General features: G+C 72.5%; 49 protein-coding genes, 1 pseudogene and 1 riboswitch (1 of these 51 only partly in view). Of the genes and pseudogenes, 18 read left to right on the forward strand and 32 right to left on the reverse strand.

Going from position 1 to position 49,474, the window contains the following annotated elements; translation table 11 throughout:
• The 3 genes from DEJ25_RS08475 to DEJ25_RS08485 form a co-directional block, all read left to right on the forward strand.
• Window positions 1–52, forward strand: the final stretch of a protein-coding gene (locus tag DEJ25_RS08475) for a deoxyribodipyrimidine photo-lyase (RefSeq protein WP_111044399.1). 1,298 nt of this gene lie to the left of the window's left edge; the window shows 52 of its 1,350 coding nt (coding positions 1,299–1,350); its start codon lies beyond the left edge, outside the window; its stop codon occupies window positions 50–52.
• Window positions 49–1,536, forward strand: coding sequence for a serine hydrolase (locus DEJ25_RS08480; RefSeq protein ID WP_111044400.1), 1,488 nt, complete (start codon window positions 49–51; stop codon window positions 1,534–1,536). Before DEJ25_RS08475 ends, DEJ25_RS08480 begins: the two co-directional genes overlap by 4 nt.
• Window positions 1,537–1,659: 123 nt before the next feature.
• Entirely contained in the window at window positions 1,660–2,235 is a 576-nt protein-coding gene (locus DEJ25_RS08485) for a TetR/AcrR family transcriptional regulator (RefSeq protein ID WP_111044401.1), read from the forward strand.
• A gap of 109 nt (window positions 2,236–2,344) precedes the next feature.
• Here the strand turns inward: DEJ25_RS08485 and DEJ25_RS08490 are convergent, their stop codons facing one another.
• The 5 genes from DEJ25_RS08490 to DEJ25_RS08510 form a co-directional block, all read right to left on the reverse strand.
• A complete protein-coding gene (locus DEJ25_RS08490; RefSeq protein WP_111044402.1) occupies window positions 2,345–2,959 on the reverse strand; it encodes a superoxide dismutase in 615 nt (204 codons plus the stop codon).
• Window positions 2,960–3,004: 45 nt separating this feature from the next.
• Window positions 3,005–3,571, reverse strand: a complete 567-nt coding sequence (locus tag DEJ25_RS08495) for a flavin reductase family protein (protein ID WP_258366451.1) — start codon at window positions 3,569–3,571, stop codon at window positions 3,005–3,007.
• A gap of 134 nt (window positions 3,572–3,705) precedes the next feature.
• Window positions 3,706–5,229, reverse strand: coding sequence for an MFS transporter (locus DEJ25_RS08500; RefSeq protein ID WP_111044403.1), 1,524 nt, complete (start codon window positions 5,227–5,229; stop codon window positions 3,706–3,708).
• A 216-nt stretch (window positions 5,230–5,445) separates the two neighbouring features.
• Window positions 5,446–6,468 carry a LacI family DNA-binding transcriptional regulator gene (locus DEJ25_RS08505; RefSeq protein ID WP_111044404.1) on the reverse strand — a complete coding sequence of 341 codons (1,023 nt, stop codon included), beginning with the start codon at window positions 6,466–6,468 and terminating at the stop codon, window positions 5,446–5,448.
• Entirely contained in the window at window positions 6,447–8,474 is a 2,028-nt protein-coding gene (locus DEJ25_RS08510; protein WP_111044405.1) for an aldo/keto reductase, read from the reverse strand. Before DEJ25_RS08510 ends, DEJ25_RS08505 begins: the two co-directional genes overlap by 22 nt.
• A gap of 124 nt (window positions 8,475–8,598) precedes the next feature.
• Here DEJ25_RS08510 and DEJ25_RS08515 point away from each other — a divergent pair, with 124 nt between their 5' ends.
• Both DEJ25_RS08515 and DEJ25_RS16655 read left to right on the forward strand, forming a co-directional pair.
• Window positions 8,599–9,147, forward strand: coding sequence for a TetR/AcrR family transcriptional regulator (locus tag DEJ25_RS08515; RefSeq protein ID WP_110902591.1), 549 nt, complete (start codon window positions 8,599–8,601; stop codon window positions 9,145–9,147).
• A 67-nt stretch (window positions 9,148–9,214) separates the two neighbouring features.
• A complete protein-coding gene (locus DEJ25_RS16655; protein ID WP_181421469.1) occupies window positions 9,215–9,385 on the forward strand; it encodes a hypothetical protein in 171 nt (56 codons plus the stop codon).
• Window positions 9,386–9,479: 94 nt separating this feature from the next.
• On the opposite strand, the gene ribH is transcribed toward DEJ25_RS16655, so the two are convergent.
• The 7 genes and pseudogenes from ribH to DEJ25_RS08550 all read right to left on the reverse strand — a co-directional run bounded on the left by ribH (window position 9,480) and on the right by DEJ25_RS08550 (window position 19,610).
• Window positions 9,480–9,959, reverse strand: a complete 480-nt coding sequence (gene ribH, locus DEJ25_RS08520) for a 6,7-dimethyl-8-ribityllumazine synthase (protein ID WP_111044406.1) — start codon at window positions 9,957–9,959, stop codon at window positions 9,480–9,482.
• 38 nt (window positions 9,960–9,997) lie between these two features.
• Window positions 9,998–10,651: pseudogene (ribB, locus tag DEJ25_RS08525) on the reverse strand (3,4-dihydroxy-2-butanone-4-phosphate synthase); the annotation flags it as partial.
• Complete coding sequence (locus tag DEJ25_RS08530; protein ID WP_111044407.1) at window positions 10,651–11,355, reverse strand: riboflavin synthase; 705 nt, start codon at window positions 11,353–11,355, stop codon at window positions 10,651–10,653. The gene DEJ25_RS08530 and the pseudogene ribB, both read right to left, overlap by 1 nt.
• A gap of 86 nt (window positions 11,356–11,441) precedes the next feature.
• Window positions 11,442–11,575, reverse strand: a riboswitch (FMN riboswitch).
• Window positions 11,576–11,678: 103 nt separating this feature from the next.
• Window positions 11,679–14,189, reverse strand: a complete 2,511-nt coding sequence (locus tag DEJ25_RS08535; RefSeq protein ID WP_111044408.1) for a DUF2156 domain-containing protein — start codon at window positions 14,187–14,189, stop codon at window positions 11,679–11,681.
• Window positions 14,186–15,562 (reverse strand): esterase family protein, encoded by a 1,377-nt coding sequence (locus DEJ25_RS08540; protein WP_146240639.1) that lies wholly within the window; start codon window positions 15,560–15,562, stop codon window positions 14,186–14,188. The genes DEJ25_RS08535 and DEJ25_RS08540 overlap by 4 nt, the downstream gene beginning before the upstream one ends.
• A gap of 235 nt (window positions 15,563–15,797) precedes the next feature.
• A complete protein-coding gene (locus DEJ25_RS16660) occupies window positions 15,798–18,047 on the reverse strand; it encodes a cell wall anchor protein (protein WP_181427382.1) in 2,250 nt (749 codons plus the stop codon).
• An 87-nt stretch (window positions 18,048–18,134) separates the two neighbouring features.
• On the reverse strand, window positions 18,135–19,610 hold the full coding sequence (locus DEJ25_RS08550) for a hypothetical protein (RefSeq protein WP_111044410.1): 1,476 nt from the start codon (window positions 19,608–19,610) through the stop codon (window positions 18,135–18,137).
• Window positions 19,611–19,729: 119 nt separating this feature from the next.
• Here DEJ25_RS08550 and DEJ25_RS08555 point away from each other — a divergent pair, with 119 nt between their 5' ends.
• Complete coding sequence (locus DEJ25_RS08555) at window positions 19,730–20,161, forward strand: GNAT family N-acetyltransferase (RefSeq protein WP_220033189.1); 432 nt, start codon at window positions 19,730–19,732, stop codon at window positions 20,159–20,161.
• Between the two features lie 19 nt (window positions 20,162–20,180).
• On the opposite strand, the gene DEJ25_RS08560 is transcribed toward DEJ25_RS08555, so the two are convergent.
• The 3 genes from DEJ25_RS08560 to DEJ25_RS08570 are packed head-to-tail and all read right to left on the reverse strand — an operon-like array spanning window position 20,181 to window position 21,625.
• A complete protein-coding gene (locus DEJ25_RS08560) occupies window positions 20,181–20,711 on the reverse strand; it encodes an Lrp/AsnC family transcriptional regulator (protein ID WP_110902582.1) in 531 nt (176 codons plus the stop codon).
• Window positions 20,712–20,730: 19 nt separating this feature from the next.
• Window positions 20,731–21,240, reverse strand: coding sequence for a hypothetical protein (locus DEJ25_RS08565; RefSeq protein ID WP_111044412.1), 510 nt, complete (start codon window positions 21,238–21,240; stop codon window positions 20,731–20,733).
• 7 nt (window positions 21,241–21,247) lie between these two features.
• The gene (locus DEJ25_RS08570; protein ID WP_110902580.1) at window positions 21,248–21,625 is read right to left on the reverse strand and encodes a DUF5997 family protein; all 378 of its coding nucleotides are present in this window, start codon (window positions 21,623–21,625) and stop codon (window positions 21,248–21,250) included.
• A 33-nt stretch (window positions 21,626–21,658) separates the two neighbouring features.
• On the opposite strand from DEJ25_RS08570, the gene DEJ25_RS08575 reads away from it, so the two are divergent.
• Window positions 21,659–22,477: a LysR family transcriptional regulator substrate-binding protein gene (locus tag DEJ25_RS08575; RefSeq protein WP_220033190.1), complete on the forward strand. Its 819-nt coding sequence runs from the start codon at window positions 21,659–21,661 to the stop codon at window positions 22,475–22,477.
• A gap of 2 nt (window positions 22,478–22,479) precedes the next feature.
• Window positions 22,480–22,983, forward strand: a complete 504-nt coding sequence (locus DEJ25_RS08580) for an N-acetyltransferase (RefSeq protein WP_110902578.1) — start codon at window positions 22,480–22,482, stop codon at window positions 22,981–22,983.
• A 31-nt stretch (window positions 22,984–23,014) separates the two neighbouring features.
• On the opposite strand, the gene DEJ25_RS08585 is transcribed toward DEJ25_RS08580, so the two are convergent.
• The 4 genes from DEJ25_RS08585 to DEJ25_RS08600 form a co-directional block, all read right to left on the reverse strand.
• The gene (locus DEJ25_RS08585; protein ID WP_111044413.1) at window positions 23,015–23,611 is read right to left on the reverse strand and encodes a DNA-3-methyladenine glycosylase I; all 597 of its coding nucleotides are present in this window, start codon (window positions 23,609–23,611) and stop codon (window positions 23,015–23,017) included.
• Between the two features lie 102 nt (window positions 23,612–23,713).
• Window positions 23,714–24,130 (reverse strand): VOC family protein, encoded by a 417-nt coding sequence (locus DEJ25_RS08590; RefSeq protein ID WP_111044414.1) that lies wholly within the window; start codon window positions 24,128–24,130, stop codon window positions 23,714–23,716.
• 175 nt (window positions 24,131–24,305) lie between these two features.
• Entirely contained in the window at window positions 24,306–24,644 is a 339-nt protein-coding gene (locus DEJ25_RS08595; protein ID WP_220033191.1) for a hypothetical protein, read from the reverse strand.
• A 24-nt stretch (window positions 24,645–24,668) separates the two neighbouring features.
• Window positions 24,669–26,339 (reverse strand): sodium:solute symporter family protein, encoded by a 1,671-nt coding sequence (locus tag DEJ25_RS08600; protein ID WP_110902575.1) that lies wholly within the window; start codon window positions 26,337–26,339, stop codon window positions 24,669–24,671.
• A gap of 137 nt (window positions 26,340–26,476) precedes the next feature.
• On the opposite strand from DEJ25_RS08600, the gene aroQ reads away from it, so the two are divergent.
• Complete coding sequence (gene aroQ, locus DEJ25_RS08605) at window positions 26,477–26,911, forward strand: type II 3-dehydroquinate dehydratase (RefSeq protein WP_110902574.1); 435 nt, start codon at window positions 26,477–26,479, stop codon at window positions 26,909–26,911.
• Window positions 26,912–27,049: 138 nt separating this feature from the next.
• On the opposite strand, the gene DEJ25_RS08610 is transcribed toward aroQ, so the two are convergent.
• The gene (locus DEJ25_RS08610; protein ID WP_181421468.1) at window positions 27,050–27,646 is read right to left on the reverse strand and encodes an NAD(P)H-dependent oxidoreductase; all 597 of its coding nucleotides are present in this window, start codon (window positions 27,644–27,646) and stop codon (window positions 27,050–27,052) included.
• A 104-nt stretch (window positions 27,647–27,750) separates the two neighbouring features.
• On the opposite strand from DEJ25_RS08610, the gene DEJ25_RS08615 reads away from it, so the two are divergent.
• Window positions 27,751–28,215: an MSMEG_6728 family protein gene (locus tag DEJ25_RS08615; protein ID WP_110902572.1), complete on the forward strand. Its 465-nt coding sequence runs from the start codon at window positions 27,751–27,753 to the stop codon at window positions 28,213–28,215.
• Window positions 28,216–28,402: 187 nt separating this feature from the next.
• Here DEJ25_RS08615 and DEJ25_RS08620 read toward each other — a convergent pair whose 3' ends face one another.
• From DEJ25_RS08620 to DEJ25_RS08645, 6 genes are all read right to left on the reverse strand, one after another.
• Complete coding sequence (locus DEJ25_RS08620; protein ID WP_110902571.1) at window positions 28,403–28,666, reverse strand: hypothetical protein; 264 nt, start codon at window positions 28,664–28,666, stop codon at window positions 28,403–28,405.
• 82 nt (window positions 28,667–28,748) lie between these two features.
• The gene (locus DEJ25_RS08625) at window positions 28,749–29,888 is read right to left on the reverse strand and encodes a cysteine desulfurase family protein (RefSeq protein WP_111044415.1); all 1,140 of its coding nucleotides are present in this window, start codon (window positions 29,886–29,888) and stop codon (window positions 28,749–28,751) included.
• Between the two features lie 8 nt (window positions 29,889–29,896).
• Window positions 29,897–30,835 carry a carboxylating nicotinate-nucleotide diphosphorylase gene (gene nadC / locus DEJ25_RS08630; RefSeq protein WP_111044416.1) on the reverse strand — a complete coding sequence of 313 codons (939 nt, stop codon included), beginning with the start codon at window positions 30,833–30,835 and terminating at the stop codon, window positions 29,897–29,899.
• Window positions 30,832–32,484, reverse strand: coding sequence for an L-aspartate oxidase (gene nadB / locus DEJ25_RS08635; RefSeq protein ID WP_111044417.1), 1,653 nt, complete (start codon window positions 32,482–32,484; stop codon window positions 30,832–30,834). Before nadB ends, nadC begins: the two co-directional genes overlap by 4 nt.
• Window positions 32,485–32,486: 2 nt before the next feature.
• Entirely contained in the window at window positions 32,487–33,854 is a 1,368-nt protein-coding gene (nadA, locus tag DEJ25_RS08640) for a quinolinate synthase NadA (protein ID WP_258366291.1), read from the reverse strand.
• 31 nt (window positions 33,855–33,885) lie between these two features.
• Entirely contained in the window at window positions 33,886–34,566 is a 681-nt protein-coding gene (locus DEJ25_RS08645; protein ID WP_111044418.1) for an NUDIX domain-containing protein, read from the reverse strand.
• A gap of 127 nt (window positions 34,567–34,693) precedes the next feature.
• On the opposite strand from DEJ25_RS08645, the gene DEJ25_RS08650 reads away from it, so the two are divergent.
• From DEJ25_RS08650 to DEJ25_RS08660, 3 genes are all read left to right on the forward strand, one after another.
• Window positions 34,694–34,975: an acylphosphatase gene (locus DEJ25_RS08650; protein WP_111044419.1), complete on the forward strand. Its 282-nt coding sequence runs from the start codon at window positions 34,694–34,696 to the stop codon at window positions 34,973–34,975.
• A gap of 145 nt (window positions 34,976–35,120) precedes the next feature.
• Window positions 35,121–36,620, forward strand: coding sequence for an MDR family MFS transporter (locus DEJ25_RS08655; RefSeq protein WP_258366452.1), 1,500 nt, complete (start codon window positions 35,121–35,123; stop codon window positions 36,618–36,620).
• A 103-nt stretch (window positions 36,621–36,723) separates the two neighbouring features.
• Complete coding sequence (locus tag DEJ25_RS08660) at window positions 36,724–37,971, forward strand: D-arabinono-1,4-lactone oxidase (protein ID WP_111044421.1); 1,248 nt, start codon at window positions 36,724–36,726, stop codon at window positions 37,969–37,971.
• 33 nt (window positions 37,972–38,004) lie between these two features.
• Here DEJ25_RS08660 and DEJ25_RS08665 read toward each other — a convergent pair whose 3' ends face one another.
• Entirely contained in the window at window positions 38,005–38,502 is a 498-nt protein-coding gene (locus DEJ25_RS08665; RefSeq protein ID WP_110902563.1) for a 2'-5' RNA ligase family protein, read from the reverse strand.
• A 211-nt stretch (window positions 38,503–38,713) separates the two neighbouring features.
• Between DEJ25_RS08665 and DEJ25_RS08670 the strand changes: the two genes are divergently transcribed.
• Genes DEJ25_RS08670 through DEJ25_RS08680 form a run of 3 tightly spaced genes read left to right on the forward strand, consistent with a single transcriptional unit; the run spans window position 38,714 to window position 41,384 of the window.
• Window positions 38,714–39,679, forward strand: a complete 966-nt coding sequence (locus DEJ25_RS08670; protein ID WP_111044422.1) for a MetQ/NlpA family ABC transporter substrate-binding protein — start codon at window positions 38,714–38,716, stop codon at window positions 39,677–39,679.
• Window positions 39,679–40,716, forward strand: coding sequence for a methionine ABC transporter ATP-binding protein (locus tag DEJ25_RS08675; RefSeq protein ID WP_110902561.1), 1,038 nt, complete (start codon window positions 39,679–39,681; stop codon window positions 40,714–40,716). The genes DEJ25_RS08670 and DEJ25_RS08675 overlap by 1 nt, the downstream gene beginning before the upstream one ends.
• Window positions 40,713–41,384: a methionine ABC transporter permease gene (locus DEJ25_RS08680; RefSeq protein ID WP_110902560.1), complete on the forward strand. Its 672-nt coding sequence runs from the start codon at window positions 40,713–40,715 to the stop codon at window positions 41,382–41,384. The genes DEJ25_RS08675 and DEJ25_RS08680 overlap by 4 nt, the downstream gene beginning before the upstream one ends.
• A 543-nt stretch (window positions 41,385–41,927) precedes the next feature.
• Here DEJ25_RS08680 and DEJ25_RS08685 read toward each other — a convergent pair.
• On the reverse strand, window positions 41,928–42,635 hold the full coding sequence (locus DEJ25_RS08685) for an endonuclease/exonuclease/phosphatase family protein (protein ID WP_258366456.1): 708 nt from the start codon (window positions 42,633–42,635) through the stop codon (window positions 41,928–41,930).
• A 211-nt stretch (window positions 42,636–42,846) separates the two neighbouring features.
• Complete coding sequence (locus DEJ25_RS08690; RefSeq protein ID WP_111044424.1) at window positions 42,847–44,286, reverse strand: MFS transporter; 1,440 nt, start codon at window positions 44,284–44,286, stop codon at window positions 42,847–42,849.
• Window positions 44,287–44,460: 174 nt separating this feature from the next.
• Here DEJ25_RS08690 and DEJ25_RS08695 point away from each other — a divergent pair, with 174 nt between their 5' ends.
• Window positions 44,461–45,702 (forward strand): hypothetical protein, encoded by a 1,242-nt coding sequence (locus tag DEJ25_RS08695; RefSeq protein WP_111044425.1) that lies wholly within the window; start codon window positions 44,461–44,463, stop codon window positions 45,700–45,702.
• 76 nt (window positions 45,703–45,778) lie between these two features.
• On the opposite strand, the gene DEJ25_RS08700 is transcribed toward DEJ25_RS08695, so the two are convergent.
• The 3 genes from DEJ25_RS08700 to DEJ25_RS08710 form a co-directional block, all read right to left on the reverse strand.
• Window positions 45,779–46,270 carry a pyridoxamine 5'-phosphate oxidase family protein gene (locus DEJ25_RS08700; RefSeq protein ID WP_110902556.1) on the reverse strand — a complete coding sequence of 164 codons (492 nt, stop codon included), beginning with the start codon at window positions 46,268–46,270 and terminating at the stop codon, window positions 45,779–45,781.
• A 119-nt stretch (window positions 46,271–46,389) separates the two neighbouring features.
• Window positions 46,390–47,016 (reverse strand): hypothetical protein, encoded by a 627-nt coding sequence (locus tag DEJ25_RS08705; RefSeq protein ID WP_111044426.1) that lies wholly within the window; start codon window positions 47,014–47,016, stop codon window positions 46,390–46,392.
• 204 nt (window positions 47,017–47,220) lie between these two features.
• Window positions 47,221–48,330, reverse strand: coding sequence for an LLM class flavin-dependent oxidoreductase (locus DEJ25_RS08710; RefSeq protein WP_111044427.1), 1,110 nt, complete (start codon window positions 48,328–48,330; stop codon window positions 47,221–47,223).
• Between the two features lie 101 nt (window positions 48,331–48,431).
• On the opposite strand from DEJ25_RS08710, the gene DEJ25_RS08715 reads away from it, so the two are divergent.
• Window positions 48,432–49,349: an SDR family oxidoreductase gene (locus DEJ25_RS08715; protein ID WP_110902554.1), complete on the forward strand. Its 918-nt coding sequence runs from the start codon at window positions 48,432–48,434 to the stop codon at window positions 49,347–49,349.
• Window positions 49,350–49,474: the final 125 nt, after the last annotated feature.

Raw genomic sequence — 49,474 nt, forward strand, 5'->3', positions numbered from 1 at the left:
GGCCACACGGCAGCGTGCCCTGGACGCCTACGCCGAGATGCGGCGCGCATGACCCGGCCGTCGCCCGCGGTGATCGACGTGGTCGACGCGCTGCACCGGCAGCGTGTGGCGGACGGCATCGCACCGAGCAGTGTCTGGGGCGTGTTCGACCGGGACGGGCTCGTCGCCTCCGGTGGCGCCGGTGACCGCGGGGACGGCACGGTGCCGGACGCCGACACCGTGTACCGGATCGCGTCGTGCACGAAGAGCGTCACCGCGACGACGCTCCTCGGTCTCGTCGGGGACGGGCTGCTCTCCCTCGACGACCCGGTCACCGACTTCGTGCCGGCGTTCCGCTCCGTCGTCCTGCCCACGGCGGACTCCCCCGTCCCCACGGTCCGGATGCTCCTGACGATGTCGGCGGGCTTCCCCACCGACGACCCGTGGGGCGACCGTCAGGAGAGCATCTCCGACGACGACCTCGACGACGTGCTGCGCGCCGGACTGCTGTTCGACTCGGTCCCGGGAACGCGCTTCGCCTACTCGAACCTCGGGTACGCGCTGCTCGGCCGGGTGGTCGCCGTCGTCGCCGGAGCACCGTTCACCGCCGTCGCCACCGATCGGGTCCTCCGGCCCCTCGGACTCGACGACACCGTCTTCGCCGCACGGGACGCCCGGGGTCACGTGGTCACCGGGTACCGACGGCACGGCTCGGAGTGGGAAGCCCTGACGACCCCGGGACCGGGAGCGTTCTCACCCATCGGTGGACTGTTCTCCACCGTCCGGGACCTCGCTCGGTGGGGCTCCTGGCTCGCCGCCGCGTTCGAGGGCACGGCGCCGCCGTTCCCGGGACACCCTGCGGCAGCGGACACGGCCGCGGACGGCGACCAGGCCGGACCGCTGGGGACGGCCGAGCGCCGGGCGATGCAGCAGGCGATGCGGATGATCCCGGCCGAGGCCCTGCCGGGTTCGACGCGGGCGACCGGGTACGGCTCCGGCCTGTTCGTCGAACACGACCCCGTCGTCGGGTCGATCGTGTCGCACTCCGGCGGCTACCCGGGGTTCTCGGCACACATGCGGTGGTCGGTGTCGACCGGCATCGGTGTCGTCGCCTTCGAGAACGCCACGCAGGCGAAGGTGTCCGCAGCGGCCGCCCAGGCGCACGACCTCGTCCTCGCGGACGTCCGGTCCGCCGGGGATGCGGCCGGGACGCGGGTGCCACCGACCACGGTGTCCCCGGAGACGCGAGCGGCGCAGGCAGCCGTGCAGGGCCTCCTGGCCGACTGGGACGACGAACGGGCCGCGACGATCTGCACGCCGAACGTCCCGATGGACGTGCCGTGGGACCGCCGACGTGCGGCGCTGGCCACCGCGGTCGAGGCGGTCGGCGCCGACCTGCGAGCGACACCCGTCGCCGAGGAGTCCAGCACGCCGACGCACCTGCGATGGTGGCTGCCCGGAGAGCGTGGTCGCCTGCGCGTCGAGATCCGGCTCGCGCCGCTCGCCGCGGGACTGGTGCAGACGCTGACCGTCCGGGCGGAGCCGACGCCAGTCTGACCTCGGAGCCCTGAAGCGGGCCCGCGACCGGGAACACGGCGGTCGATACCATCCGGTAACATGACACATGTCCGCTCGGTCCCCGTTGCGGTCAGCCGTCCCACCACCGCCCCGGAAGAGACCATGCCACGCAAACCGGACCCGACGCTCAAGCCCGCGATCGTCTGCAAGGTCACGGACCACCTCCACAGCACCCGGATCGAGGACGTCTCCGTCCGCAGCCTCGGTCGGGTCCTCGGGACCAGCGCGTACCCGATCGTCTACCACTTCGGCTCCCGAGACGGCCTGATCGACGCCGTCGTCGAGCACCTGAGCGGCCCGGTCCTCGCGGTCTGCCTCGATCCCACGTCGGACGAACGGGCGCTGGCCGAGTACGTCGTCCACGTGTTCGGCGCCCTGCACGTCAGGGAGCGCTTCCTGGCGGCACGCCTGACCTTCGAGCTCGGCGCGGTCGAGTACCTGTCGGGTCATGACCGGCACCGGCGCCTGCACCGGACGCACGTCGAGACGCTCACCGCGTGGTGCCGGGAGCACGGGGCATGCGACGACGAGGCGGTCCGGCTGGCCCGCGGCGCCGTCCTCGCCGCCCGGGGGGTCCAGTGGGGTGCGGTCCTCGACGGCGACGTCGTCCACACGGACGACGCCCTTCGTGGGGTCGCTCGGCGGCTGGCGGCCGAGATCGGCGTCGGTGTGCGCTGAGCCTGCGTCAGGACGTCACGCGATGACCGCATGACGGGAGGCCCGGTACCAGCTGGTACCGGGCCTCCCGTCATCAGGTGGTCGCCTCAGCGACCCGCGTCGGGGACGCTCAGAGCGTGACGAAGCTCTGCGACTTGGCGTTCTCGAAGCGCGCGGCGACGTTCTCCCAGTCGACGATGTTCCACACGGCCTTGACGTAGTCCGCCTTGACGTTGAGGTAGTCGAGGTAGAAGGCGTGCTCCCACATGTCGAGCATGAAGATCGGGACGAGACCGAACGGGATGTTGCCCTGCTGGTCGAACAGCTGGAACGTGGCGAGCTTCTGGCCCACGACGTCCCAGGCGAGGACGGACCAGCCGGAGCCCTGGATGCCGTTCGCGACGGCGGAGAACTGCGCCTGGAACTTCTCGAACGAGCCGAAGAACTCGTCGATGGCGGCGGCGAGCTCGCCCTCCGGGACCTTGGTGTCCGGGCCGAGGTTGGTCCAGAAGATCGAGTGGTTGACGTGGCCACCGAGGTGGAACGCCAGGTCCTTCTCGAGCTTGTTGATCGCACCGAAGTTGCCGGACTCGCGGACTTCGCCGAGCTGCTGCAGCGCGGTGTTCGCGCCGGTCACGTAGGTCTGGTGGTGCTTGTCGTGGTGCAGCTGCATGATCTTGCCGCTGATGTGCGGCTCGAGGGCGGCGTAGTCGTACGGGAGCTCGGGCAGGGTGTACTCAGCCATGGGCGGTCCTTTCGATCGGTGGTGTGGGGTGCGGGGCTCCGCGGCTCACGAGAGCCGGGAACGATCGGTCAGGGAGTGGAATTCCCGGTTGTGGTAGACCAGCGGCTCACCGCGGTCGAGCCCGACGACGATGTCGAGCACCTCGGCGACGACGACGGTCGAGCCGCCGATCGGCGTGGTCGAGAGCGGTCGGCAGCGCAGTGCGCTGGCGGCGTCGGGCAGGTAGCGGTCACCCGAGGGGAGCCTGCCCCAGATCGGGTCATCGGCGGCGGGACTGCCGGTGGAGGCGAAGCGCTTGGCGAGGGCGACACCGCGGGCGTCCATCAGGTGGACGACGAACAGCGGCGCGCCGAGCACGACCCCGGCGGACCCGGAGTTGGTCGAGAGCGAGAACACCAGGACGGGCGGGTCGACCGCGACCGAGGCGACGCTCGACGCGGTGAGGCCGGTCGGTCCGTCGGGTCCCTCGGCGGTGATCACGGCGACTCCGGCCGGGTGTCCACGGAAGGCGTCCTTGTACGCGGCGGTGATGTCGGCCGTGGTGGCGTCCACCTCGGGCGGGGCGGCGGGGGTGCCGGGCTGGGGGACGTCGACCGGAGCGGCGTCGGGCATGTCAGTCGTGGTCGTTCCTCGTTCGTGGGTTCGGCCGCGGTCGTCGCGGCCACCTCCCAACGTAGGACCTGCGCCCGGGTGCCGGTCCATGATTCACAGGATCGGCCCATCCCGGGCGTGCCGCGACGCCGGGGTCAGCGACGCCGCAGCATCACGACGGCTCCTGCTGCGGCGACGACCATGAGCGCCGCCGCGACGCCCGCCGTCGTCGTCACACCCGAGTCGAAGGCGGCACGGGCGGACTCCAGGAGCGCCTGCCCTGCGGACCCGCCGAGCTGCGTCGCCGCGGTGACGGCACCGCCGAGGGTCTCTCCCGCCGCGGTGTGCGCCGTCGAGGACAGTCCATCCGGCACGACGACGTGGGCTCGGTAGGCCGTGGCCAGGATCGTGCCGAGGACGGCGGTACCGAGCACGGCACCGATCTCGTACGCGGTCTCCGAGATCGCCGACGCCGCACCGGACTTGTGCGCTGGGGCGGTCGAGATGATGAGGTCGTTCGTGACGGTCTCGGACGCGCCGATGCCGATGCCGAGCAGCACGAACGCGAACGCGAGCGCGGCGATCGAGGCGTGGTGGCCGAGCACCGCGACGAGGGCGTACGCGGCGGCCGAGAACAGCAGCGACACGGACACGACCCAGCGCGGAGCGACACGCGCGACGACGGGCACCACGGCGAGGCCGGCGATGATCGTCAGCACCGCGCCGGGGACGAGCACGACGCCGCTGGCGAACGGGTCGAGCCCGGCCACGAGCTGCAGGTGCTGGGCGATGAAGAACAGGAACCCGGTGAGCGAGAACATCGCCGCCATGTTCATCAGCACGCTGCCGGTGAACGCGGTGCTGCGGAACAGGCGCATGTCGAGCATCGGCGTGCGGGAGCGCAGCTGCCGGCGGACGAACGCGATGCCGCAGAGCACGCCGACGGCGACCATCGCGATCGCCAGTCCCCGCTCCTCCGGGTGCACGAGGGACTTGATCGCCCAGACGGTCGGGGCGAGGGCGCCGAGGGACAGCAGCATGCTCGGGACGTCCACGGGCCCGGGCTCCGGGTCGCGGGACTCCGGCACGCAGAACGGCACGGCGACGAGCATCACGACGAGGATCGGCACGGCGACGAGGAAGACGCTGCCCCAGTGGAAGTGCGCGAGCAGCACGCCGCCGACCAGCGGGCCCAGGGCGTTGCCGGCGGCGAACATCGTCGACCAGACCGCGAGCGCCAGGCGTCGTTCGCCGTCGTCGGGGAACACGTTGCGGATGATCGACAGCGTCGCGGGCATGAGCATCGCGCCGAAGACACCCATCGCGAGCCGGGCCGCGACGAGCATCCAGGCCTCGGTGGCGAAGGCCGCCACGGCGGAGAGCAGCGCGAAGCCGGTCGCGCCGATCACGAGGATCCGGCGGCGTCCGACCCGGTCACCGATGCTCCCCATCACGACGAGCAGCCCGGCCAGGACGAGCGGGTACGCGTCGACCATCCAGAGCTGCGTCGTCGCATCCGGGTGCAGGGCGCGCGAGATCGAGGGCAGCGCGAAGCTCAGCACGGTGTTGTCGACCGAGATGAGCAGCACCGGCAGCATGAGCACCGCGAGCGCGGCGAACCGGGAGCCACGATTGGTGGTGATCCGGGTGGCGACGGGGCTGGTGAGCAGTGCGGACATGGCGGACTCCAGGACTTCGAGCGTGTCGCGCTGGCCGCCCCGCAGGGGCTGAGCGCAGACGAGACGGGACGCGGAAGTCGTCACGCGTCCCGTCAAGGTCCCGTTAGTGTACCGTCCAGACGGTTGTGGTTGCAAGTGCAACCAATGGCGTTCGGGAGGCACGGATCGGGGCCGCCCCGCGCCTCCCGTCCGCCGGTCGGCCGGTGGATCAACCGCTCACGCGGACTCGCGCACCACCAGCCGGTGCCGGACCACCCGCTCCGCCGCCGGGCCGGACCGCGGCAGCGACCCGTCGAGCATGCCGAGCGCCAGGTCCACCGCATGGCGGGCCACCTCGTCGAGGTCGACCGCGAGCGTGGTGAGGGTCGGCGCGACGAGCGTGCCGAGCGTCAGGCCGTCGATCCCGACCACGCGGACGCGGTCGGGGACCTCGACACCGGCGCGACGGCAGGCGGCGAGCACCCCGAGCGCCATCACGTCGTTGAACGCGACGACCGCGTCGAGGCGGGCGTGCCGCGCGAGCGCTGCGGTCGTGCCCGCGGCACCGGCATCGGCGGAGGTAGCCTCGGCGTGCAGGTGCTCGGGCAGGTACCCGCGTCGGTGCAGGGCGTCGAGCAGGAGCGCACCGCGGGTGCTCGGCTCCCCCGGTGTCTCGGCGGAGGACGGTGCGTCGAGGACGAGCGGGTGCTTGACGCCGACCGCCACCAGGTGGTCCGCGAGGGCCTCCACCGCCCCCTCCGGGTCCAGCCGGACGGCACCGCGGGCGGGCGCGCCGTGCGGGTCGAGCTCGACGACCGGCACCGAGCCGAGCCGTTCGATCCATTCCGGAGCGCGGGTACCGAGGGAACCGATGACGACGTCGGTCTGCACACCGAGGTCCTGCACCGACCGGTCGGAGTCACCGGCCAGACCGACGTCGGCGAGCATCACGTTCCAGCCGCGCGCGGCCGCCAGGCGGAGGACCGCGGCGGCGAGTTCCGGCGAGTACGGGTTCCGGAGGTCGTCGACGAGCAGCCCGAGCTGGTGAGTGCCGCCCGACACGAGCCCCCGCCCGAAGCGGGACGGGCGGTAGTCGAGCTGCTCCGCGGCGGCGAGGACCCGCCCCTTCGTGGCGTCGCTGATCCCCGGCAGGCCGTTCACCGCTCGGGTCACGGTCTGCCGGGACACCCCGGCGGCCGCCGCGACGTCGAGGATCGTCGCGCGGCCGCTGGTGCCGGTCAACTGCGGAGGTCGAGCCATGCCACCTGCTCGGGCGTGAGGTCGACGGTCAGGCCCAGCATCGACGAACGCGCTTCGGCGATGGTCCGCGGGCCGAACAGCGGGAAGGTCGGGAACGGCTGGTGCAGCACGTACGCCAGGGCGATCGCGGTCGCCGGGACGCCGTACTGCCCCCCGAGTTCCTCGGCGCGGCGCAGGCGCTCGAAGTTCGCGTCCGAGTAGTAGCAGCGCACGAGTTCGGCGTCGCTCGTGTCGTCCGGACGGGCCCGACCGGTGAAGAAGCCGCGCGCCTGCGAGGACCACGGCAGCAGCGGGATCTGGCGCTCCTCGAGCCAACGCTTCGACTCCGGGTCGGTGACGTGCTCGCACCCGGCCCAGGGGACGTCGAGGGCCTCGGCGAGACCGAAGTGGTTGCTGAGCACCTCGAACCCGTGCCTGCCGTTCGCCGCGGCCCAGGCGTTCGCCTCGTCGAACCGGGCGGGGGTCCAGTTCGACCCGCCGAAGACCCGGATGCGCCCAGCGCGGCGGTGTTCGTCGAGGACGTCGACGAACTCCCCCACCGGGATGTCCGGGTTGTCCCGGTGCATCATGTAGACGTCCGCGTAGTCGGTGCCCTGGCGCTCCAGGCTCTCGAGCAGCTGACGGGTGAGCGACTCCGGGTCGCAGTACGGCGTGTGTGCGCCCTTCGTGATGACGACGACGTCCTCGCGGATGCCGCGGTTGCGGACCCAGGCGCCGAAGCGGCCCTCGAGCACCCCACCGCCGTAGACGTACCCGGTGTCGAAGACGGTGCCGCCCTGCTCCACGAAGTGGTCGAAGACCGCGCTCGCGTGGGCCAGGTCCGGCTGGTTGTCGACGCCCATCACCAGGCGCGAGACGCGCTTGTCGATGCCGGGCAACTCGCCGTACGTCATCGGGGCGTCGGGCGCGACGGTGAGCGGGCGGCCGCTGACCGTCGGGATGTCGGCGGTCTCGGCCTCGAACGGGTAGCGCAATCCGATCGCCGCACGCCAGCGGTCGAGGGTGCGCGCCGCGGCCAGGCTCTCGTCGGTGGTCAACTGCGGCGCGTCGACCCGGCCGGCGCGCAGGGCGTCGATGGTGGCGTCGGCCTCCAGCCCGTAGGGGGCGGCACCGGCGAAGGACGTCTCGGCAGGTGGGGCGTCGACGGTACGGACCTCGATGACCAGGTCGCCGCCGATGGTCCACGGGTCGCGGAGCACGATCCTGCCGCGCGTGCCGTGCACGACGACCGCGTTCGTGTCCTCGACGCGGACGCCGGTCCGGAGGCTCGCGGTGATGCCCGACACGTACGTCGCGCTGGCGACGGTCCACTCGTCGACGCCCGTCGGACCGAGCGTCCCGACGGCGTGCAGCTCGACGGGTTCGGCGACCGCGACCCCGGTCGCGGCCTGCACGACCGCCGCGGTCATGGTGACCGGGTAGCAGCCGACGTCGAGGATCCCGCCGCCGGCGGTCTCGACCTCGAAGAGCCGGCCGGAGCGATCCTCGGTGCGGAACGCGAACGACGCGTCGACGTGGGTGACGGCGCCGACCGTGCCGTCGCGGACCAGGTCGAGGAAGGCCGCGGTCTGCGGGTGGAAGCGGTACATGAACGCCTCGACCAGCGGTAGCCCGGCCTGTCGTGCGGCGTCGACGAGCGCCATCGTCGTGCCGTGGTTCGGCGTGAGCGGCTTCTCGCAGAGCACGGCCTTGCCTGCCCGCAGTGCGGCGAGGACGAGGGCCGCATGCCCGGTGTGCACGGTCGCGATGTAGACGGCGTCCACCCGGGGGTCGGCGAGGACGTCGTCGTAGGTGCCCGCCACCACGTCGGGGAACCCGTGCTCGGCGGCCTCGTCCGCGAAGGCCTGTGCCCGCTCGACCGACGAGCTGCCGGCGGCGACGAGTCGGCCGCTGCTCGTCGACAGCTGCGAGAGGAACCGTCGGGCGATCCCCCCGGGACCGAGGACCGCCCAGCCGGGGGTCGTGTCGTTCGTGGTGGGCGTGGGGGTCGCGGTCTGCGCTGACATGCGGATCCTGTTCGTCGTGAACCTTCACGGTCGAGGCGAGGCTATCCGGTGCGGACACACGGAACAAGGGACCGTGAACGTTCACGGAGCACAGTTCCCCCGGCGTGTCCCTAGACTCGTGCGCATGGCCAGTGCTCGCGACCGCGTCCTCGACAGCTTCGTCGCCATCGTGTGCGAGGAGGGCGAACGTCCCGCCACCCTCGACGCCGTCGCCGCGCGCGCCGGTGTCTCGAAGGGTGGACTGCTCTACCACTTCGGGTCCAAAGCCGCCCTGGTCGAGGGGCTGTGCGAGCGGCTCGCCGACCTGTCCGCCCTGGACATCGAACGGATGCGCGCCGCCGAGGACGGCCCGGCGCGCTACTTCGTCGAGAACTGTCAGTTCGTCGGCAGCGAGCTCGACCTCGCCCTGCTCGCGGCCTCGCGCCTGCAGCAGGCCGGGTACGAAGAGGCCGGCCGGACCCTGGACGAGACCGAGAACGCCTGGCTCGCCACCCTCGTCGACGCGCTGGACGACGTCCCCACGGCGCAGGCGGTCAAGCTCCTCGGCGACGGGCTCTACCACGCGGCGTCGCTCGGGGCCGCGAGCGACGTCCGTCCCGACCGGGCCTCGGTCGACATGGCGGCACTGCTCCAGGTCGTCGACCGCCTGATCGCGACGAAACCGGCTGCGTGAACGGTCGCTCCCGGTCCTGGGGATAGACTGGGCGCGATCCACCCGCTCGATTCCCGGAGGTACCACCGTGGGCCGCGTCCTCGCTGCTGTTTTCTCGATCCTGCTGCTGCTGGTGTCGATGTACCTGTTCGGGTTCGCGTTCCAGGTCGACTCCGGTCAGGCCTTCGTGTTCATCGCCGGTGTGCTGCTGATGAGCCTCTCCTTCTTCCTGCCGATCCACGTGTTCGGCAAGCGGTAGTCACACACCGCCACACGCAGGACGGCCCCGCACCTGATGGTGCGGGGCCGTTCTGCGTCGTACCGATGCACGACGGTGGACGAACGCCGTCCCGCTACACGGAGGCGCGCAGCCCACGCAGCGTGACGGCCGTGGCGATCGCCGCGTGTGCGGCCTCGGCGCCCTTGTCCTCCTTCGACCCGGGCAGTCCGGCGCGGTCGAGCCCCTGCTGCTCGTCGTCCAGGGTGAGCACGCCGAAGCCGACGGGCTTGCCGGTGTCGATCGCGACCTTGGTCAACCCGCTCGTCGCCGCGTCCGAGACGTACTCGAAGTGCGGGGTCCCGCCGCGGATGATCACGCCGAGGGCGACCGCTGCGTCGAAGCCGGACTCGAGGGCGGCCTTCGCGACCACCGGGAGCTCGAAGCTGCCCGGGACGGGGACGACCTGCGCGGTGGCACCGAGGCGTTCGATCTCGCGCTGCGCCCCAGCGAGCAGTCCGCTCGCGATGACGTCGTGCCACTGTCCGGCGATGACCGCGACCCGGATGCCGCTGCCGTCGACGAGCTCGCGCTCCGCCGCTCCTGCTCCGCTCATGCGTGTGTCCCTTCGGTGCGGGCGACGTCCGTCGCCCGGTCGGCCGCGTCGAGCCAGGCGGCCAACGCGGCGATGGTGATGACGGGCACGCCCTCGCGTGCCCCGAGTCCGACGAGTTCCGGCAGGCGCATCATGCCGCCGTGCTCGTCGACGATCTCGCAGATCGCCGCCGCGGGCCGGAGTCCGGCGGCGGTGACGAGGTCGATCGCGGCTTCGGTGTGCCCCGCGCGCTCCCGGACGCCACCCGGGCGTGCCCGCAACGGGACGACGTGCCCCGGACGGTGCAGGTCGCCGCGGACCGAACCCGGGTCGGCGAGGACCCGGAGCGTCCGTGCGCGGTCGTGGGCGCTGATGCCGGTCGTGACACCGACGGCCGCGTCGACCGTGACGGTGTAGGCGGTGCCGCGGACGTCCTCGTTGTGCTGGACCATCGGCGGCAGGTCGAGGGCGTCGGCGATCTCGGCGCTGACCGGCGCACAGATGAACCCGGACGAGTGCGCGACCGTCCACGCGATCCACTCCGGCGTCGCGAGTTCCGCGGAGAGGACGACGTCGCCCTCGTTCTCGCGGTGCTCGTCGTCGGCCACGATGACCGGACGGCCGGCGGCGATGGCGGCGATCGCCTGCGCGACCGAGGACAGGCCGAGGTCGTCGGCGAGGGTCGGCACGACGGGAGCGGTGTCGGCGACCATCAGCGGGCCTCCGCCCCGACGGGAGCACCGACGGCACCGGCAGCAGCGGCAGCAGCGGCAGCAGCGGCAGCAGCAGCAGCAGCGGCAGCAGCAGCGTCGAGCCGCAGCATCCGGCGTACGTGCCGGGCCAGGACGTCGGTCTCGATGTTGACGCGGTCCCCCGGCCCCCGTGCACCGAGCGTCGTGGCGGCCAGGGTCTCCGGGATCAGGCTGACCTCGAACCAGGCGGCGTCCGGCGCGACGGACTCCGGCGACACCGCGCTGACGGTCAGCGAGACACCGTCGATCGCGATCGAGCCCTTGTCGACCACGAGCGGGCTGAGCTCCGGCGTCAGCGCGAACCGCACCCGCCGCCAGCCGTCCCCGTCGTCGGTCAGGAGGACCGTCGCGGTGCCGTCGATGTGGCCCTGCACGATGTGACCGCCGAGCCGGTCCCCGACCGAGGCCGCGCGCTCCAGGTTCACCCGGTCGCCGGCCCGCAACGATCCGTGCGCGCTCATGTCGAGGGTCTGCTTCATGACGAATGCCGTGAAGGTCTCCGGGCTCTGCTCGACGACGGTCAGGCAGACGCCCGAGACCGAGATGGAGTCGCCGTGCTGCGCGTCGGAGACGACGAGCGGGCCACGGACGGTGAGCGCGACGGAGTCGCCTCGTTCGTCGACGGCGGTGACGGTGCCGAGTTCCTCGATGATGCCGGTGAACACTGGTGTCCTCTCAACGGGACTCCGGGTGCGCGCGACGGTCGTCGGCGGACGGCAGGCGGGATCGCGGAACGACCATCACCTTCCGTCAGCGCTTCCTCCCGTCCGGACTCTCACCGTCGGTCCTGGGATTGCACCAGGTCAACCCCGCACCGGGCGGACCCGGCGCGGCGCTCGTGGACTGTCACCACCGGTTCGGACTTGCACCGACCCCGGAGCGCTTGCGTGTCACCGACGATACCCCAGCACCCCGACCGTCGTGGGCGGATGGTCCGCCGGGCGTCACGCGGCGTCTCGGGGGTGCAGCGGGCCTCCCGTCCGGCGGCTCAGCCGCGTCCGCGGACCAGTGCCAGCGCCTGCCGGAGCGACAGGTCGGGCAGGTAGGCGCGGACCACCGCGACGCCGATGGCGGGCAACGCGACCGGGTCCGGGTAGGCGAGGACGAGCGGTTCGAGTCCCGGGCCGAACTTCCGCTTGAACCGGAGCAGCGACCGGAACCCGTAGACCGGCTCGAGGACGCCGCCGACGAGTTCGAGCAGGGTCTCGACGCCGTCCCCTGTGGTTGCGCCACCGGGCGTACGGGCGAGCGGCGCGGCGGAGAGGCCGAGTCGTTCGACGCCCTCGTCGCGCATCACCTCGGCAGCGGAGGCCACCAGGAACTCCATCACGCCGTTCGGGGCGTCGCTCCGGCGCCGCATGACGTCGAGCGTCCAGCCGACCACGCGGCCCGCACGGTGGGACGGCAACCAGCTCGTGACCCCGAGGACCGTGCCCTCGGCGTCCTGCGCGACGAGGGTCCGGACGGCCGGGTCCCGCATCTCGTCGAGGCTGCCGAGCGTGAAGCCCATCTCGGGGAGTTCACGATCGGCGACCCATTCCTCGGAGATGGCCTCGATCTGCCGGGTGGTGGCCACGGGCAGGTCCTGCCACGACGACCAGGTGGCGGTGGACCCGGAGCGACGGGCCTTGTTGACGGCGGTGCGGACGTCCTGCTTCCGGCTGCCGCTCGTGGTCCAGGCACGCGGGTCGAACGCGGCGTCCTCGGCGACCGGCAGGGTGCGCCAGCCGAGCCGGGTGAGGGCCGCGGCGCTGGTCGTGTCGATGCCGTGGAAGACCGCCGTCCAGCCGTTGTCGTCGCAGTACCGGGCGAACTCGGTGAGCGCCGGTCCGCGCGCGTCCGGCCAGCCGAACGGGCCGAGGGCGACCGCGACGGCACCGGTCCGTCGGTAGGCGACGCCGGCGCGACCGTCCGCGCTGAACCAGTGCGCGTTGCCCGGCCACGTCGCCATCCAGCCGAAGGTGTCGCCGCCACCCGCCACGAGCAGAGCGCGGGCACGCTCACGGTCCGCGGCGGACACGTCGGAGTCGGCTGCGCCGGGTGTCACACCGGCCGGACGGATCGCGGCGACGGCCACGACGGCCCACAGCAGCGGGCCGACGAGGCCCAGCACCGTCCGGAGACCGGGGTCCCGGATCGGCAGGTCACGGTGGTGCACGACCGGTGACAGCGGTCCGAGGACGGCGACGACCAGGCCGAGCGGGCCGTGCACCCGCACCGGTGACGCGTCGGCGACGACGAACACGACGGCCGCCAGGACAGCGGCCGCGACCAGGACCGTCACGCTGAAGGTGACGACGCGGCTGCGGGCGACCGCGACCGTGAACGACCGCCGCAGCAGCAGCAGGACGAGCCCGGTGAGGAGCGGGACCGCGATCGACGCGGCGATCGACAGGACCACGACGACGTGGTCCTCGGACCCGCGGAGTTGCTCGACCCGTCCGGGCACGTGGGTGTACGTCACGGCGGCGGCGATCCCGGTGACGGTGTCGACCACCACGACGAGCCACACCGCGAAGCGGCTGCCACGGAACAGACCCACCGCCCCGACGACGAGCACGAGCAGTGGTGCGATCGCGAGCAGCAGGGACCAAGGGTCCGTCGCGCGGTAGGTCAGCAGGCGGTGCAGGCACTCACCCGCGACGCCGTCGGCGCGACAGGCGGAGGGCTGGTCTGCTGGGCCCGTCCCGACGACCGCGGCGAGCGGCGCGAGCAGACCGACCCGGGCGCGCGACACCAGCGCGATCACCGGTCCGACCGCCGACACCAGGACCACCGTCCCGAGCAGCACCCGGGTCTCGCGGTGGGAGCTGCGGGTCCAGCCGGTGCGCTTCGGGGTGCGTCGGAACACCTCGCCGAGTCCCCAGCCCGCGGCCGTGGCGACGACGGCGGACAGGTCGGCGGTGTGTCCGGCGTAGAGGAAGAGCGTGAGGACGACCGCCAGCGCGTTGACCCGGATCCGACGACGCCAGAGCGGGCCGGCGAAGGCACTCGCCGTCATGACCGTGCCCAGGATCGCCGTCCACGGGTCCAGGCCCTCGGCCCCGGAGAGCAGGGCGGCACCACGGCGGCCGTCCGGGTCGACGAGACCGACGACGGCTGCGGCCGCCGCCCCGATGACGCTCGTCGCCAGGAAGGCGGAGACGGTGCGCCGCGAGCCCATCAGCCGTTCAGAGGCACCGACCAGCACGACGACACCGGTGAGCGTCAGGACCAGCGCGAGGACACCGGTGGTGACGGCGAACCCCCGGAAGGGCACGAGGGCGTCCGGCACCTGTCGGCCCTGGGCGAACCGCAGCGACGCGGCGGTGATCGACGCCAGCAGCACCAGGACCAGGACGACGGCCGTGACCGGCTGTCGCGTGACGGCGTGCCGGACCGACCGGGAGGCCCGCCCCACGTCACGCAGGACGCGCGCGGCGGCCTCGTGGCCGACCTCATGCGGCGGGGCCGCGGGCTGTTCCGGAGCGGCGGTGTCGGGTGCGCCCTTCGCGGTCATCGACGGACCCCGTCCACGGGCAGCCCGAGGTGGGCGATCACGATGGGGAGGCCGTGGCCCAGGACGTACCGGACGGTGTTCCAGTCGTGGGCCGAGCCGGGCGAGACGATGAGAGTGGTGGCGATCCCGGCGCGTTTCGACGCGGCCCGGAGCGCGAGCGTCGAGGCCTCGTAGGGAGCGTCGTCCTCGCCGTAGCCGAACACGGTGAGGTGGTCGTGGTACGGCGTGTGGGCGGCGAGCAGGGCCTCCGGGGTGGCCCGGAGGTAGGCCGGACGCGAGCCGCCGAACCCGACCGCGACGGTGTGCCGGAGGTCCCCGTTCGCCGGGGCCATCTCGCTGGAGATGGCCAGGGTCGTGCCGAACACCTCCGGGTACGCGCTCGAGAACTGCATGGCGCAGGTCGCCCCCTGCGAGAAGCCGCCGATGCCCCATGCCGCGCTGCCCGAGGCCACGTCGAGGTGCTGGTGGATCCACCGGACCGTGTCGGTGATCACGTAGGTCGCACTCCGCCCGAGACGACGGCTGTCGACGCACATCGGGTTGTGGCCCGGTGCCCCCAGTTGGTCGGGCGAGACGACGATCGGCGCGATGCCGTGGTGCGCCGCGGCGTAGTGGTCGAGGAAGGACCCGAGCCGCCCGGTCTGGAACATGTCGGCCGGCTGCCCCGGCTGCCCGGAGAGCGCGACGAGGACCGGCAGGGTCGGCGGGTCCACGACCTGCGCGGCGGGAGGCAGCCACACGACGGCGCGACGGGCGTGGAAGTGCGAGACCGTCGCGGGGATGCGGACAGCGATGGCACGGCCGTGATCGGGCATCCCCTCCGGTGCGGTCCACGTCGCCGCGTCGACGACCCGTGTGCCGGGCCTGGCCGCGTGCTGGTGGTCGAGGGTGCCCGTCGGGTAGGGGTTCGGCGTGACGGCCTCGCCGATGGTCCGGTACGCCCCGAAGTCGACGTTGATGCCGAGGCCCGCGGTGAGGGCGACCGCCAGGGCAGCTCCGAGCCCGACGACCCGGCGGCCGTTGCCGCCCTGGACCAGGACGACCAGGAACAGGAGGACGGCAGCCGCCGTGAACGCGACCCACATGCGCGTGACGGGCGTGAAGGACACGCCGAAGCGGTCCTGGACGTCACCGAACCACCAGACGGCGACCAGGCCGATGCCGGCGCCGACCGCGATCGCCGTGATCCGGACGAGCACGGCCAGGAGGCCCCGGTTCCACCGTCGCCTCGCCGGGTGGTCGGTCGCGCCGGCGTCCTTCGCCCGACCGCGTGGTCCGAAGACCGTCAGGAGGACGAGGACGACGGCGACCACGTCCACCGGCACGAGCACGGCCGGGAAGACGATCGGGAGCTGGAGCACATCGGATGGCACGGGTTCATCGTGCTGCCGCCCAGCTGACGCACAGCCATTGGTCGGCTGCCGCTGTGTTCAGCAAGGGTTGACGGCCGCCCAGGAGGCGTACAGCACTCCCACAGGAGGGTCCTGATCAGGACTCGTCGCCTCGGGTCCGCCCCGTTCGGGCCAGCTCGTCCGGGTCTGCTCGCCCGGGCAGGGGCTGCGGAGCACCGGGGACCCCGGTGCTCCGCAGCCGTTCAGCGGGTCGGCGTCAGTGGCGGCGCCGCAGGGTCATCGTCCCGAGGCCGGCCAGGAGCAGCAGCAGTGCCGCGAGGGCCGGGAGGACCGGCCGGTCCGCTCCCGTGTAGGCGAGCGTGCCGGTGGTACCGGTGGTCGTGCGGGTCGTGCTGACCCCGTTGCCCGTCGACGTGGAGTCGACCGCGGTGGCTGCGGCAGGGGGCGTGCCCTCTGCCACCGGGGTGACCAGCGCGGCCGGGGTGGCCGGGACGGTCGTGACCGGGGTGGTCACCGGGGTGGTGGCACCGGGAGTCGTACCCGTCTCCGGGGTGATTCCGGTGCCGGGATTCGTGGTCCCCGGCGTCGTGGTGCCCGGGTCGGTCGTGCCCGGCGTCGTGGTGCCCGGCGTCGTGGTGCCCGGGTCGGTCGTGCCCGGCGTCGTGGTGCCCGGCGTCGTGGTGCCCGGGTCGGTCGTGCCCGGCGTCGTGGTGCCCGGCGTGCTGCTGGAACCGTCGCCGATGACGCCGACGCCGTTCCCACCGACGGTGACCGGGATGGTGATCACCGGGATGATCTGCGTTCCGGAGCCGATGCCGCCCTCACCAGAGGTCGTCCCGCCCGAGACCGGCGTCGTGCCGGTGCTCGTGCCGGAGCCGGTGGTCGAGTCACCGGTGCTCGTGCCGTCACCGATCACACCGATGCCGTTGCCACCGGTGGTGACGGGGACGTCGATCACCGGGATGACCTGCGTGCCGGAACCGACACCGTCCTCGCCGGAGGTCGTGCCCCCGGCGACGGGCGTCGTGCCGGTGCTCGTGCCGGAGCCGGTGGTCGAGCCACCGGTGCTCGTGCCGTCACCCACGACGCCGATGCCGTTCCCACCGACGGTCACCGGGATCGACACCACCGGTGAGACCTGCGTGCCGGAGCCGACACCGTCCTCACCTGAAGTCGTCCCACCCGAGACCGGCGTCGTGCCGGTGCTCGTGCCGGAGCCGGTGGTCGAGCCACCGGTGCTCGTGCCGTCACCGATCACACCGATGCCGTTCCCGCCGATGGTGACGGGGACGTCGATCACCGGGACGACCTGCGTGCCGGAACCGACACCGTCCTCGCCGGAGGTCGTGCCCCCGGCGACGGGCGTCGTGCCGGTCCCCGTGCCGGAGCCGGAGGTCGAGCCGCCGGTGCTCGTGCCGTCACCGATGACGCCGATGCCGTTCCCGCCGATCGTGACGGGGATCGACACCACGGGAGCGACCTGGGTGCCGAAACCGACACCGTCCTCCCCCGAGGTCGTCCCGCCCGAGGCCGGAGCGGTACGGGTCCCCGTTCCGGTGGTCGAGCCGCCGGTGCTGGCGCCGTCACCGAGGACCCCGATGCCGTTGCCGGTCACGGTGATCGGCACGGAGACGGTCCCGAGGAGCTCTGTCCCCGAGATGAGACCGTCGGAGCCCGACGTCGTCGGGGAGGGCGCGCCTCCCGTCGAACCGGAACCGACCGGAGTGCCGGAGGCCGACGGACCGGCGGTCGCGGCACCGTCCCCGAGGAGCCCGATGCCGTTGCCCGACACCGTGACCGGGATCGAGACGTCCGGCAGGATCTGTGTGCCGGACAGCAGGCCGTCCGTGCCCGAGGTGGATGCGGCCGTTTCTGCCGGAGCCGCGGTGGCGGGCGCGGACGCCGGACCCGCCGTGCTCGAGCCGGTGCTGGCGGCGTCCCCGGCGACGGCGACGGCGTTGCCGCCGACGGTCACGGGGAGGTCGACGTCGCCCGCGACCTGGGTGCCGGAGAGGACGCCGTCCTCGCCACTGGTCGTCGGAGCCGGAACAGCAGGTGCAGCAGGAGCAGCAGGAGCTGGTGCGGGTGCCGCCGGTGCCGCTGGTGCGGGAGCAGCCGCCGCGTCGCCGAGCACGCCGAGGGCGTTGCCGGTGACGTCCACGGGAGCCGTGACCTCCGGTACCACCTGGGTGCCGGAGGCGACGCCGTCAGCACCGCTGGTCGTCGGCGCGGGGGGTGCCGGCGTGGGGACCGGAGCCGCAGGGACCGGAGCCGCGGGGGCCGACGCAGCCGCCGGGCTCGTGGCGGTCGAGACCGCGTCGCCGACGATGCCGAAGGCGTTGCGGGTGACGGAGACCGGGGCGTCGACGTTCGGCGCGATCTGGGTCCCGGAGGCGATGCCGTCCGCTCCGGTGGTCGTCGCCGCGTTCGCCGCGACGGCTCCACCGAGCGTCAGCCCGCCCACGCAGAGGGCGAAGAAGAGCCCTCGGGTGACGTTCTTGTTCATGGTCGTTCACTCCTGATCGAGATGGTCGGTCGACCGCACGGGAGCGGTCGGTGGCGCGTCCTGCCGTGGCGGGCAGGTGCGCCGATCTCAATCGGGAGCGACGTCGTGGTCGCCGACGAGCGATGCCGGGAGGGCCTCGTCGGTGACCGGGCCACGGTGACCCGTGGCGAGGGGGGAGGTCTGTGCGTCGGCACCGACGGTGCCGATCGGGGTCGCGCCGGCCGAGCCTCCCGCGGCGGATCCGCCTGCGGTGCCACCGGTGGCGCCCTCGAACGGTGCGTGCGTCGGCGCGCCACCGTCCGGGAGGATGAGGGCCGTGCCACCGAAGGTCACGGCAGCGAGGGAGGTCGACGTCGTCACGGCAGCGAGCGGACCGGCGACGATCGCCGAGGTGCTCGCGTGAGCGGCGGACGGGGTGGTCGTCGCAGCCGGCTGGTCCGCGGTGCCCGTGACGGGTGCAGCCGGCGCGGGTGCCGGTCCGGTGGTCGTCTCCACGGGTCGCACGGCGGCGGTGGCTGTGGGCGACGCGGCGACCGAAGCTCCCGGCACCGTCGGCACGAGCGTGCCACCGGTGCCGGGGGTGCCCACCACGGGGACCGAGGGGACGTCGACGACGGGGAGGGAGCCTCCCGGCAGGAGACCGCCACCGACGCCGGGCAGGCCGCCGACGACGTCGGGCACCTCGGCCACGACGCCCGGCACAGCGCCGACGACGTCACCGACCGAGCCGAGGGTGTCGTCCACCACGCCCGTGACGGGCGCCGTGACGGTGCCGAGCGTGTCGTCACCGAGCAGTCCGCCGACGACCGGGAGGCTCCCGACCACCCGGTCGACGACGGCCACGATCGCGGTCACCGGACGGTCACCGGCGATGTCCTGCACGGCTCCGGTGACGGGGTCGAGGACGGTGACGACGGTGTCGGTGACGGGCCGGGAGGCGCCGCTCACGGCCGACACGACGCCGCCGACGAGCGAGGTGCCCGGGCGGGTCGTCGGCGTGGCTGCGGGCGCTCCGGGTGCGTCGGCCGGTGTGGCGCCGGCGTGCGACGGCTGGTCGGCCGCGGTCGGCGCGGGGGCTGCGGCCGGGTCGGTGTGCGTGCTGGCCGGAGATGCGGTGACCGGGGCCGGCGCAGCCACCGGGACCGCCGGAGCGGCTGCAGGTGCGGAGACCGGAGCGGGGACTGTGGCAACGGGGGCAGGTGCTGCGGCGGTCGGAGCGGGCGCAACCGGCGCCGGCGCGGCCGGGACCGGGGCGGGGGCCGGTGCTGCCGGGACGGCCGGAACCGGCGCGGGGGCCGGTCGGACCGGGGTGACGACGCTCCCGACGGCCCGTCCGACGCCCTCGACCGTGCCACCGACGCCCGAGACGACGCCGCTCAGCAGGCCGTCCGAGCGCTGCGACGAGTTCGTCTGCGAGCCGCTCGGAGACGCCCCACCCAGTCCGAGGACCCCGGCCGCCGCAGCGGGCCGTGCACCGAAGAAGAGCGAGAGCAGCACCAGTGCCACCGCGATCCCGGAGGCCATGAGAGCCCAACGGATGACCGCGTTCAGGGGTGCACGCATCGATGCGTCCATGCGCTCACCTCCTGATCTCGGCTGCGCACGTAGAGTGGTTGACCGGCACGGTACGCCTCGACGGGTGCCGTGCGGAACCCATTCACAAGAAAAAGTCAGGAAACGTCGTGCCCTCGACCTTCAGCGCCCCGACCCGCAACCTCGACGTCGTCACCCTGCACGAGATCCTCCGCCTGCGACAGGACGTGTTCGTGGTGGAGCAGGCATGCGCCTACGACGACATCGACGGCCGCGACCTCGAGCCCGGCACGGTGCAGTTCTGGGCCGGCAGCGGTTCGGTCGACGCGACCCTGCGGCTGCTCCGCGAACCCGACGGCACCGAGCGGATCGGCCGGGTCGCCACCGCAGCGCACGCCCGCGGCAAGGGCCTCGGTGCCGCGCTGATGCAGGCCGCGATCGCCGAGAGTCGTTCGGAGCGGATCAGCATCAACGCGCAGGCACACCTCGGCGAGTGGTACGCACAGTTCGGTTTCGTGCGCTCGGGTGAGGACTTCCTCGAGGACGCGATCCCGCACACCCCGATGGTCCGGGCCCGCTGACGGACCGCGCTCGCTGCGCTCAGGCCTGCCAGCGGCGCAGTTCGCCGTAGGAGCGGGCCTGGTGTTCCCGGTCCGCCACCAGCCGCTCGAACACGATCGACGTCTGCGTCGTCGCGACCGACGGGTCCCCACTCAGCTCGTCGGCGACGAAGTCCCGCAGCTGCTCGGTCGACGTGCACGCGATGTGCACGAGGAAGTCCTTGTCCCCGGCCAGGAACGACACGTCGAGCACCACCGGCACCCGGAGCAGGCGTTTCGCGAACTCCCGCAGCTCGTGCCGCGCCGCAGCGTGCACCCGGACGGAGACCATCGCCTCGATCGAGAACCCGAGACGAGCGATGTCGACCTCGGCCCGGTAGCCGGTGATGATGCCCGCGTCCTCCAGCGCCCGGACGCGCACCAGACAGGTCGACGGCGCGATGCCCACCGCAGCGGCGAGCCGGTTGTTCGGGATCCGGGCGTCCGAGGCGAGGACCCAGAGGATCCGTTCGTCGACCTCGTCGAGGCGCGGCGGTGGAGCGTCGGGTCGGCGGACGATGCGGTCGGACACGGCACCACCGTAACGCCGGTCACATCGCCAGGGTCATCCCGACCACGGCGACGGTCATCGCGAAGACCTCGCCGCTCCGGACCGCGCGACGGTCCTCCCGTGCCCACTCGTACCGGAGCAGCCAGCCGCTGAAGGCGCAGTAGCCGATCACCCCGGCGCCGAGCACCGCGGTCAGGACCAGGGCGTGGACGTGGACGGCGGTGCCGGGGAGCTCGGCCGTGTGCCCCATCAGCAGCATCCCCGCCATCACGACCGCGGAGAGGGCCCGGTGCACGTCCATCGGCTCGGCACGACGGCCGTCCTGTCGACGTCGGCGCACCACGGGCATCGGCGCGAGGACCAGCAGCAGTGCCGCGGCGAGGATCGTCCACGACGGACCGGCCTGCACGACGGGCATGAGCATCGCGACGAGCATCACCGCCGCGGGCACGATCACGCCGGGACGCGGGCGGTACCGGTCGCCGACGATGCAGCACACGGACGCGAACTGCGGCACGACCAGCATGGCGTCGGCGACGGTCCCGTGCACGGTGGGATCAGCCCTCGGTGCGGGCCGCGCGCTCCTGCTTCACGCGCACGTTCTCGGTGCGGACCGCGGCCTGGGTGGAACGCTCCTGCACGAGCCACGCCGGCATGTCCTGCAGGAGCTGCTTGATCTGCTCGGTGGTGAGGACGTCGTCCACACCGGCGCGGGCGAGTCCGGAGATCGACACCCCGAGGCGCGCGGCGACGACCGGTCGGGGGTGCGGACCGTCGCGACGGAGGTCCTGCAGCCACGTCGGCGGCTCGCTCTGCAGTTCATCGAACGTCGTGCGAGCGATCGGGCCCGCACGGAACGACTCGGGCGTCGCCGAGAGGAGGATGCCGAGCTTCTTGGCAGCGGTCTCGGGCTTCATGGTCTGTTCCTGGGCCATGGTGACCAGAGTACGGCCCGTATGCTCGGGTGCATGACCGCGCTCTCCATCGCCTTCGTACCCGGGGTCTCCCCCGCCAAGTGGGTGCGGGTCTGGCGCGAGCGCCGACCGGACGTCGACCTGGTCCTCATGCCCGTCGGCGCGGACGGGGTCCTCGACGCGATCGAGGGCGACGCCGACATGGTCTTCGCCCGGATGCCGGTGCCCGAGCGGGCCGACGGCGAACAGCCGCACGCGATCCCGCTGTGGACCGAGACGGCGGTCGTCGCCGCCCCGAAGGACTCCCCCCTCGCCGACCTCGACGAGGTCACCGACGCGGACCTCGCCGCCGTCACCGTCCTCGACGCGGGCCCCGTGCCACCCGACGTCGCGGCAGCGCTCGACCTGGTCGAAGCCAACGTCGGCGTGGTCGTCCTCCCCCAGTCCCTCTTCCGGGCCGAGAGCCGCAAGTCCCTGGTCTCCCGACCGCTCGCCGGCTCCCCCGGCACCCGTGTCGCGCTCGTCTGGCGTGACGAGGACGCCTCGGAACTCACCGAGGAGTTCATCGGCGTCGTCCGCGGCCGGACCGCGAACAGCTCCCGGCAGCAGCCGGACCAGCCGGGAGGCACGGATCCCGACGAGCAGGACGACCCACGCCAGAAGACCGGCGGCAAGGCGGCCGGCGGCAAAGCCATCAGCAGCAAGGCGGCCGGTGGCAAGGCCACGGCGGCGAATGCGAAGACGGTCGCGAAACGCAGCGCCACGAAGGGCACGGGTGCGAAGAGCGGCGGTGGGAAGAACTCCACCGGTCGCGGCCGGACCCCGCGCGGCATGTCCGGCAAGCCCAAGCGCGGCTCGAAGGGCAACCGTTGACCATGGACCCGGCAGACACGGGCAGGACCGCGGCGCGGAGCGAGCTGCGGCTCGTGCTGACGCCTGGGGAACGCCTGCCGGGCTGGCTGGACCGCTCGATGGCGGAGTACGTCGCGTCGCGCATGCGGTCGGGCGAGAGCCGCGAGCAGGCAGAGGCGAACATGCGGCAGTCCCTCGAGAAGTGGTTCCCGGGCGGTTCGCCGGCGACGGGCCACCACGTGTGGGAACTGACGCTCGGTGCGGACACCGTGGTGGGGCACCTCTGGATCGGCCCGTTCACTCCGGGCAGCGCCGACTGGTGGGTCTTCGAGGTCGAGGTCGACCCGGCCCACCGCCGGCAGGGTCACGCCCGACGAGCGCTCGAGCTCGCGCACGAGGTCGCGAGGGCGGAGGGCGCGACCAGCATCGGCCTCAACGTCTTCGGGTACAACACCGGCGCGCGCCACCTGTACGAGGAGCTCGGGTACGAGGTCGCCTCGGTGCAGATGCGGCTGCCGCTGGACTGACGACAGCCGTCCCGGCGGTGGGCGCCGGTCGTCAGTCGGGCCAGACGCCGGACGAAGCCCGCCGGTGGCTGCCGAGCAGGTGCGTGTCGACGATCCCCAGCGCCTCCATGAGCGCGTGCATGGTGGTCGGTCCGACGAACGCGAACCCGCGCTTCCGCAGCGCTTTCGACAGCGCGGTCGACTCCGGGCTGGTCGTCGGGACCTCGGCGGCGGTGCGCGGTCTCGGCGTGTCGGTGGGCCGGAAGGACCACACGAAGTCGGCGAGTCCCCCGTCCGCCCGCAGCGCGACGGTGGCGTTCGCGTTGGTGATCGTCGCGGCGATCTTCGCGCGGTTCCGGACGATGCCCGCGTCGCCGAGCAGCCGGGCGACGTCGTCGTCCCCGAAGTGGGCGACCACGTCCGGGTCGAAGTCGGCGAACGCGGCCCGGAACGCGGGGCGCTTCGCGAGGATCGTGCGCCACGACAGCCCGGACTGGAACGCTTCGAGCGAGAGCCGCTCGAACACGCCCCGCTCGTCGCGGACCGGCATCCCCCACTCGGTGTCGTAGTAGGCGCGGAGCATCGGGTCCGTCGACGCCCAGAGCGGCCGGGCGAGGCCGTCCGCGCCGGTCACGAGGTCGTCGGTCATCCCCTCATCCTGCCGTGGCCACCGTCGCAGGACGCAACCCCGGCGTTTCCTCGCAGCGGTACTCCGTTGCGCGGTGCCGCCGGGGTTGCGTGTTGCGAGGGGTCAGTCGGCTTGCGGGCCGTCCTCGGCGGCGGCGGGGTCCATCCAGACGTACTCCCAGCGGTGGCCGTCGGGGTCGGTGAAGCTCCGCTGGAACATGAAGCCCAGGTCCATCTCCGGCCGGTCCTCGGCCCCACCGGCCTCGACGGCCGCGTCGACGATCCGGTGCACCTCCTCCTTCGTCTCGGCGGTGAGGGAGTTGATCACCTCGATCGTGTCGGGCGCGGCGATCGTCTTGTCGGTGAACTCGGTGAACTTCGCGTGCGTCAGGAGCATCACGTACACGGTGTCGCTGATGACGATGCTCGAGGCGGTGTCGTCGCTGAACACCGGGTTGAGGGGGTACCCGAGCGCCTGGTAGAACGCGGTCGCCCGCGCCAGGTCGGACACCGGCAGGTTGATGAACACCATGGTCGACATGTGGGGTCCCTTCCGTCGTGACCAACCTGGCCTCCTCCGGCAGCGCGCGCAACCGTTCCGTGGCGGAACCAGGCTCCGGAGGACGCGGCCGCACCGCACGACGGACGGGAGGCCCGGTACCAGCTGGTACCGGGCCTCCCGTCCGATCGTGGTCGCGTGGGCGACCGGCCGTCGGCTACGCGAGCTCGCGGCCCTCGCCGGCGGCGCGCTGGTGCGCCTCCGCCTCGGCCTGGCCGACGATGTCCTCTGCCGGGACCGGCGCGAGGCGGTCCCAGAGGAAGAAGAGCAGGCCGGCGGCGAGCATCGCGAGCCCGACCCACAGGTTGATGTGGATGCCGCCGGTCATCTTCGGGTCGCTGTCCCAGTGCACGATGCCGACGATCGTCGTGATGACGCCGTAGAGCAGGAACAGACCGCCGAGGATGCGACGCAGGTCCAGGCGGCGGGTCGAACGGACGAGTGCCGCCTTCTCGTCCTCGGTCATCGAGCCCGAGGTGTTCGTGGTGTCAGCCATGGGGTGTCTCCTTCGGGGTCGGGATCAGAGGAACGGCAGATAGAGGACGACGCAGAGCACGAGGGCGACCGTGCCGAGCAGCGCCGGCGAGCGGTACCAGGCGGTGTCGGTGGCGACGGCGCCCGCGCTCATGTCGATCTTGCCGATGCCGTAGACCAGGCCGCCGAGTTCCGAGACGGGCTTCGGCTTCGTGAACATCGAGACCGCGACGGCGACGACGATCACCGTGACGAACGAGATGATCGCGCCGTACATGGTCTCGGCCGTGGCGGTCGAGAACAGGTCGGGGTCCACCAGGTACGCGATCCAGGTGATGGTCGGCGTGATGATCCCGAGGACGTACCCCCAGAGCGCGCCCTGCGTGGTCATCCGCTTCCAGAGCAGACCGAGGATGAAGACGGCGAACAGCGGCGCGTTGAAGAACGAGAACAGCGTCTGCATGTAGGTCATGATGTTGCCGGCCTGCGCGGCGAGGAACGCCGTGCCGACGCCGACGACGACACCCACGACGGTGACCCAGCGACCGGTCTTCAGGTAGTGCAGGTCGGGCATGTTCGGCTTGATGTAGCGCTGCCAGATGTCGTAGGTGAAGACGGTGTTGAAGCTCGACACGTTGGCCGCCATCCCGGCCATGAAGGACGCCAGGAGGCCCGTGACGGCGACACCGAGGACACCCGTCGGCAGGTACATCTGGATGAGCTTCGGGATCGCGTCGTTGTAGGTCAGCGTGCCGTCGGCGAACTGGTTGCCGACGACGGCCGCGGCGATGAGGCCGGGCACGACGACGATGAACGGGATGAAGAGCTTCGGGATCGCGGCGATCAGCGGGGTGCGGCGGGCGGCCGACATGTTCTTCGCCGAGAACGCGCGCTGTACCTCGGTGAAGTTCGTCGTCCAGTACCCGAACGACAGCACGAAGCCCAGGCCGAGCACGATCGCGAGCCAGTTCGCCCCGATCGGGTTCGTGACGTTCCCGATGCCGGTGCCGGCCCAGGTCTGCAGGTGCTGCACACCCTGGGTCTGCTTGATGGCCTCGGTCAGGCCGCTCCAGCCGCCGACGCGGTGGAGGCCCACGATCGTCAGCGGGATGAGGCCGGCGAGGATCACGAAGAACTGCATGACCTCGTTGTAGATCGCGCTGGAGAGTCCACCGAGGGTGATGTAGGCGAGGACGAAGCCGGCGGACACGATGATCGCGAGCCACTCCGGCCAGCCGAGCATCGCCTCGATGACGATCGCCATCGCGTAGAGGTTGATGCCCGCGATGAGGACGTTCGACACCGCGAAGGCGATGGCGTTCACCAGGTGCGGCGCCTTGCCGAACCGGCGGAGCATGAACTCCGGCACGCTCCGGACCTTCGAGCCGTAGTAGAAGGGCATCATCACGAGGCCGAGGAAGACCATCGCGGGCACCGCACCGATGAGGTAGTAGTGCAGCGTCGCCATGCCGATCTGGGCACCGTTCGCGGCCATGCCGAGGATCTCGGTGGCGCCGAGGTTCGCGGACACGAACGCCAGGCCCGTGATCCACGCGGGCATGGACCTGCCCGAGAGGAAGAAGTCCATGCTCGTGCGGACCTGCCGCCGAGCCGTGAACCCGATCCAGATGACCACCCCGAAGTACACGAGGATCATCAAGTAGTCGACCCAGCCCAAGTCGAGCCGGATCCCGCTGTTCGCTGCTGCGAGGACCATTCACACTCTCCGTCGATGTGTTGCAGTCGACAACCGCGCCGACCCGGACGAAGACGTTACACGCCGTGTGACCGTTCACATAGCCGAGGCATGCATTCCGCGCGATCGCGTGCTCGGTCGCTCGCTAGGCTCGGCGCATGCGCATCCTCGTCCTCAACGGCCCGAACCTGGACATCCTCGGCCGTCGCGACCCGGAGCAGTACGGCACGGTGACGCTCGCCGAGATCGAGGCGATCGTCCACACCGAGGCCGCGGTGCACGAGCTCGAGGCCGACTTCCGACAGAGCAACCGCGAGGGCGAGCTCGTCGAGTGGCTGCACGAGGCGCTCGACGACCACGACGCCGTCGTCATCAACCCCGCCGCGTACGCGCACACGTCGGTGGCACTGCACGACGCGGTCGAGGCGCTGAGCGTCCCCGTGGTCGAGGTGCACCTGTCCAACACGTGGAAGCGCGAGCCGTTCCGGCACGTCGACCACGTCGCCACGGCCGCGACGGCGGTCATCGCCGGTGCGGGCGCGGACGGGTACCGCCTGGCCGTCGCCCACGTCGCGGCGCTCCTGCGCGGCTGACCCCGCGGCGAGACGCCGGCGTCGACCCGAGACGCCGCGATGCCGTCGAGACGCCGCCGAGTACCGCGGCGTCTCGCGCACACGGGGGCGTCTCGCGCCACGCGCGCGGCCCACGCCGGCGTCCGGCCGGGAGGCCCGTCAGAACTCCGCGGGCCGCCGCACCTCGTCGACGCCCGCCGCCACGAACCCGCCGCGGATGATCGGCAGCGCCCGACGGACGGCCTGGTCGATCCGCAGCTCCAGGTCGATGCTCGCGATGTCGTAGCCCCCGACGCGCTTGTCGAAGTCCCGTTCGTTGCCGAACACCGCCAGTGGCAGCGTCGTCGACTGGAAGAAGCCGAACAGCGGGCGCATCTGGTGCTCGACGAGGAGCGCGTGCCGGTCGCTGCCCCCGGTCGCGGTGAGCAGCACCGGGGTGTCGACCAGGTCGTACTGCCCGATCCAGTCGAAGAAGAGCTTGAACGCGCCGGAGTACGCGGCGCGGAAGGCCGGACTCCCGACGACCAGGACGTCCGCCGCCTCGACCGCCTCGAGCGCGGCGCGGGTGGCGTCGGACATGTGCTCCCGGTCGACGGCGGCGCCGAGGTCCGCCAGGAGCGGACCGATCTCGACGAGGACGGTCTCGGCGTCCGGCAGTTCGGCGGCGAGCCGGTCGACGGTCGCGGCGACGAGGGTCGAGGTGCGGGACGGGTCGGACGGGCTGCCGCTGACCCCGACGACGAGGGAACTGCTCATGCCGTCGATGCTCACACGCCCCGTCGGGCCCGGTGACGATGTGACGACATGTGTCGCCGCGACGACCCGGGCGCTCCCGGGCACTCCGGCGTACCGTCCGGCAGATGCAGACCTTCCTGCCGTTCGCCGACTTCCGCGCCTCCGCCGAGGTCCTCGACGACAAGCGCCTCGGCAAGCAGCGGGTCGAGACCCTGCAGGTGATGCGGGCCCTGACGCTGCCGGACTACGGCTGGCAACACCACCCGGTCACCGCGATGTGGCGGGGCTTCCGGCCGGCGCTGATGGCGTACCAGGACGCCACGTGCCGGGTGTGGCTCGAGCGCGGGCACGCGGACACCTGCCTCGAGAAGACCCTGGCGGACCTGGCACTCGTCCCCGAGGACCTGGAGGCGTACGAGCGTGGCGACTTCGAGGTGCCCTCGTGGAACACCGACGAGCGCGTGCACCTGTCACACCGGTCGAAGCTCGTGCAGAAGGCACCGGAGCACTACCGCCCGCTCTTCCCCGACGTGCCGGACGACCTGGACTACCTCTGGCCGGGCACCGTGGAGCACCGCACGACCGCCTGAGCGGGACCGGGCCCGCCGCGCCTCAGGGGGAACGGGACACATCGTTCAGGGGTCGATGGTCCCGAAGGCCACGGCGGACCCGGTCGTTCCGGGACGGCCCGGCAGGGGCCGGCGTCCCGGCCGGACGCGTATCAGGGGTCGCGTCCGGTCCAGTGCACCGCCGGGAGGGGCGGTGCAGGTCTCGAGGTCAGTTCCGGTCCCGGTCCCCCCGGTACCGGTCGGATTCCGCCGGCACCGGCATCGGGCGCCCGGCACGCGCGAGCTGCGCGGGCAGGAGCGCGCTGGCGAGCGTCGCGAGGACACCGACTGCGGCGACGACCGCGAGCGGGCCGGCGTCGAGGCCGTGCCCGGAACCGACGGCGAGCGCCAGGACCGTCGCCGGTGCGGGCAGGAGCTGGACCGCTCGGAAGCGGTCGCCCTGCGTCACCGATGAGGTCGTCGCGTTCGCCATGCCTCCACTCTGGACGACCGCGCGTGTCCGCAATAGGGGGGACACGGCCCCAGACATGGAGTAGAACGTCTAGTACACCCGATCAGGCGAGGGACCGGACAGCCGTGACGGCGGCGACCACGGCCTCCACGACGGCCGTCGCGTCGTCCGTCGTGAGGGACGCGTCGAACGTCAACCGGACGGCGGAGCGGGCCAGGTCCTCCGGGAGGCCCAGTGCCAGCAGCACGTGCGAGGCCTCGGTGCTGCCGGCGGCACAGGCGCTGCCGGAGGAGGACACCACGTCCCGTCGTTCCAGCTCGAGCAGCACCGTCTCGCCGTGCACGCCCGGGAAGCAGAAGGAGGCGTGTCCCGGCAGGCGGTGGTCGGCCGATCCGGTGAGGAGCGCGCCCGGCACCCGGTCGAGCACCCCGGCGACGACGACGTCGCGGACGGCCGTCGCGTGCGCTGCGGCGTTGTCCCGCTCGGCGAGCACGGCCCTCCAGGCCGCGGCGAGGCCGACCGCACCCGCGACGTCCTCGGTGCCCGAACGTCGTCCGCGCTCCTGTCCCCCGCCGTGGACGAGCGGTTCGAGCTGGACGCCCGAACGGACGGCGAGGGCACCGGTCCCCTTCGTCGCGCCGAGCTTGTGCCCCGACACCGAGACCGCGTCGACACCCAGGACGTCGAGCCCGACGGGCAGCCACGGGGCGGACTGCACGGCGTCGGTGTGGAAGCGGGCGCCGACCTCGTGCGCGATCGCGGCGAGCCGGGGGACGTCCTGCACCGTGCCGATCTCGTTGTCGGCGTGCGCGATCGAGACCAGCGTGGTGTCCGGTCGGAGGGCGGCACGCAGGGTCTCCGGCGCCACCGTGCCGTCCGGCTCCACGGGCAGCACCGTCACGTCGAAGCCGTGGAACCGTTCCAGGTAGCGGCAGCTCTCGAGCACGGCCTCGTGCTCGACGACGCTCGTGACGACGTGGCGGCCGCGCGGTGCGGCGAGCGCGATGCCCTTGACCGCGGTGTTCGCGCCCTCGGTGCCGCCGCTGGTGAAGACGACCTCGCCCGGACGACAGCCGAGCGCGCCGGCGATGACCGCCCGTGCGTCGGCCAGGCCCCGGGCAGCCGCGTCCCCGATGCCGTGGGTCGACGACGGGTTGCCGAAGGTCCCGGTCAGGTAGGGCCACATCGCCTCGAGGACCTCGCGGCGGACCGGCGTGGTCGCGGCACGGTCCAGGTAGAACACCGCCGTCCTCAGACGTCGACGTCGACGTCGACGTCGAGCCCCAGGTCGAGCGCGCGTGCCGAGTGGGTCAGTGCACCGACCGAGACGATGTCGACCCCGGTGGCGGCGATCGCGGCGACCGTGTCGAGCGACACGCCACCCGAGGCCTCGACGAGCGCCCGGCCGGCCACGAGTGCGACGCCTTCCTGCAGCATCGGCACGGAGAAGTTGTCGAGCATGATCGTGTCGACGCCTGCACTGACGACGGGCTCGATCTGGTCGATGCGGTCGACCTCCACCTCGAGGTGCACGGTGTGTCCGAGCCGGGCGCGGGCGGCGCGGATCGCGTCCCCGATGCCGACGCCCTCGGCGAGCAGCACCGCCAGGTGGTTGTCCTTGGCGAGCACTGCGTCGGACAGCGACGTGCGGTGGTTGTGACCGCCGCCGCAGCGGACCGCGTGCCGTTCGAGGGCGCGGAGCCCGGGCGTCGTCTTCCGGGTGTCGACGATCCGCGCCCCGGTGCCGACGGTCGCGTCGACGTAGCGGGCCGTCAGCGTGGCGATGCCGGACATCCGCTGCACCAGGTTGAGCGCCACCCGCTCGGCCCGGAGCACCGAACGCGCCGAGCCGGTGACGCTCGCGATGACGTCCCCGGCGACGAAGGCCGCACCGTCGCGGAGCGCGAGCGCGACGACGAGGCCCGGGTCGACGGCGTGCATCACCGCGACGAAGACGTCCCCGCCCGCCAGCACGCCGGGTTCGCGGGCGGCCAGGGTCGCGGTCGCGGTGGCCGAGGCGGGGATGAGGGTCTCGCTCGTGACGTCACCCCAGGGGGCGTCCTCCTCCAGGGCGGTGTCGATGACCCGGCGGAGTGCGTGCGGCGGGATCGTGCCGGGGTCGAAGGCCACCGCAGTCGGTGACGCGGTGGTGGTGGTGGGCGTCGTGCTGGCTGGTGTCGTGCCGGTCATGCGAGTGCTCCCTGTCGGGCGGACGGTCGGAGGGGCTTCAGCCCGGGGACGCCGGTGGGCGCGGCGGTGCCGGTGGGCGCGGGCGCCGCAGTGACCCAGGCGATCGTCACGGGTGCGGTCGGGTCGGTCTCCGGGTGGTCGGTGCGCGCGTGGGCACCGCGCGACTCCGTGCGAGCCTCGGCCGCGAGGACGGTGAGCCGGGCGAGGTCGAGCAGTGCGCGGTCCTCGGCGTCCCGGACGGTGGTCGGGGCGGGTGCGGACAGTGCGGCCAGGGCAGCTCGGGCCCCGGCGAGCCCGGTCGCGTCGCGGAGCAGGCCGACGTGGTCGGTCATGACGGACTGCAGCGACTGCCGGACGGAGGTGCCGGGATCGAGCCGGGCCGGGCCTCCCGTCCGGTCGCTGCCCGAGCGGACGACGGTCGGGACGAGCGTCGCGTCGCCGCGCAGCCGCAGCCGACCGGGCCGGGGTGCCCCGAGCGCGTCGGCCGCGCGGACCGCGAAGACGAGCCCTTCGAGCAGCGAGTTCGAGGCCAGCCGGTTCGCGCCGTGGACCCCGGTGCAGGCGGCCTCGCCGACCGCGAGGAGACCCGGGAGGCTCGTGCGGCCCTCCGTGTCCGTCGCGATCCCGCCCATCGCGTAGTGCGCGGCCGGGGCGACGGGGACGCCCTCACGGGTCCAGTCGAAGCCGGCCGCCCGGGTGTCGCGGCTGAGCCCCGGGAAGCGGCGGACCAGGAAGTCGGCGTCGAGGCCGGTCGCGTCGAGGAGGACGGGTCGACCTCCTTGCGAACGCATGGCAGCCGCGATGCCGCGCGCGACGACGTCCCGCGGGGCGAGCTCGGCGTCGGGGTGGACGTCGGTCATGAACCGGTGACCGGTCGCGTCGCGGAGGACGGCCCCCTCGCCGCGGACGGCCTCGGAGACCAGGCCGCCCTCCGGGACCGCGAGCCGGGTCGGGTGGAACTGGACGAACTCCAGGTCGGCGAGCACGGCTCCCGCGCGCCAGGCCGCGGCCGTGCCGTCGCCGGTCGCGACCAGGGGGTTCGTGGTCTCGCGGTACAGGTGCCCGGCGCCCCCGGAGGCGATCAGCACGGAATCGGCGTCGAGCCGTCGGGGTTCGCCGAGCAGGTCCAGGACCTCGACGCCGACGACCTGGCCGTCCCGGACGACGAGGTCGGTGAGGCAGGTGCGCTCGAGGATCGTGACGTGTCGGCGGTGCAGGGCGGCGACGAGCGTCCGCTCCACCGCGGCCCCGGTCGCGTCGCCGTCCGCGTGCAGCACCCGCCAGCGGGCGTGCGCGGCCTCCCGCCCGCGGGCCAGGTCGTCCCCGTACCGGTCGAGGGTCGCCGGGTCGGTACTGCGGTCGAAGGGCACGCCCAGCGCGAGCAGGTCCCGGACGCGGGCGGGGCCGTCGGTGCAGAGGACGTCCACGGCACGGGCGTCGGCGCTGCCCGCCGCGGCGACGTGGGTGTCGTGCTCGTGCAGGGCGGCGGAGTCGTCCGCCCCGAGCGCCACCGCGATGCCACCCTGGGCGCGCGCAGTGGCGCCGTCGGCGAGGGCGCCCTTCGTGACGAGGGTGACGTCGTGCCGGGCGCTGGCCCGGATGGCGGCGGTCAGGCCGGCGATACCCGACCCGACGACGACGACGTGCATCCTCAGGCCCGCGCGTCCGTGGTCGTGGCCGGGCCGGTGGCGGTCGGGCCGGTGGCAGTCGGGCCGGTGGCGGCCGGACCCGGGTCCCGCTGGCCGGCGAGCGGGCGGGGCTTGGCCGCGAGCATGCGCTCGAGGGCGACCTTCGCGTCGGCCTGCACGGCGGCGGGCACCACGATCTCGTTGAGGACCTCACCGCGGACGAGCGCCTCGAGCACCCACGCCAGGTACCCCGGGTGGATCCGGTACATGGTCGAGCAGGGGCAGACGACCGGGTCCAGGCAGAAGATCGTGTGCTGCGGGTACTCGGCTGCCAGGCGGTTCACCATGTTGATCTCGGTGCCGATCGCGAACGTCGTCGGCTCGGTCGCCGCGGCGACGGTCTTCCGGATCAGGTCCGTGCTGCCCGCGACGTCGGCGGCGTCGACGACGGCCATCGGGCACTCCGGGTGCACGATGACCTGGACGCCCGGGTGATCCCGGCGGGCCTGCTCGATCTGGTCCACGGTGAAGCGCCGGTGCACCGAGCAGAAGCCGTGCCACAGGACGACCTCCGCGGCGAGCAGGTCCGCCGCGGTGTTGCCGCCGCCGGGCAGCCGCGGGTTCCACATCGGCATCCGGTCGGTGCTGATGCCCATCGCCTTCGCGGTGTTCCGGCCCAGGTGCTGGTCGGGGAAGAACAGCACGCGCTGCCCCCGCTCGAACGCCCACTCGAGCACGGTGGCGGCGTTCGAGGACGTGCAGACGATGCCGCCGTTCCGCCCGCAGAACGCCTTGAGGTCCGCAGCGGAGTTCATGTACGTGACCGGGATGACCGGCACTCGCCCGTCGGCGTCAGGCTCCGTGCCGTAGAGCGCTTCGAGCTCGGCCCAGGCGGCCTCGACGCTGTCGATGTCGGCCATGTCCGCCATCGAGCAGCCGGCGGCCAGGTTCGGCAGGATCACCCGCTGGTCGTCCCGCGCCAGGATGTCGGCCGTCTCCGCCATGAAGTGCACGCCGCAGAACACGATCGCCTCGGCATCGGGCTTCGTCAGTGCCGCGTTCGCCAGCTGGAACGAGTCGCCGAGGAAGTCCGCGTGCCGGACGACCTCGTCCCGCTGGTAGAAGTGCCCGAGGACGACCACCCGGTCCCCCAGCGTCGCCTTCGCCCGTTCGATGCGCTCGTGCAGTTCGTCGTCCGGGGCGTTCCGGTACTCGTCCGGGATCACGCCCTGCCGTGGGGCCGAGGTCGGGATGACATCGGACATCGACGAACCGGGGCCGTAGCCGGGGACGGTGTCGAAGTCCCAGGTCGGCGCCGCGAGGTCTGGCGTGCAGGTGGCACCGGCAGCCCGGCCGTTGGAGATCAGTTCGATGGTGGTCGCGATGGACACGGCGGTTCCCGTCTCAGGTGGGGGTCGGATGTCAGCGGGTCGTCAGCGGGCCGTTGTCCGCGTACGACAGGTCGGGGTTCGAGCGGTACAGCCGGGCCGGTCGGTGCCGCCCGCCGCTCGTGGTCTCGTCGGTCGGCAGGACCGCGTCGCCCTGGGCGACCTGCCGCCGGAAGTTCGCCGGGTCGAGCGTCTGCCCGAGCACCGCCTCGTACACGCCGCGGAGTTCGGCGAGCGTGAACCGGTCGCCGAGGAACGCCTGTGCGATCCGGGAGTACGACATCTTGTTGCGCAGTCGCCAGAGCGCGTACTCGACGATGCGGTCGTGGTCGAACGCCAGCGGCGGGTGCTCGTCGGCGAGGAACCACCGCACGTTCCAGTCGTCCGGGACGACGTTCGCCTCGTCCGGGTGCACGAGTGCCCAGTAGACGACCGAGACGACCCGGGTCGGCGAGCGGTCGACGGCCCCGAACGCGTAGAGCTGCTCGAGGTACCGTGGCTGCACCTTCGTCGTCTCGCGGAGGCGCGCGGCGGCCGAGTCGTCGAGTCCCTCGTCCACCCCGACCCAGCCACCGGGCAACGCCCAGGAGCCCTCGAACGGCTCGGTGACGCGACGGACCAGCGGCATCCAGAGCGCGGGGACGCCGGTGTCGGGGTGCGGGCGGAGCGCGACGATGACGGTCGAGACCGCGAGCCGGATCCCGGTGTCGCCCATCGCTGCTCCTGGTTGTTATGGTCATTCTGACCCGAACTGTTCGGGTACTGATGACCGTATCACGATGGTCACCGGACCGGAACGCAGCCGTGACGCCCGGGTAACACGTCGCTCGTAGCATCGGGCCATGGGCAGCACCACGAGGAAGCACGCCGTCGTGACCGGGACCGTGCAGGGCGTCGGGTTCCGGTACTGGACGGCACGGAAGGCCGACGGACTCGAACTCGTCGGGTACGCACGGAACCTGTTCGACGGCACCGTCGAGGTCGAGGCGGAGGGCCCCGGCCCCGCGGTCGACGCCCTCGTCGTGATGCTCCGCTCCGGTCCGCCCTCGGCGACCGTCACCGACGTGGCCGTCCGCGAGGTCGCCCCGCTCGGCGAGGACGACGGCTTCCGCATCCTGCACTGACGCGAGCAACACGCGGAGTTCACCCCGCGTTCGGCAGCAGTCGGGAATGCTGTGGTGCTGTCAGGTCTTGCAGCCTCGGTACCCACCCGTCGTGCCCACTCGTCGTGGGTCCACCCGTCACACCACGAAGACACCAGGAGCCCCCTTGACCCAGGCCGTCGACTCCGCACCCCGCACCGGGTCCGTCGAAGAGTCCTCCCCCGCGGGCAACCGCCTCGTGATCGGGCTGCTGCTCGTCTCGGCGTTCGTCGTCATCCTCAACGAGACGATCATGGGCGTGGCGCTGCCGCGACTCATGGACGACCTCGGCATCAGCGCCGCCACCGGTCAGTGGCTGACCACCGGCTTCCTGCTCACCATGGCCGTCGTGATCCCGATCACCGGTTACCTGCTGCAGCGCTTCAACACCCGTCCGGTGTTCGTCTGGGCGATGAGCCTGTTCTCCGCCGGGACGCTGATCGCACTGCTGGCCCCCGGCTTCACGATGCTGCTCATCGGGCGCATCGTGCAGGCGAGCGGCACCGCGATCATGATGCCGCTGCTCATGACCACCGTCCTGACCCTCATCGAGCCGGCCCACCGCGGCCGCGTGATGGGCAACATCTCGATCGTCATCTCGGTCGCCCCCGCGATCGGCCCGACGATCTCCGGCCTCATCCTCAACGCGTTCTCGTGGCGCTGGCTGTTCGGGTTCGTCCTGCCGATCGCCCTCGCCGCCCTGGTGCTCGGCATGCTGAAGGTCCGGAACGTCTCGACCCCGCGCAAGTCCGCGATCGACGTGTTCTCGGTGATCCTCTCCGCCTTCGCGTTCGGTGGGATCGTCTACGGCCTGTCGAGCATCGGCGAGGCCCGCGACACCGGGTACGGGCTACCGATCGGTTCGCTCGTCGTCGGGTTCGTCGCCCTGGCGGTGTTCATCCTCCGCCAGACCCGTCTGCAGCGCCGCGACGCCGCGCTCCTCGACCTGCGCACCTTCAGCACGAAGGGCTTCACGATCCCGATCGTCGCGATGGCGATCAGCTTCATGGCGATGTTCGGCACGCTGATCCTGCTGCCGATCTACCTGGAGCGCGTGCTCGGCCTCGAGGTCCTGCAGGTCGGACTCCTGCTGCTCCCCGGTGGTCTGCTGATGGGGCTCCTGTCCCCGATCGTCGGTCGCATCTACGACCGGCACGGGCCGCGCATGCTGCTCATCCCCGGGTCGGTCATCATCAGCGCCGTGCTCTGGGCGCTCTCGACGGTCACCGCGGACACCAGCGTCTGGTTCGTCCTCGTCGCACACATCGTGCTGAGCCTGGGCCTGGCGCTGACCTTCACGCCGCTGTTCACCGCCGCGCTCGGCGGGCTCCCGCCGCGCCTGTACTCGCACGGCAGCGCGGTCCTCGGCACCGCCCAGCAGCTCGCCGGCGCGGCCGGCACAGCACTGTTCGTCACGCTGCTGACCCTCGGCGCCACCGCCGCGGCGACGAACGGCGACGTCTCGGGTGCCGCGACGGCCGCCGAGGCCACGGCCCGGGCGACCGCGTCCGGCGTGCACTCGGCGTTCCTCGTCGGCGCGGTGATCTCGATGCTCGGCATCGTCGCCTCGGCGATGGTCCGGAAGCCGGCCACCCCGGAGGGCGCGCCCGCGCCCGCCATGCACTGACGGCGGCCGGACACACAGCGCACCGACCACCCAGCGTGCACGACGCGCCCCCTCTTCCCGAGGGGGCGCGTCGTCCGTTGCGCAGCCGTGACATCGTGGGCACATGCGGTCGACGACGAGCGAGCTGAACTGGTCCGGCACGGTCACCTACACGGCCGAGCGGGTGGTGCGGCCGACCTCGCTCGACGACGTCGCCGAACTCGTCGCCCGCAGTCCGCGGATCCACGGCCTCGGCACCCGGCACTCCTTCAACGACGTCGCCGACACCGCGGGTGTGCTGCTCGACCTCACCGCGGTGCCCACCGACCTGGTCGTCGCCGAGGACCGCCGCACCGCCACGATGGGTGCCGGCACCCGGTACGGACTGGTCGCGCCCGCTCTCGACGCCGCCGGGGTCGCCCTGCACAACGAGGGGTCCCTCCCCCACATCTCCCTCGGCGGTGCGATCGCCACCGGCACGCACGGCTCCGGCACCACCCTCGGCTCGCTGAGCACCGCGGTGGCCGCGCTCGAGCTGATCGGCCCGGACGGCACCACGACGACGATCCGGCGCGGTGACGCGGACCTGCCCGGTGCCGCGATCCACCTCGGGTTGCTCGGCATCGTCACCCGCGTCACCGTCGACGTGCAACCCGCCTACCGGATGCGACAGGACCTCTACGGGCCGATCCCGTGGGACACCTTCACCGCTTCCGCCGCCCAGGTCTTCGCCGCCGGCTACTCGGTCTGCGCCTACACGCTCTTCGGCGACACCGTGTCGGAGGTGCTCGTGAAGTCCCGGGTTCCGGACGGCGCCGACGACGTCCAGGTCCCCGCGAGCCTCCTGGGCGCACCCCGTCTGCCCGGCTCACCCGGTGACGGCCACCACACCGCGCGCGACGGCTCGGTCGGGCCGTGGTGGGACCGCCTGCCGCACTTCCCGATCGAGTCGGTGCCCTCGGTCGGGTCCGAGGTGCAGAGCGAGCACTTCGTGCCGCTCCGGCACGCGGCCGCCGCGCTCGACGCGTTGCGCGGCCTGGCCGACCGGATCCAGCCGCACCTGCACGTCTGCGAGCTGCGGACCATGGCGGCCGACGACCTCTGGCTCAGTCCGACGCAGGGCGAGGACGTGCTCTGCATCGCCTTCACCTGGCAGAAGCACCCGGACGAGGTCGCGGCCCTCCTGCCCGACCTGGAGGCACGGCTCGCCCCGTTCGGCGGGCGGCCGCACTGGGGGAAGATGAGTTCCCTCGACGGGGCGACGATCGCCGCGCTCCACCCACACCTCCCGGCGTTCCGCGACCTGGTCGCGCGACGCGACCCGGACGGCAAGTTCTCGTCCGCGTTCGGCGAGCGGGTCCTGGGGACCTGAGCAGGGCCTCCCGGGAGGCATGTGATCCGCCCGTCAGACGAGCCGCGTGACCGTCTTCGTCCCGCCGTCCCAGTGCCGGACGCCGGCGACGTCCAGCGTCTCCGGCAGCGGCACCGACGCGAGCACCTCGAGCATCCGCGGCAGGTCCACGTCCCGCGGGCGGCGCGCCAGCGTCAGGTGCGGCGCCCACCGACCCGGCAGGGAGGTGTCGACGCCGCCGGGGGCTGCGCGGTGCACCGCCTCGTGGAACACGGCGAGCGAGCGGTCGACCACGACGGACACTCCCAGGACGTGACGCCCGGGGCCGGCCGGGAACAGCAGGAGACCGGCGGGGCGGATGCTCGTCGGCAGCGGCGCGTCGAAGTGGGACGGCACGGGCAGGGTCTCCCCAGCCGTCAGGGTGACGTGAGGGACGTTCGTGTCGGACGTGTGCCGGCCCATGCTCGGCAGGTCGGCGACGACCAGGGCCTCCCAGGCGGCCCGGACGGCCCGTTCGGCGTCCGGAGCGAGGACGAGTTCGATGCTGCGCACGCGTCCGAGCCTGCCCGTCGTCGAACGCCGACGTCTCAGGACGACGCCGTGCCGTCACGCAGCGACCTCCGCCGTAACACGACGGAACGCGAATCGACCCGGTCGCGCCCCGCCCGGCACACTCGTGGCTGTCCCGCGGCCCGACACCCGGCGTCGGGACCCCCACAGCACCGTCCCTGCCACCAGGGCGACCCCTTCACGAGGAGCACCCATGTCCGCCGCACCCGTCCTGCCCGACCGTCCGCAGCGCAAGCGCCCGATCGGGTGGATCATCGCCGCAGCCGTCGTCGTCGTCGCGATCGTCATCGCCGTCGTGGTCGTCGCCGTCCGCGGTGGCGGCTCCGACCAGGCCGGTGCCGCCGGGACGTCCGGCTCGGACCCGAAGGCCCAGACCGTCACGATCGGCGTCGCGGACAAGGCGCTGCCGTACTGGAAGACCTACACGGCGCTCGCGAAGGAACGACTCGACGTCACGGTGAAGCTGACCAACTTCGCCGACTACTCGTTGCCGAACCCCGCGCTGAAGGACGGGCAGGTCGACATCAACCAGTTCCAGCACATCCAGTACCTGGCGAACTACAACGTCACCGCGAAGGACGACCTGCAGCCGATCGGGTCGACCGCGGTCTACCCGCTGCCCCTCTACGCCACGAAGTACGACGAGCCGTCCGCGATCCCCGAGGGCGCGAAGGTCGCGATCCCGAACGACGCCATCAACGAGGCCCGCGCCCTGCTCGTCCTGCAGTCCGCGAAGCTCGTCGAGCTGAAGGACGGCGGCAGCGCGTTCTCGACCACCGACGACATCGAGTCGCACAAGGTGGACGTGCAGCCGCTCGACGCCTCGCAGACCGCGAACGCGCTGCAGCAGGGCTCCGTCGCCGCCGCCGTCGTGAACAACAACTTCGCCACCGCCGCCGGGCTGCCCGCCTCCGACAAGGTCTTCACCGACGACCCGTCCAGCTCCTCCGCGGCTCCGTACGTGAACGTCTTCGCCGTCCGGAGCGAGGACAAGACGAACAAGACCTACCTGGACCTCGCGGACCTGTTCCAGGACAGTGCCGTGCAGAAGGTGTTCAAGAAGGACTACCCGGACGCGGTCGCCCGGAACGAGAAGGCCTCGACCCTGCAGGACGAGCTCGCCGCCGTCGAGCAGGACGCGAAGGCAGCAGCGAAGTAGTGGCCGCCCTCGTCGAACTCCGCGGTGTCACCAAGAGCTACCGCCGCGCCGACACCGGAGAGACCGTCACCGCGGTCGAGGGTGTCGACCTCGACGTCCACCAGGGCGAGGTCCTCGGGGTGATCGGGTACTCCGGCGCCGGCAAGTCGACCCTCGTCCGACTCGTCAACGCGCTGGAGCTCCCGACCTCCGGCACCGTCACCGTCGCCGGGCAGGAACTGACGGCGATCCCCGAGCGGGACCGCCGTCAGGCCCGTCGGCGCATCGGGATGGTCTTCCAGCAGTTCAACCTGTTCCGCTCCCGCACCGTCGCCGGCAACGTGGCGTACCCGCTGAAGGTCGCCGGTGTCGCGAAGGCCGAACGGGACCGTCGCGTCGCGGAACTGCTCGACTTCGTCGGGCTGCTCGACCGCGCGTACGCCTACCCGGAGCAGCTGTCCGGCGGCCAGAAGCAGCGCGTCGGCATCGCCCGAGCGCTCGCGTCGAGCCCCGAGCTGCTCCTCGCCGACGAGGCCACCAGCGCCCTCGACCCGGAGACCACGTCCGAGGTCCTCGCGCTGCTGCGCCGTGTGAACCGCGAGCTCGGCGTCACGATCATCGTCATCACCCACGAGATGGACGCCGTCCGGCGGATCGCCGACCGGGTCGCCGTGATGGAGCAGGGCCGCGTGGTGGAGGTCGGGGACGTCTACGACGTGTTCTCCGCCCCCACGACCGAGGCTGCGCAGCGCTTCGTCCGTACCGCCCTGCACGACCGCCCCTCGGCCGAGACCGTCGCACGGCTGCACGAACGCCACCCCGGACGCCTCGTGTCCGTCCGGATCACCGACGAGGCCGGACTGCAGGGCCGCATCGACCAGGCGTTCCGCGACACCACCGTCACTGCCGAACTCGTCTTCGGCGGTGTCAGCGAGATCCGCGAGCGCCGCATCGGGTCGCTCACCTACGAACTCGGTGGGACCGACGCCGACGTCGACCGGGCGGTCGGTGCCCTGCGGTCCGTCGGCATCACCGTCGTCGAGGAGGCACGCGCATGAACAACTCGTTCCAGAGCGTCATCGACACGTTCGACGTGTTCCTCGCCGCCACCCGGGACACGATCGTCATGTCCCTGGTGTCGCTCGTCATCGCGGGCGTCATCGGCTTGGCCCTCGGGCTGCTGCTCTACGCCACCAGGCCGGGCAACCTGCTGTCGAACCGCACCGCGTACACGGTCATCAACCTGGTCGTGAACCTGGTGCGTCCGATCCCGTTCGTGATCTTCCTCGCCGCGATCGCACCGCTCTCCCGCGTCGCTGTGCAGACCACGATCGGCGTCCCCGCCGTGACGTTCGCGATCTCCCTCGCGGCCGCGTTCGCGGTGTCGCGGATCGTGGAGCAGAACCTGCTGGCGGTCGATCCGGGCGTCGTCGAGGCGGCACGGGCCTCCGGTGCGCACCCGGTGTCGATCCTGCTCACCGTGCTCATCCCCGAGGGGCTCGGACCACTGATCCTCGGCTACACGTTCATCTACATCGGCATCGTCGACATGACCGCACAGGGCGCGCTGGTCGGTGGCGGCGGCCTCGGTGAGTACGCCATCACGTACGGGTCGCAGCGCTACGACTGGTGGGTCGTCTACGTGTCCGTCGCGGCGATCGTCGTGATCGTGCAGCTCGGCCAGTTCGTCGGCAACCGCCTGGCGCGCGCGACGCTCCGTCGCTGACGCCCGGCCCGGGCGTGGTGCGTCCGCCCGCGTCGGCCGCCGGGGTCGCACGATCTGCCGCCGGATCGCTCCCCGGGCGGCAGATCGTGCGACCCCGGCGGAACGCCGACGGCACGTCGTGCGACCTCGCCGAACCGACGCCGGCCGGGAGGCACGCGACCAGGCCGCCACGCGCCTCCCGTCCGCCACCCCGTCCGCCACCCGTCCGGCGCCGCGAGGTCGCACGATCTGCCGCCGGACCGCTCCCCGGGCGGCAGGTCGTGCGACCCCGGCGGAACGCCGACGGCACGTCGTGCGACCCCGCCGAACCGACGCCGGCCGGGAGGCACGCGGCCAGCCCCCCACGCGCCTCCCGTCGGCCACCCCGTCCGTCACCCGTCCGGCGCCGCGAGGTCGCACGATCTGCCGCCGGACCGCTCCCCGGGCGGCAGGTCGTGCGACCCGGCGGAACGTCGACGGCACGTCGTGCGACCTCGCCGAACCGACGCCGGCCGGGAGGCACGCGACCAGGCCGCCACGCGACTGCCCGCAGACGCCGAGCGGTCAGGCGACGGCGGACGCCGTCCCGGCAGCAGAGGCGGGCACGTCGTAGTCGGCGCGCACGAGGATCGGGCGGTGGTCGGAGATGCCCGCGGGCAGGGTCTCGACGCCGGCGATGTGCAGCCCGACGCTCGTGGCGAAGTCGAAGTGCCCGGTGAACTTGCGGTAGCGCAGGTACGTCGGCTGGTCCGAGAGCGACAGCGCGAAGCCCGACTCCTCGATCTTCCGGCGCAGGTTCGTCTGGAACCACGGGTAGTTGAAGTCGCCGACCATGATCGCCGGGGCCTCGCTCGACAGGTCGCGGACGAAGTCGTGCGCGGCCTCGATCTGCTTGCGGCGCAGCGAGTTCGTCGCCGTCAGGGGCGAGGCGTGGAACGACGCGACGATGACCTCGGCCTCGGCCTCCTTGTCGTACAGGTGCATGGCGATCAGTCGCTCGTGCGCGGGCGAGAGGACCCGGTCGTGCAGGGACTTCTGCAGCGAGTGGATGCCGAGGTCCTGCACGTCGAAGCGGTCGTCGCGCTTGTAGATGGCGAGACCGAGACGGTTCGCCTGGGTCGACGCGGCGAGGGTCAGCCCGCCGACCGAGGTGGCGAGGTCGGTGCTGTCGCACTCCTGGACGCAGAGCACATCGGCCCGCGAGGCCTCGGCCAGGGCGGCGAGCTCGCTGTTCGCGGTGTGCTCACGGAGGTTGTAGCTCACGACACGCAAGGACCTCTGCCCGACTGCGGTGGTCGGTTCGGTCGATCCCTGCTCGTGTGGCGCCGCCATGCTGCCTTCCGTCCTGGGCCCTGAACGGCCCGCTCTCCTGCCGCGGTCACGGTACTCGGGCATCGCAGCAGGTTGCTGAGACTGTAGCGCGCTGCGCGTCCCGGACACGTGACCTGCGGGTGCACGCCGGGTGACGAGTCGTGACACCCGGTCAGCCCCGCGGAACGCCCGACGACCCCGTTCGCAGACGCCGCGACGGCCGCACCGTCTCCCCCGCGGTCCCGCTCATCAGGAGCCCCTCGACGCAGGCGACGACCAGCAGCACCGCGATCACGACGAACGCGACCGCGTAGGGCCCGGAGCCGGCGAGCCCCTCCCCGCCGACCCCGGCCGCGGCCCGGAGCACGACGGCGACGACGGCGACGCCGAACCCGGCCGCGGTCTGCTGCAGCGTCGAGGACAGCGTGTTCGCCGCGGTCATGTCGGGCTGCTCGACGTCGGCGAACGCGATGGTGTTGTACGCGGTGAACCCGACCGAGCGTGCGGCTCCGCTGACGACGAGGAGCACGACGAGCAGCCAGAACGGGGTCGTCGGCGTGAGGAACACCATCGCCACGACGGACAGCGCGGCGACGGCCGAGGACACCACGATCACCGGCCGGTACCCCCACCAGCGGAGGAACGGCGTGGTCGCGGGCTTGATGCCGAGGTTCCCGACGAAGACCCAGAGCACGGCGGACCCGGCCTCGAGCGCGGTCCACCCCCAGGCGTCCTGGAACAGCAGCGGCAGCACGAACGGCACGGCGGACACGGCCAGGCGGAACAGGCTGCCGCCGGCGTGGGACACCCGGAAGGTCTCGAGCCGGAACGCGCCGAGCCCCATGATCGGGTGTGCGGCTCGGAGGAAGTGCCGGATCGCGAGCCAGGTGCAGAGCGCCCCGACGACGCCCGCGAGCACGGTCGGCACGACGGGCACGGTCTCGAGCGCGAGCAGCGACGCCATGACGACGAGCGTCCCCAGCCCCAGGCACGCCAGCAGCGACCCGAGCCAGTCGAACGGCACCCGCTCCGGCGCCCGCTCCTGCGGCACGATCAGGAGCGCCGCGACGACGGCGACCACCCCGAGCGGGATGTTGACGAGGAAGATCCAGTGCCAGGACAACGTGTCGACGAGCACCCCGCCGAGGAAGGGCGCGATGATCGGCGCCGCGAGCGCGGGCCAGGTCAGGATCGCGATCGCCGTGACGAGCTGGTCCCGACCGGCGCTCCTGAGCACCACGAGCCTCCCGACCGGCACCATGAGCGCGCCGCCGAGCCCCTGCAGGATCCGCCAGAGCGTGAGCTCGACGAGTCCGGTGGCGGCGGCGCAGAGCGCGGACGCGACCGTGAAGAGCGCGATGGCGCCGACGAAGACGGTCCGTGAGCCGACGCGGTCGGTGATCCATCCGCTGACCGGGATGAACACCGCGAGGGTGACCAGGTACGCGGTGATCGCGACGCCGACCGCTGCGGAGTCGACCCCCAGGTCGCGCCCCATGGCCGGGGCCGCGGTGGCCAGGATCGTCCCGTCCAGGAGCTCCATGAAGAAGGTGCCGGCCACGAGCACGGCGACCGCCGTGCTGCTCGTCCGTCGTGCTGTCGTCGTCGTCATCGCCTGGCATGCTAGTCCGGCTCGCGTCCCGGCTCGCGTTCCGGCCGACGCCGTCGGGAGGCCCGGATCACGCGCTCTGGACACCCGCACCGTCGCGCGTCCCTCCTCTCCAGGGATCGCCGACTACCGTGGCCTCGTGCAGTCTGCCGTACCCGACCTCCGCGGACCGCGCGCGTGAGCCGCCCGGACGGTGTCCTGACGGGCTCGGTCGCCGCGGGCCGCCGCCGCGTGGTCGACACGGTCGTCAGCATGCCGGCGTGGGCGGCCGTCCTGCTCCTCTGGGCCGTGGGACGTCTGCTGTCGACGATGTGGCTGATGGTCGCCTACCCCCTGATGGGCCGGGTCCAGCCCGACAACGCGCTCTGGGGCAACGACCACGGGTTCACGGCGTTCCTGACCTCATGGGACGGCCAGTACTACGAGGCGATCTCACTGCACGGGTACCCATCGGTGCTGCCGCTCGACGCCACCGGTCACGTCGCCCAGAACGCGTGGGCGTTCCTGCCGGCGTTCCCCTTCACGATCCGCCTGCTGACGGTCTCCACAGGTCTGCCGTTCACGATCGGCGGCCCGGCGGTCGCGATCATCGCCGGACTCATCGCGGCGTTCCTGCTCCACCGACTCGTCCAGGACCACGCGGGCGACACGGCGGCGCTGTGGGCGGTCTTCTTCTTCACCTGCGGTCCGCTGTCGTTCCTGCTGCAGGTCGGGTACGCCGAGACCGCGTTCCTCGCGCTGACCTTCGGGGCGCTGCTGGCGATGGAACGACGACGGTACGGCTTGCTCACGGTGCTCGGGATCGTCGCCTCGTTCACACGTCCGGGTGCGCTCGCCATCCCCCTGACCCTCGGCGTCATCGCGCTCGTCCGGTACGTCGGGGCCCGTCGCTCCGGCGCCCGCAGCCTCGACGAGTTCCCCGTCCGCGAGCGGGTCCAGGTCGTGGTCGCCGGACTCGTGATGGCCGCCGCCGGAGCCGCGTGGCCGGTCATCGCAGGCTGGGCCACCGGTCGCCCCGACGCCTACCTGGCGACCGAGATGTCCTGGTGGGTGAACTTCATCGGCCGGGTGCACTTCGTCCCGCTGTCGCCGTGGTTCCTGACCACCGCGAAGTGGCTCGGTGTGGGCGGTGTGCTCATGGTCGTCGTGCTGCTCGTGCTCTACCCGATGTGGTTGGCGCGCCGGTCGACCCGGAAGCTCGGGACGACCACGCTCGTGTTCGCCGCCGGGTACGCGCTCTACGTGTTCGCCGTGTCGCTGCCGATGGCGTCGACCCCGCGGCTGCTCATGCCGCTCGCGCCGCTGATGGGCTCGCCGGAACTCGTCGCCAAGCCGGCGATGCGCTGGACCCTCGTCGCCGGGGCGCTGGTCCTGCAGCCGGTGTTCGTCGCGGTGCTCTGGCTGCTCGGGCCACCCTGACGGTACCCGGAGCGCTGGCACACGCACACGCACGCGCACCCGCCCGGGCCGGCGCGGCCCGGGCGGGTGCGCGCGTCTAGACCTCGAGCGTGCCGTGGCTGCCGACGTCCGGCTGGGACTGGTGCCCGAGCGCGGCCTTGAGGGTCTGCACGAGCGACCCGACCGGGCCGGTGTCCTGCGTCCAGTACTCGACCGAGACGCCCTCGACGGTGAGCAGCCGGATCGACGGGTCGTCGCGTCCCTCGGGGAACCACGCCTCGGCGAACGGCGACCACAGTTCGTCGACGACCGCCCGGTCCTCGGTGACGGTGGCCGTGCCGGCGATGGACAGGTAGCCGCCCTGGGACTCGATCGCGACGTTCACGTGCGGGTTCCGGGCGATGTCCTCGACCTTCTCGCTGCCGTCCTGCACCAGGAAGCGCAGGCTGCCGTGGAAGGACTTGTCCTGCACGGCGAGAGGCCTGGCGTGCAGCTGCCCGTCCTCGCTCACCGTCGTGAGGAGCGCCGTGCGGGCACCGTGGACGATGTCCGAGATGGCGGCACGGTGGTCGGTCTGGGTGTCGGTCATGATGCTCCTTTGCGTCGTGCGCCCCGTCCTCGCTGACACGTCAGCCGGGCGTCGGGCGCGAACCGTTCCGACCAGTGTGCCCCCGTTCACTGGACGCGCGCGAGGGGCCTGTCCGTGCCTCAGGCGCGCTCGCGGATCGTGGTCTCGACGTCGACGACCTGTGGGATCCGCGGCAATGAGGCGAACCCGAACCGCACGGGCGGGTCGAGCGGCGCGAGGTCGCCGAGCGCCTCCCCCGCCCAGGTGCCGCGGACGCCGACGACGTCGTGTGCCCCGGTGACCCCGTAGTACTCGCGTCGGCCGTTGCCGGCGGTGCCGGCGGTCCCGGCCCCCGGGGCGACGAGCTTCGCGACCGGGTCGATCACGGTCAGCCAGCGAGGGTCGCGGGCGATGCGCTTCGGGACGATCCGCAGGACCCTGCCGAGGGGGGAGATCGCGCCGACGTCGACCGAGGCGACGAGCGGGCCGGCGTCGAGCTCCAGGCCGCGGGCGGTGCGGCGGGCGTCGATGTCGACCACGGACACGGCGTCGAAGCGGTACGTGCCGGAGACGTAGGCGGCGACGATCTCGTCCGGGGCCAGCAGGACGCTCGAGCCGTCGGGCAGCTCCACGAAGACGTCGGTGAAGGCGCCGAACGGTGACGACTCCCACATGCCGACCACGAACCGGACGCCGGAGGTGCTCCCGGCGCCGAGGATCCGCCCGCGGAACCGTCGTTCGGTGGTCTCGTTGCTGCTCGGCGACATGCGCCCGACGCTACCCGCGTCGTCCCGGGAGCCGCCGGGCGGGCTTGCACCGGGCCTCCCGGCCGCCGGGACGCGGCCCGGCGACCGGATGCGGGACACCGGTGTTCGTCCGTCGCGCCGCGTGATGACGCGGCGTGATGGACGAACACCGGTGTGGCGCGAACCCGAACGGCGTCGGCAGGCCGGGCCGGACGGGAGGCGCGCTCAGGGCACCGGGACCGGCTCGGCCAGCAGCTCGCGGACCCGCGGCGCGACGCGCGTGCCGTAGAGCTCGATCGACCGCAACATGTCGGCGTGCGGGAGGCGTCCGGTGGCGTACCGCATGTCGAACCGCGAGACCCCGAGGATCCGCATGTTGCGCGCGATCTTCCGCGCGACGGTCTCCGGCGACCCGACGTACAGCGACCCGCCGGCGGACAGCCCGGCGCGGTAGCCGGCCTGGTCGAGCGGCGGCCAGCCACGCTCCCGGCCCAGCTGGTCGGTGACGGCCTTGTGGAAGGGCCAGTAGCGCTCGGCCGCTTCCTCGTCGGTCTCGGCGATGAAGCCCGGCGAGTGCATGGCGATCGGCTGCTGCGGGAGTTCGAGCTGGTCGAGCGCCTGGCGGTAGAGCCGCGCGAAGGGGGCGAACTGCGCGGGCTGCCCGCCGATGATCGCGAGGAACAGTGGCATGCCGTAGGACGCCGCCCGGATCACCGACTGCGGGGAGCCGCCGACGCCGATCCAGGTCGGGATCGGGCCGTGCTCGAGCTTCGGGAAGACGTCCTGCTCGACGAGCGAGGCACGCTTGGTGCCCTGCCAGGTGACGGTGTCGCCCCCGCGGAGGGCGCTCCAGAGTTGGAGCTTCTCCTCGAACAGGACCTCGTAGTCGTGCAGGTCGAAGCCGAACAGCGGGAAGGACTCGGTGAAGGACCCGCGGCCCAGGATGACCTCGGCGCGCCCGTCCGAGATCGCGTCGACGGTGGCGAAGCGCTCGTACACGCGGACGGGGTCGTCGGAGGAGAGCACCGTGACGGCGCTGCCGAGTCGGATGCGCTCGGTGCGGGCGGCGATCGCGGCGAGGACGACCTCGGGGGCGCTCACGGAGTAGTCGGCGCGGTGGTGCTCCCCGACGCCGATGAAGTCGATGCCGACCTGGTCGGCGAGGACGGCTTCGTCGAGCAGGTCGCGGAGGGTCTGGGCGTGGGTCTGCACGCCGCCGTCCGCGGACTGGGTGACATCGCCGAAGGTGTCGAGGCCGAGCTGCACGGGGCCGATGCGGTCCGGTGCCGGGGGCGGCACGTCCGAGGGTCGGTCGGTGCCGAAGGCGTTGCTCATGGGACCCTCCCGGATCTCGCAGTCGATCAATGCGAACGCATGAAAAATAGCACGATCCGCCCGCCCCCGCACCCCCAGCACGGCTGTGTACGGTCCGACGCATGGTGCAGCCCTCGGACCTCCCCGACCAGACCGGCCGACGCATCGTCGTCACCGGGTCGAACAGCGGCACCGGCAAGGAGACCGCCCGCAGGCTCGCAGGAGCCGGCGCGAGCGTCGTCATCGCCGTCCGCACGGCGTCCAAGGGCGAGGCCGCCGCCGCCGAGATCCGCCGCGAGCACCCCGACGCCGACCTCGAGGTCCGCGAACTCGACCTCGCCGACATGTCGAGCGTGCACCGCTTCGCCGACGGGATCATCGCCGACGACCGTCCGCTCGACGTGCTCGTCAACAACGCCGGCGTGATGGCGCCCCGGGAGCGCTTCGAGACCGCGGACGGCTTCGAGCTCCAGTTCGGGACGAACTACCTCGGCCCGTTCGCGCTGACGAACCTGCTGCTGCCCACCCTGCTGCGTGCCGAAGCCCCCCGGGTCGCGACGATGTCGAGCATCGCCGCGGTGCCGGGCAGGATCCACTTCGGCGACCTGCAGTGGCAGACCGGCTACCAGCCGTGGCTCGCCTACGCCCAGTCGAAGCTCGCCGACCTGCTCCTCGGACTGCACCTGCACCAGGCGGCGGTCACCCGCGACTGGCACCTGTCCTCGACCATCGCGCACCCCGGCTACACCCGGACGAACCTGCAGTCGGCGGGTCGGTCGCTCGGCCGCGACCGCCCCGTGCAGTCGAGCGATCGGGCGCTGCCGTTCACGCAGGACGTCGAGCAGGGCTCCGAGCCGCTGCTGTACGCGGCCGTCGGGCGGAACGCCGCCTCCGGGGCCTACTACGGGCCGGCCGGGGCGTTCGGCCTGACCGGGCCGACCACTCTCACCTCGGTGCCCCGCTCAGCCCGTGGCGTCGACCTCGCCAGGTCCCTGTGGGCCGTGGCCGAGGACCTCACCGGCACGCGCCTGCCGGACTGACACGAGCGGGCCTCCCGACCGGTCAGCACGCGCCGGCCCAGTCGGGAGGCGCACCCCGCCCCCGCCCCGCCACCCCCTGGTCAGGCGGTGCTGCCGAACCGCAGCTCCCCCCGCCCCGCGAGGCT

It is taken from the genome of Curtobacterium sp. MCPF17_011 (assembly GCF_003234145.1).
Taxonomy (GTDB): domain Bacteria; phylum Actinomycetota; class Actinomycetes; order Actinomycetales; family Microbacteriaceae; genus Curtobacterium.

What these genes read in the sequence shown, in the direction of transcription:
- DEJ25_RS08480 (WP_111044400.1), top strand. Translation starts at nt 49, where the DNA reads ATGACCCGGCCGTCGCCCGCGGTGATCGACGTGGTCGACGCGCTGCAC.
- DEJ25_RS08485 (WP_111044401.1), top strand. Translation starts at nt 1,660, where the DNA reads ATGCCACGCAAACCGGACCCGACGCTCAAGCCCGCGATCGTCTGCAAG.
- DEJ25_RS08490 (WP_111044402.1), bottom strand. Translation starts at nt 2,959, where the DNA reads ATGGCTGAGTACACCCTGCCCGAGCTCCCGTACGACTACGCCGCCCTC.
- DEJ25_RS08495 (WP_258366451.1), bottom strand. Translation starts at nt 3,571, where the DNA reads ATGCCCGACGCCGCTCCGGTCGACGTCCCCCAGCCCGGCACCCCCGCC.
- DEJ25_RS08500 (WP_111044403.1), bottom strand. Translation starts at nt 5,229, where the DNA reads ATGTCCGCACTGCTCACCAGCCCCGTCGCCACCCGGATCACCACCAAT.
- DEJ25_RS08505 (WP_111044404.1), bottom strand. Translation starts at nt 6,468, where the DNA reads ATGGCTCGACCTCCGCAGTTGACCGGCACCAGCGGCCGCGCGACGATC.
- DEJ25_RS08510 (WP_111044405.1), bottom strand. Translation starts at nt 8,474, where the DNA reads ATGTCAGCGCAGACCGCGACCCCCACGCCCACCACGAACGACACGACC.
- DEJ25_RS08515 (WP_110902591.1), top strand. Translation starts at nt 8,599, where the DNA reads ATGGCCAGTGCTCGCGACCGCGTCCTCGACAGCTTCGTCGCCATCGTG.
- ribH (WP_111044406.1), bottom strand. Translation starts at nt 9,959, where the DNA reads ATGAGCGGAGCAGGAGCGGCGGAGCGCGAGCTCGTCGACGGCAGCGGC.
- DEJ25_RS08535 (WP_111044408.1), bottom strand. Translation starts at nt 14,189, where the DNA reads ATGACCGCGAAGGGCGCACCCGACACCGCCGCTCCGGAACAGCCCGCG.
- DEJ25_RS16660 (WP_181427382.1), bottom strand. Translation starts at nt 18,047, where the DNA reads ATGAACAAGAACGTCACCCGAGGGCTCTTCTTCGCCCTCTGCGTGGGC.
- DEJ25_RS08550 (WP_111044410.1), bottom strand. Translation starts at nt 19,610, where the DNA reads ATGCGTGCACCCCTGAACGCGGTCATCCGTTGGGCTCTCATGGCCTCC.
- DEJ25_RS08570 (WP_110902580.1), bottom strand. Translation starts at nt 21,625, where the DNA reads ATGGCCCAGGAACAGACCATGAAGCCCGAGACCGCTGCCAAGAAGCTC.
- DEJ25_RS08575 (WP_220033190.1), top strand. Translation starts at nt 21,659, where the DNA reads ATGACCGCGCTCTCCATCGCCTTCGTACCCGGGGTCTCCCCCGCCAAG.
- DEJ25_RS08580 (WP_110902578.1), top strand. Translation starts at nt 22,480, where the DNA reads ATGGACCCGGCAGACACGGGCAGGACCGCGGCGCGGAGCGAGCTGCGG.
- DEJ25_RS08585 (WP_111044413.1), bottom strand. Translation starts at nt 23,611, where the DNA reads ATGACCGACGACCTCGTGACCGGCGCGGACGGCCTCGCCCGGCCGCTC.
- DEJ25_RS08590 (WP_111044414.1), bottom strand. Translation starts at nt 24,130, where the DNA reads ATGTCGACCATGGTGTTCATCAACCTGCCGGTGTCCGACCTGGCGCGG.
- DEJ25_RS08595 (WP_220033191.1), bottom strand. Translation starts at nt 24,644, where the DNA reads ATGGCTGACACCACGAACACCTCGGGCTCGATGACCGAGGACGAGAAG.
- DEJ25_RS08600 (WP_110902575.1), bottom strand. Translation starts at nt 26,339, where the DNA reads ATGGTCCTCGCAGCAGCGAACAGCGGGATCCGGCTCGACTTGGGCTGG.
- aroQ (WP_110902574.1), top strand. Translation starts at nt 26,477, where the DNA reads ATGCGCATCCTCGTCCTCAACGGCCCGAACCTGGACATCCTCGGCCGT.
- DEJ25_RS08610 (WP_181421468.1), bottom strand. Translation starts at nt 27,646, where the DNA reads ATGAGCAGTTCCCTCGTCGTCGGGGTCAGCGGCAGCCCGTCCGACCCG.
- DEJ25_RS08615 (WP_110902572.1), top strand. Translation starts at nt 27,751, where the DNA reads ATGCAGACCTTCCTGCCGTTCGCCGACTTCCGCGCCTCCGCCGAGGTC.
- DEJ25_RS08620 (WP_110902571.1), bottom strand. Translation starts at nt 28,666, where the DNA reads ATGGCGAACGCGACGACCTCATCGGTGACGCAGGGCGACCGCTTCCGA.
- nadC (WP_111044416.1), bottom strand. Translation starts at nt 30,835, where the DNA reads ATGACCGGCACGACACCAGCCAGCACGACGCCCACCACCACCACCGCG.
- nadB (WP_111044417.1), bottom strand. Translation starts at nt 32,484, where the DNA reads ATGCACGTCGTCGTCGTCGGGTCGGGTATCGCCGGCCTGACCGCCGCC.
- DEJ25_RS08645 (WP_111044418.1), bottom strand. Translation starts at nt 34,566, where the DNA reads ATGGGCGACACCGGGATCCGGCTCGCGGTCTCGACCGTCATCGTCGCG.
- DEJ25_RS08650 (WP_111044419.1), top strand. Translation starts at nt 34,694, where the DNA reads ATGGGCAGCACCACGAGGAAGCACGCCGTCGTGACCGGGACCGTGCAG.
- DEJ25_RS08660 (WP_111044421.1), top strand. Translation starts at nt 36,724, where the DNA reads ATGCGGTCGACGACGAGCGAGCTGAACTGGTCCGGCACGGTCACCTAC.
- DEJ25_RS08670 (WP_111044422.1), top strand. Translation starts at nt 38,714, where the DNA reads ATGTCCGCCGCACCCGTCCTGCCCGACCGTCCGCAGCGCAAGCGCCCG.
- DEJ25_RS08680 (WP_110902560.1), top strand. Translation starts at nt 40,713, where the DNA reads ATGAACAACTCGTTCCAGAGCGTCATCGACACGTTCGACGTGTTCCTC.
- DEJ25_RS08690 (WP_111044424.1), bottom strand. Translation starts at nt 44,286, where the DNA reads ATGACGACGACGACAGCACGACGGACGAGCAGCACGGCGGTCGCCGTG.
- DEJ25_RS08700 (WP_110902556.1), bottom strand. Translation starts at nt 46,270, where the DNA reads ATGACCGACACCCAGACCGACCACCGTGCCGCCATCTCGGACATCGTC.
- DEJ25_RS08705 (WP_111044426.1), bottom strand. Translation starts at nt 47,016, where the DNA reads ATGTCGCCGAGCAGCAACGAGACCACCGAACGACGGTTCCGCGGGCGG.
- DEJ25_RS08710 (WP_111044427.1), bottom strand. Translation starts at nt 48,330, where the DNA reads ATGAGCAACGCCTTCGGCACCGACCGACCCTCGGACGTGCCGCCCCCG.
- DEJ25_RS08715 (WP_110902554.1), top strand. Translation starts at nt 48,432, where the DNA reads ATGGTGCAGCCCTCGGACCTCCCCGACCAGACCGGCCGACGCATCGTC.